48 protein-coding genes, 2 pseudogenes and 1 riboswitch (2 of these 51 running past the window's edge) are annotated in these 57,671 nt (G+C 39.7%); of the genes and pseudogenes, 39 read left to right on the top strand and 11 right to left on the bottom strand.

The window, feature by feature from the left end; genetic code table 11:
• The 5 genes from AACP56_RS09740 to mobC form a co-directional block, all read left to right on the top strand.
• Nucleotides 1-310, top strand: partial view of a Crp/Fnr family transcriptional regulator gene (locus AACP56_RS09740; protein WP_120181174.1) — the 3' portion only. Its footprint begins 254 nt before the window's first position; 310 of the gene's 564 nt are visible here — the last part of the coding sequence; its start codon lies beyond the left edge, outside the window; it ends in the stop codon at nt 308-310.
• Nucleotides 311-385: 75 nt separating this feature from the next.
• Nucleotides 386-715 (top strand): DMT family transporter, encoded by a 330-nt coding sequence (locus AACP56_RS09735; protein ID WP_120181173.1) that lies wholly within the window; start codon nt 386-388, stop codon nt 713-715.
• 16 nt (nt 716-731) lie between these two features.
• Entirely contained in the window at nt 732-1,190 is a 459-nt protein-coding gene (locus AACP56_RS09730; RefSeq protein ID WP_120181172.1) for a GNAT family N-acetyltransferase, read from the top strand.
• A complete protein-coding gene (locus AACP56_RS09725; RefSeq protein WP_120181171.1) occupies nt 1,191-1,724 on the top strand; it encodes a GNAT family N-acetyltransferase in 534 nt (177 codons plus the stop codon).
• A gap of 225 nt (nt 1,725-1,949) precedes the next feature.
• Nucleotides 1,950-3,950, top strand: a complete 2,001-nt coding sequence (mobC, locus tag AACP56_RS09720) for a conjugal transfer protein MobC (RefSeq protein ID WP_120181170.1) — start codon at nt 1,950-1,952, stop codon at nt 3,948-3,950.
• A 54-nt stretch (nt 3,951-4,004) separates the two neighbouring features.
• On the opposite strand, the gene AACP56_RS09715 is transcribed toward mobC, so the two are convergent.
• From AACP56_RS09715 to AACP56_RS09680, 8 genes are all read right to left on the bottom strand, one after another.
• Nucleotides 4,005-9,425: an N-6 DNA methylase gene (locus AACP56_RS09715; protein WP_120181169.1), complete on the bottom strand. Its 5,421-nt coding sequence runs from the start codon at nt 9,423-9,425 to the stop codon at nt 4,005-4,007.
• Nucleotides 9,412-9,849 (bottom strand): DUF1896 domain-containing protein, encoded by a 438-nt coding sequence (locus AACP56_RS09710; protein WP_120181168.1) that lies wholly within the window; start codon nt 9,847-9,849, stop codon nt 9,412-9,414. The genes AACP56_RS09715 and AACP56_RS09710 overlap by 14 nt, the downstream gene beginning before the upstream one ends.
• Nucleotides 9,850-9,995: 146 nt before the next feature.
• On the bottom strand, nt 9,996-10,877 hold the full coding sequence (locus AACP56_RS09705; RefSeq protein WP_249601199.1) for an ORF6N domain-containing protein: 882 nt from the start codon (nt 10,875-10,877) through the stop codon (nt 9,996-9,998).
• A complete protein-coding gene (locus AACP56_RS09700) occupies nt 10,867-12,960 on the bottom strand; it encodes a type IA DNA topoisomerase (protein WP_249601198.1) in 2,094 nt (697 codons plus the stop codon). The genes AACP56_RS09705 and AACP56_RS09700 overlap by 11 nt, the downstream gene beginning before the upstream one ends.
• Before the next feature lie 6 nt (nt 12,961-12,966).
• On the bottom strand, nt 12,967-14,442 hold the full coding sequence (locus tag AACP56_RS09695) for a DUF3945 domain-containing protein (RefSeq protein WP_249601197.1): 1,476 nt from the start codon (nt 14,440-14,442) through the stop codon (nt 12,967-12,969).
• 85 nt (nt 14,443-14,527) lie between these two features.
• Nucleotides 14,528-14,836, bottom strand: coding sequence for a helix-turn-helix domain-containing protein (locus tag AACP56_RS09690; RefSeq protein ID WP_002978404.1), 309 nt, complete (start codon nt 14,834-14,836; stop codon nt 14,528-14,530).
• Nucleotides 14,837-14,848: 12 nt separating this feature from the next.
• Entirely contained in the window at nt 14,849-15,202 is a 354-nt protein-coding gene (locus tag AACP56_RS09685) for a helix-turn-helix domain-containing protein (protein WP_249601196.1), read from the bottom strand.
• Between the two features lie 263 nt (nt 15,203-15,465).
• Nucleotides 15,466-16,311 carry an RteC domain-containing protein gene (locus AACP56_RS09680; protein ID WP_249601195.1) on the bottom strand — a complete coding sequence of 282 codons (846 nt, stop codon included), beginning with the start codon at nt 16,309-16,311 and terminating at the stop codon, nt 15,466-15,468.
• 253 nt (nt 16,312-16,564) lie between these two features.
• Between AACP56_RS09680 and AACP56_RS09675 the strand changes: the two genes are divergently transcribed.
• The 17 genes from AACP56_RS09675 (at nt 16,565) to AACP56_RS09595 (ending at nt 34,871) form a co-directional block, all read left to right on the top strand.
• Nucleotides 16,565-17,128, top strand: coding sequence for a helix-turn-helix domain-containing protein (locus AACP56_RS09675; RefSeq protein ID WP_339337327.1), 564 nt, complete (start codon nt 16,565-16,567; stop codon nt 17,126-17,128).
• Between the two features lie 90 nt (nt 17,129-17,218).
• A complete protein-coding gene (locus tag AACP56_RS09670; RefSeq protein WP_225603962.1) occupies nt 17,219-19,630 on the top strand; it encodes a heavy metal translocating P-type ATPase in 2,412 nt (803 codons plus the stop codon).
• Nucleotides 19,631-19,650: 20 nt separating this feature from the next.
• Nucleotides 19,651-19,923, top strand: a complete 273-nt coding sequence (locus AACP56_RS09665) for a DUF5661 family protein (RefSeq protein ID WP_225603961.1) — start codon at nt 19,651-19,653, stop codon at nt 19,921-19,923.
• 12 nt (nt 19,924-19,935) lie between these two features.
• Nucleotides 19,936-20,886, top strand: coding sequence for a cation diffusion facilitator family transporter (locus AACP56_RS09660; protein ID WP_225603960.1), 951 nt, complete (start codon nt 19,936-19,938; stop codon nt 20,884-20,886).
• Nucleotides 20,887-20,939: 53 nt separating this feature from the next.
• Nucleotides 20,940-21,326 carry a hypothetical protein gene (locus AACP56_RS09655; RefSeq protein ID WP_225603959.1) on the top strand — a complete coding sequence of 129 codons (387 nt, stop codon included), beginning with the start codon at nt 20,940-20,942 and terminating at the stop codon, nt 21,324-21,326.
• A gap of 181 nt (nt 21,327-21,507) precedes the next feature.
• The gene (locus tag AACP56_RS09650; RefSeq protein WP_225603958.1) at nt 21,508-22,014 is read left to right on the top strand and encodes a plastocyanin/azurin family copper-binding protein; all 507 of its coding nucleotides are present in this window, start codon (nt 21,508-21,510) and stop codon (nt 22,012-22,014) included.
• A 110-nt stretch (nt 22,015-22,124) separates the two neighbouring features.
• Nucleotides 22,125-22,367 carry a heavy-metal-associated domain-containing protein gene (locus tag AACP56_RS09645; protein WP_225603957.1) on the top strand — a complete coding sequence of 81 codons (243 nt, stop codon included), beginning with the start codon at nt 22,125-22,127 and terminating at the stop codon, nt 22,365-22,367.
• Nucleotides 22,368-22,478: 111 nt separating this feature from the next.
• On the top strand, nt 22,479-22,895 hold the full coding sequence (locus tag AACP56_RS09640; RefSeq protein ID WP_225603956.1) for a hypothetical protein: 417 nt from the start codon (nt 22,479-22,481) through the stop codon (nt 22,893-22,895).
• Nucleotides 22,896-23,002: 107 nt separating this feature from the next.
• Nucleotides 23,003-24,073, top strand: coding sequence for an iron-sulfur cluster-binding domain-containing protein (locus AACP56_RS09635; protein ID WP_225603955.1), 1,071 nt, complete (start codon nt 23,003-23,005; stop codon nt 24,071-24,073).
• Nucleotides 24,074-24,226: 153 nt separating this feature from the next.
• Nucleotides 24,227-24,817 (top strand): helix-turn-helix domain-containing protein, encoded by a 591-nt coding sequence (locus tag AACP56_RS09630; protein ID WP_225603954.1) that lies wholly within the window; start codon nt 24,227-24,229, stop codon nt 24,815-24,817.
• Nucleotides 24,818-25,252: 435 nt separating this feature from the next.
• Entirely contained in the window at nt 25,253-26,323 is a 1,071-nt protein-coding gene (locus AACP56_RS09625; protein WP_225603953.1) for an efflux RND transporter periplasmic adaptor subunit, read from the top strand.
• Between the two features lie 3 nt (nt 26,324-26,326).
• Nucleotides 26,327-29,455, top strand: coding sequence for an efflux RND transporter permease subunit (locus tag AACP56_RS09620; RefSeq protein WP_339337328.1), 3,129 nt, complete (start codon nt 26,327-26,329; stop codon nt 29,453-29,455).
• Between the two features lie 9 nt (nt 29,456-29,464).
• Nucleotides 29,465-30,760 carry a TolC family protein gene (locus tag AACP56_RS09615; RefSeq protein WP_339337329.1) on the top strand — a complete coding sequence of 432 codons (1,296 nt, stop codon included), beginning with the start codon at nt 29,465-29,467 and terminating at the stop codon, nt 30,758-30,760.
• 98 nt (nt 30,761-30,858) lie between these two features.
• On the top strand, nt 30,859-31,419 hold the full coding sequence (locus AACP56_RS09610) for a DUF2652 domain-containing protein (protein ID WP_339337330.1): 561 nt from the start codon (nt 30,859-30,861) through the stop codon (nt 31,417-31,419).
• Between the two features lie 122 nt (nt 31,420-31,541).
• Nucleotides 31,542-31,967 carry a Fur family transcriptional regulator gene (locus AACP56_RS09605; RefSeq protein WP_082171028.1) on the top strand — a complete coding sequence of 142 codons (426 nt, stop codon included), beginning with the start codon at nt 31,542-31,544 and terminating at the stop codon, nt 31,965-31,967.
• Nucleotides 31,968-32,087: 120 nt separating this feature from the next.
• Nucleotides 32,088-32,489 (top strand): HAD family hydrolase, encoded by a 402-nt coding sequence (locus AACP56_RS09600; protein ID WP_050377142.1) that lies wholly within the window; start codon nt 32,088-32,090, stop codon nt 32,487-32,489.
• A gap of 126 nt (nt 32,490-32,615) precedes the next feature.
• Nucleotides 32,616-34,871 carry a heavy metal translocating P-type ATPase gene (locus AACP56_RS09595; protein ID WP_050377143.1) on the top strand — a complete coding sequence of 752 codons (2,256 nt, stop codon included), beginning with the start codon at nt 32,616-32,618 and terminating at the stop codon, nt 34,869-34,871.
• Nucleotides 34,872-35,099: 228 nt separating this feature from the next.
• Here the strand turns inward: AACP56_RS09595 and hppD are convergent, their stop codons facing one another.
• Nucleotides 35,100-36,260, bottom strand: a complete 1,161-nt coding sequence (gene hppD, locus AACP56_RS09590; protein WP_050377144.1) for a 4-hydroxyphenylpyruvate dioxygenase — start codon at nt 36,258-36,260, stop codon at nt 35,100-35,102.
• Between the two features lie 367 nt (nt 36,261-36,627).
• On the opposite strand from hppD, the gene AACP56_RS09585 reads away from it, so the two are divergent.
• The 5 genes and pseudogenes from AACP56_RS09585 to AACP56_RS09565 all read left to right on the top strand — a co-directional run bounded on the left by AACP56_RS09585 (nt 36,628) and on the right by AACP56_RS09565 (nt 41,090).
• On the top strand, nt 36,628-36,849 hold the full coding sequence (locus AACP56_RS09585) for a heavy-metal-associated domain-containing protein (RefSeq protein ID WP_120182569.1): 222 nt from the start codon (nt 36,628-36,630) through the stop codon (nt 36,847-36,849).
• Between the two features lie 39 nt (nt 36,850-36,888).
• Nucleotides 36,889-37,332: a DUF3347 domain-containing protein gene (locus AACP56_RS09580; RefSeq protein ID WP_120182570.1), complete on the top strand. Its 444-nt coding sequence runs from the start codon at nt 36,889-36,891 to the stop codon at nt 37,330-37,332.
• Between the two features lie 65 nt (nt 37,333-37,397).
• A pseudogene (locus AACP56_RS09575) lies at nt 37,398-39,703 on the top strand (multicopper oxidase family protein).
• A 176-nt stretch (nt 39,704-39,879) separates the two neighbouring features.
• Nucleotides 39,880-40,101, top strand: coding sequence for a heavy-metal-associated domain-containing protein (locus AACP56_RS09570; RefSeq protein WP_120182572.1), 222 nt, complete (start codon nt 39,880-39,882; stop codon nt 40,099-40,101).
• Between the two features lie 161 nt (nt 40,102-40,262).
• A complete protein-coding gene (locus AACP56_RS09565; RefSeq protein WP_120182573.1) occupies nt 40,263-41,090 on the top strand; it encodes an RteC domain-containing protein in 828 nt (275 codons plus the stop codon).
• 151 nt (nt 41,091-41,241) lie between these two features.
• Here AACP56_RS09565 and AACP56_RS09560 read toward each other — a convergent pair whose 3' ends face one another.
• Nucleotides 41,242-41,931, bottom strand: coding sequence for a hypothetical protein (locus AACP56_RS09560; RefSeq protein WP_339339920.1), 690 nt, complete (start codon nt 41,929-41,931; stop codon nt 41,242-41,244).
• A 30-nt stretch (nt 41,932-41,961) separates the two neighbouring features.
• Nucleotides 41,962-42,837 (bottom strand): sugar phosphate isomerase/epimerase family protein, encoded by an 876-nt coding sequence (locus AACP56_RS09555; protein WP_339337331.1) that lies wholly within the window; start codon nt 42,835-42,837, stop codon nt 41,962-41,964.
• Between the two features lie 120 nt (nt 42,838-42,957).
• Here AACP56_RS09555 and AACP56_RS09550 point away from each other — a divergent pair.
• The 12 genes and pseudogenes from AACP56_RS09550 to AACP56_RS09495 all read left to right on the top strand — a co-directional run.
• Nucleotides 42,958-43,365, top strand: a pseudogene (locus tag AACP56_RS09550) (RrF2 family transcriptional regulator).
• Nucleotides 43,366-43,535: 170 nt separating this feature from the next.
• Entirely contained in the window at nt 43,536-44,216 is a 681-nt protein-coding gene (locus AACP56_RS09545) for a hypothetical protein (protein ID WP_339337332.1), read from the top strand.
• Nucleotides 44,216-45,973 (top strand): substrate-binding periplasmic protein, encoded by a 1,758-nt coding sequence (locus tag AACP56_RS09540; protein ID WP_339337333.1) that lies wholly within the window; start codon nt 44,216-44,218, stop codon nt 45,971-45,973. The genes AACP56_RS09545 and AACP56_RS09540 overlap by 1 nt, the downstream gene beginning before the upstream one ends.
• 1 nt (nt 45,974) lies before the next feature.
• Nucleotides 45,975-46,730 carry a sulfite exporter TauE/SafE family protein gene (locus AACP56_RS09535; protein WP_339337334.1) on the top strand — a complete coding sequence of 252 codons (756 nt, stop codon included), beginning with the start codon at nt 45,975-45,977 and terminating at the stop codon, nt 46,728-46,730.
• Between the two features lie 83 nt (nt 46,731-46,813).
• Nucleotides 46,814-46,936, top strand: a riboswitch (SAM riboswitch).
• Nucleotides 46,937-47,041: 105 nt separating this feature from the next.
• On the top strand, nt 47,042-48,037 hold the full coding sequence (locus AACP56_RS09530; RefSeq protein WP_339337335.1) for a homocysteine S-methyltransferase family protein: 996 nt from the start codon (nt 47,042-47,044) through the stop codon (nt 48,035-48,037).
• Between the two features lie 3 nt (nt 48,038-48,040).
• Nucleotides 48,041-50,761 carry a methionine synthase gene (metH, locus tag AACP56_RS09525; protein ID WP_339337336.1) on the top strand — a complete coding sequence of 907 codons (2,721 nt, stop codon included), beginning with the start codon at nt 48,041-48,043 and terminating at the stop codon, nt 50,759-50,761.
• 160 nt (nt 50,762-50,921) lie between these two features.
• Entirely contained in the window at nt 50,922-51,875 is a 954-nt protein-coding gene (gene metF, locus AACP56_RS09520; protein WP_339337337.1) for a methylenetetrahydrofolate reductase [NAD(P)H], read from the top strand.
• Between the two features lie 91 nt (nt 51,876-51,966).
• Complete coding sequence (locus AACP56_RS09515) at nt 51,967-53,067, top strand: acyloxyacyl hydrolase (protein ID WP_339337338.1); 1,101 nt, start codon at nt 51,967-51,969, stop codon at nt 53,065-53,067.
• A 150-nt stretch (nt 53,068-53,217) separates the two neighbouring features.
• Nucleotides 53,218-53,955, top strand: coding sequence for a head GIN domain-containing protein (locus AACP56_RS09510; RefSeq protein WP_339339918.1), 738 nt, complete (start codon nt 53,218-53,220; stop codon nt 53,953-53,955).
• 103 nt (nt 53,956-54,058) lie between these two features.
• Nucleotides 54,059-55,117, top strand: coding sequence for a serine hydrolase domain-containing protein (locus tag AACP56_RS09505; protein ID WP_339337340.1), 1,059 nt, complete (start codon nt 54,059-54,061; stop codon nt 55,115-55,117).
• 351 nt (nt 55,118-55,468) lie between these two features.
• Nucleotides 55,469-56,185 carry a response regulator transcription factor gene (locus AACP56_RS09500; protein ID WP_339337341.1) on the top strand — a complete coding sequence of 239 codons (717 nt, stop codon included), beginning with the start codon at nt 55,469-55,471 and terminating at the stop codon, nt 56,183-56,185.
• A 66-nt stretch (nt 56,186-56,251) separates the two neighbouring features.
• On the top strand, nt 56,252-57,671 hold the 5' portion of the coding sequence (locus AACP56_RS09495) for an outer membrane beta-barrel family protein (RefSeq protein WP_339337342.1). Its footprint extends 905 nt past the window's final position; the window shows 1,420 of its 2,325 coding nt (coding positions 1-1,420); the start codon lies at nt 56,252-56,254; its stop codon lies beyond the right edge, outside the window.

Genomic DNA, 57,671 nt, shown 5'->3' with positions numbered 1-57,671 from the left:
TCAGAAAGGATATGAAAATGTAGAGTTGTTGGAAGATTGCGAATTATATAAACTGAAAACAACAGTCTTACAAAGACTTTTTGAGAATGATATACATATTGCAAATTGGGGGCGAAGATTTGCCGAAAAAGAACTTATAAAAACAGAAGAAAGGCTTATTTCTCGACAAGTCCGAACAGCTACCGAACGATATAAGGAACTTTTGAAAAACAGTCCCGATATAGTCCAGCGAGTGCAATTAGGACACATTGCTTCTTATTTAGGTATAACACAAGTCAGTTTGAGCAGAATTAGGGCAGAAATAAAGTGAACGGCTCATTTTTTATCATTTGTAAAATTTCACCTCAATTCCGTTTCCGACCTTTGCAGATAAAGAACAAAGGAAATGAATTGGATAATTTTAGTTGTAGCAGGGTTGTTTGAAGTGGCTTTTGCATTCTGTTTGGGAAAAGCAAAAGAAACAACAGGAAATGAAATGTATTTGTGGTATGCAGGTTTTCTCGTTACCCTTACTATGAGTATGGGACTTTTGATTAAAGCAACCCAAACTTTGCCCATCGGAACGGCTTATGCCGTATGGACAGGTATCGGAGCAGTCGGAACAGTTTTAGTCGGTATTCTTGTATTTAAAGAGCCTGCAACATTTCTGCGAATACTTTTTCTTATCACTTTAATAGGCTCGATTGTCGGGCTGAAAGCCGTATCAGCTCATTAAATAATGTTTTAAAAAAATGAATATAACAATAAGAAAAGCCGAAGAAAAGGACAGCGAGAAAGTTTGGCATTTAATGAAAGAATTGGCTGTTTTTGAAAAATACATTGACAGTTTTGCCATTACACCCGAAATTGTCAGAAACAGCGGATTTAAGAAAAACCCACCCGATTTTTATTGCCTTGTGGCAGAAGATAATGATAAAATCGCAGGAATGTTGGTTTATTATTTTCTTCCTTATACAGCCCAAAACCGTCCTGCTATTTATATGAAAGAGCTCTATGTGGACGAAAATTATCGTGGTCAGAAAATTGGCGAACAACTAATGAATGCGTTAAAAACTGAAGCAGAACAAAATAATTGCAGTCAAATAAAATGGACGGTTGCACCGTGGAATAAAGTAGGAGTGAAATTTTATGAACGATTAGGAGCAAGAGAAAATACCGAATGGCTTAACTACGAATGGAATTTAAAATAGATGGAACCAATGGAAATAAGAAAAGTAACATTAAACGATATTGAACAACTGCAACAGATAGGCAGACAAACATTTTCAGAAACATTTTCTTCGAGTAATACAGAAGAGAATATGACAACATATTTAGAGGAGGGATTTTCCAATGAAAAGCTAATAGAAGAATTGAACAATGAAAGTTCCGAGTTTTATTTTGCCTTATCTGAAAACGAATTAGTTGGTTATTTGAAAATCAATTTCGGGCAATCGCAAACAGAATTGCAAGACGACACAGCACTTGAAATTGAACGCATTTATGTTTTAAAGGAATTTCACGGTAAAAAAGTCGGACAAGTGCTTTATGAAAAAGCTATTGAAATTGCCAAACAGAAAAATGCACACTACGTTTGGTTAGGTGTTTGGGAAGAAAATCCTCGGGCAATCAGCTTTTATAAGAAAAATGGTTTTGTTGAATTTGACAAGCATATTTTCAAATTAGGCGATGATGAACAAACCGATATAATGATGAAATTAAAATTAGAAGAGAGGATTTTGTAAATTAAATTGAGCCTCACAAGGGGCGAGATGGACGAAGCCGTTACTTTTGAGAAAGAATAAGGACAAAATCAATTTTACAATAAGGTTGAAAAGGTAGCGATTTGCTACCTTTTTCATTTTATACTAATCTGCCAAATACTGCCACACAACGCCACTTACTGCCATATTTTAAGAGCCGACAGCAACAGCCTTTAAATTCACGCCCGAACATTAAAACTTAAAATAATGCAGGGAGAAGACGATTTAAGAGGGCTTGCCAAAATAATGGCTTTTATGCGGGCAGTCAGTATTCTTTTGGTGCTGATGCACCTTTATTGGTTCTGCTACGGTTTCTTTTTAGAACGTGGCTGGACGTTGGAAGTAATCAACAAGATGTTAGGCAATTTCGACCGTACGGCGGGCTTGTTTTCACATACCCTTTATACAAAAGCATTCGCTTTGGTTTTACTGGCTTTGAGTTGCTTAGGGACAAAGGGTGTAAAGAATGAGAAGATAACCTGGTCTAAAATTTATGTGGCGTTGGGCATTGGCTTTGCGCTGTTCTTCCTGAACACACCATTGCTAAAGCTATCCCCCGCAACAAGCACATTTCTGTATATTCTTACTATCTCGTTAGGTTATATCGCCTTGCTGATGGCAGGCGTATGGATGAGCCGATTGCTCCGTACCAACCTAATGGACGATGTTTTCAATAACGAAAACGAGAGCTTTCAACAGGAAACCAAGCTGATGGAAAACGAGTATTCCGTCAACCTGCCCACCAAATTTTACTACAAAGGCAAATGGAACAACGGTTGGATAAACATTGTAAATCCTTTCAGGGCATCAATCGTGTTGGGTACTCCGGGTTCCGGTAAATCTTATGCCATCGTAAACAACTACATCAAGCAGCAGATAGAAAAAGGCTTTAGTATGTACATCTACGATTTCAAGTTTGACGACCTTTCGACTATCGCCTACAATCATTTACTAAAGCACCGGGATAAATACAAGGTACAGCCGAAATTTTACGTGATAAATTTCGACGACCCACGCAAGAGCCACCGTTGTAATCCACTCAATCCCGATTTTATGACCGACATTTCTGATGCTTACGAAGCGGCTTATACCATAATGCTAAACCTCAACAGGTCGTGGATACAGAAGCAAGGCGATTTTTTCGTGGAAAGCCCAATTATTCTTTTAGCTGCTATTATTTGGTATCTGAAAATCTATGAGGATGGCAAGTATTGTACGTTCCCACACGCCATTGAATTGCTGAACAAAAAGTATTCGGACGTATTCACGATTTTAACCTCATACCCCGATTTGGAAAACTATTTGTCGCCCTTTATGGATGCGTGGCAAGGTGGCGCACAAGACCAGTTACAAGGGCAGATAGCATCGGCAAAAATACCTTTGTCAAGAATGATTAGCCCGCAGTTGTACTGGGTAATGACCGGGGATGATTTTACACTCGACATCAATAACCCGAACGAGCCGAAGATTTTGTGCGTGGGTAACAATCCCGACCGCCAAAATATTTATTCAGCAGCATTAGGGTTGTACAATTCCCGAATTGTCAAGCTCATCAACAAAAAAGGACAATTAAAGAGTTCGGTTATCATAGATGAGTTACCCACGATTTACTTCAGAGGACTGGATAATCTTATTGCAACTGCGAGAAGTAATAAGGTGGCAGTATGTTTGGGCTTCCAGGATTTTTCGCAATTAACGAGGGATTACGGCGACAAGGAAAGCAAGGTAATACAGAATACGGTAGGTAATATATTCAGTGGTCAGGTGGTTGGAGAAACGGCAAAAAGTCTTTCGGAGCGTTTCGGTAAAGTATTACAGAAACGTCAGAGTATGACCATTAACCGCAATGATAAATCCACCTCTATTTCCACACAGTTAGACAGCCTTATTCCGGCTTCCAAAATTTCAACGCTTACACAGGGTATGTTTGTCGGTTCTGTATCGGATAACTTTGATGAACGTATCGAGCAAAAGATATTTCACGCCGAAATCGTGGTAGATAATGAAAAGGTAGCCGCCGAAACCAAAGCCTACCAAAAGATACCCCAAATCTTATCTTTTGTAAATGAGCAGGGCGAGGATAAAATGAAGCAGGAAATTGAAAGCAATTACAAACAGATAAAAAAAGACATCCTGAATATTGTTGTTAGCGAAATGGAGCGTATCAAGAATGACCCGAACTTGCAGCATTTGGTACAGGACGGATAATTTAAAAGGGAGGCTTAAATGACCTCCCTTTTTTATTGCCTGCCCGTTCAGGTTTTACAATACGCCACGAGGCAAATGAATACCTTTTGTCCGTATAATGCTTTCCTGAACCTTTGGAGCTTCTTTCTGCTTTTCTGCCTGCTCCGGAGCATCTTGTTTGGTTTCTGGTGTAATAGATAGCTGTATCTTTCTTTCTACGGCAGCCAGTTCCGTTTTGAGTTCGCCCAGTTTACTTTCTTTCGACCAAGTACCGTTAACCACTTCCTGAAGAATGGGCAGGTCTTTTTGTATCTCCGTAATTTTCTTGTGCTCCTGCTCGATATAGCCGGGCAATTTCTCCAGTGCATTAAGGAAGTTCGTAGCAGCCAGCTTTTCATCTTTAGCAATCACACCGTTGTTGTAGGTATATTTGATATTGCCCTCGCCCTGTACCAAAAAACGGTTTACCCTTATATCCACACCCTCTTTTTCGGACATTTCCGTTTTTACCAAAAGCGTAAATCCGTATAACGTACCGATTTCTTCATACTGACCTCCGGTTCGGGCTTTGTCCGCAATCTGGTTGAGTTTTGCACCGATTTGTTTAATATCGGCATTGGGCGGTAAGCCATCCAACTGTACAGGATTTACGATTGTACCGTCTGACCGTTTTTGGATACGCTCTTGCAGATTATTCCAATCAAGGCTCATACGGTTTAAACGAGATTGAGTGCTTTGCAACATTTCCGTATAATCTTCCAATTTGTACTTCGCACTATACTTTGAACGGTTGAACGCCTGTTTTTCGCTTTCCAACCCGGCAATCTGTTTTTCCAATTTGGCTTTATCCAACAGGTCTGTATTTCCTGATAGGATAGCCACGTATTCCGAAAAATTCATTCCCGATTTTTCGTCCATACTGCCCTCGTCAATAGTACGTTTGCCGAGGTTATTGTTTTTTAATTGGTCTATAAAAAGTTGCTTATTGTACAACAGATTGAACTTGTAACTATCCAATGATTTTTCTACGGCATAGATAATCACATCTACTTTGTTATCGGCAAAGAATTTGGCAATCTCATTACCTTTTCGAACGGCTCTGCCGTCCCTTTGAGCAAGGTCGCTTGGTCGCCACGGCGTATCGAGATGATGAACGGCAACGGCTCTTTTCTGTGCGTTCACGCCAGTTCCGAGCATACTTGTGGAACCGAACAACACACGGATTTTGCCCTCGTTCATTCCTTTGATAAGTTCCTTACGTTGCTTATCATTTTTGCCTTCCTGTATAAAACGGATTTCGTTTGCAGGTATGCCGTGGTCTTCCACGAGCTTGCGTTTGATTTCGGAGTACACATTCCATTCGCCCGGCTTGTAGGTTCCCAAATCGGAGAAAACGAACTGTGTTCCTTTCTGTGCGTTGTATTGGTTGTAATACTTGGTAATGTTTGCCGCACAATGCGAAGCCTTGTTATCGGGGTGGTCATCATACGCACCGCTTACCATCCGCATATCCAAAGACATTTTACGGGCGTAGTCCGTTGCGATGAGCATCTTTGCTTTTTCTTCCGATGGAGATAAAGGTGCTCTTCCGAGTAGTTCTCCTTTTCCTGTTTTTGCAAATTCCATCAGACTTTGGATAAATTCTTCCTGGTCGGGAGTAGGCGGTATATTGTACAACACCTCGTTCTTATTGGGGCGGTCAATTCCTATATCTTTTGCCGTTCGGTAATCCGTAATTTCGGAGTAGAATTGTGCCAGTTCCGGCACTTTGATAAAGTATCGGAAACGTTCTTTAGCTACAATGTTGTTAGCAACAGAAAATTCATAATCGGTCGTTTTCCTTGCATAGATAGCTGCCCACGCATCAAAAGAATGAATGCCCTGTTTTTCCAATGCCCGTGGTCGCAGGTATTTGAACAGCAGATATAGTTCCGTTAATGAGTTGCTGATGGTAGTTCCTGAAAGAAAGGTTGCTCCCATATCCGCATTGGTACGCTCCTGAATAGTACGGATAGCAAAGAGCAGGTTCAATGCTTTTTGGCTTCCGTCCACATTGCCCAATCCGGCAACCCTTGTATGCCTTGTGTTGAACATCAGGTTTTTGAATTGGTGGCTTTCATCAACGAACAAGTGGTCAATGCCCATCATCTTAAAATCCACCACATCATCTTTTCGGTTTTCAATATCGTGTTGCAGGGTTTTGAGCTTGACTTCGAGGTTTTCTTTCCGCTTGATTACTCCGGCAAGCATCCCTCTGGTAACTTCCTTGCCTTGCGATTGCAGGGCATCGAGGTTACGCTCTACGCTGTCTAATTCTATTTGGAGTATTTCTTTTTGAATTTCGGGCGATTGCGGTATCATTCCGAATTGGTCGTGTGTCAGTATCACACAATCCCAATCGTTGTTTTTAATGTCGCCAAAAATCCGCAGGCGTTTTTGGGGCGTAAAATCTTCCTTGCCAGGAAACAGAATTTTTGCGTGTGGGTAAGCCGTGCGGTAGGCTTCGGCAATTTCGTGAACATTGCTTTTCAGCCCGATAATCATAGGCTTATGGGCTAACCCCAAACGCTTCATTTCCTGTGCAGCCGTACACATTACCAACGTTTTTCCTGCACCTACTTCGTGGTCGCAAATTGCCCCGTTGTTGAGCTTTATCATCCAAACGGCATCCTTTTGGCTCGAATACAGGTCATTAATGCCTAAGCCCTTGCAGTCTAATCCCGGAAACTCCTGATGTGTGCCGTCGTAGTTAGGGCGGACGAAACAGTTAAACGTATCATTATATTGGTCGGTCAGCCTTGTTTTGAACTCATCGTTTTGGGCGTGAAGCCAATCGGTAAAGGCGTTGCGGATTTCATCAATCTTAGTATTCGCCATTTGTATGGCTTCCATATCCCGCACTTTGACATCTTTGCCTTCAACCGTTATTGTTTTTGAAATATCGGGCGTGGTATTGACAAGGGCGTGTTTGAGCAGGGCAATCCCATCATACGTCCGGCTTTGGGCTTTGACGGCGTATTTCTCCCAAATGTGTACGTTCTTCTGTTTGCAGGTTACGGAAAAGTCATCGGCACTGTCGGAATAATGGACACGGACTTCTGCATCGAACAGGTGCGATGCAAACCGGGCATAAATACCTGTGGGTATCCAGCGTTCGCCCAGATTAAAATCGAGTTCTTCAAATTCAATTCGTATTGGTCTTGCTTCCTCTAATACGGTAAGGCTTTCTTTGGCTTGTGTATCATCGGGATTGCTTTCGAGATAGGCTCTGACTTTCTCCGCTTTTTCCACTACGTTCCCTGCAATCCAGCGTTCGGCTATTTCATATTCCTTTTGAAGTGGATTGTAGTAGATACGACCGTGTAAGGCTTCTTTCAAAGCATCGTCAGGCATACCGCTGATTTCGGACATAAAGTCCAAATCCACGCTTCCGTACTTGTTCAACGAAGCTGATAACGCTTCTTCGGGATTATCCGTTGCTATGGTTATAGTAGAAAAACTAACAGGTCTGCTGAATATATCGGCTTTGTGTACCACGCCACCAATAACACGTTCCAAATAAGGGATTTCCTTACCGGAACTATCCGTTTTGATGAGCTTGATATTATCGGCACTGTTGAGGTTGCCGTACCTTTTAATAAAGGCATCGTAAAGGCGATTAAGGTTTTCCCTTTCTTCTTTGTATTCGGTCTGATGCTGTGCCTCTTTTGTGTAAAGCTGTTGGTAAACATCACGCACCCCGATATACGCTTCGGCTCTTGCTTTCTGTAAGGTCGGTAACTGTAAAGGGTGGAATACAGCCGTACCGTCTGCTATATCTACATCTTGCAGATGACCGACCCAACCATTATCCACCACAAGGCAATCGTTGCGATGGAACGATTGCAGTTTGCCACTGTACGGAGCAGGTTCGGGAATGGTATCGGGAATAGCTGGCTTATCAGCTTGGCCATTCTCATTGATACTTGAAAACAGGTCGCCGATAACTTCCTGTTTTTTGCCGTTGGCTGATGTATTTCCATTGGTAGGTCTATTAGTAACAGGAGGCGTATAAGGTTGTTGCATCGCACTGAACAGGTCGGTTTGGCGACCTATTGCACGGCGGTTTGTTTTAGTGCTTTGCCTTTTGGCTTGCGTGGTTCTTTTGGGCGGAGCAGCAACCATTACAGGTTCGTCCGCATTTTCAAACAGGTCGAAGATGCTTAGTTGCTTTAATTCCTGTGGGCTTTCCCGATGGGTTACAGGCGTGGGTACAGGTTGCGGTTTTGGCTGAATGATTACAGGCTCAATAACCGGAGGTGTAACCGTTGGTTCAATCGGAATTTGTATTATAGGTTCATCGTTCCGTTCGCCTTTGTACAAACCTATATTCAGGTGCTTGCCAAAATCTTCGGAAAGCATTTGTTTTAAATCTTTGGCAATTCCCTCAACGCCGTCTTTATGCGTATAGATTAATGCAGGTTGTCCGTATGGGTCGGTATCTAATTTACGTTCGGTATGCACAATCCTTGTGTTGTCCTGAAAGAGTGCATTACCAGGTGTATTGTATTCTGTTTGCCTGCTTTGGCAAAACAGATCTTCCCTTTCGGTCAGATTTTGTTTTGCCGTATTCTTTTGCAGGATAATCAGGTCGCTTCCGACTTCTGTACCTGCATATTCTGTAAAAAGATTGTTGGGTAAGCGAACAACCGAAACCAGATTATTATCCTGCATTAACGCCTTGCGTATGGGTTCGTTCTTAGGGCTGTTCAGAATGCCCTGTGAAGTAATGTAAACCAACAAACCGCCCTCACGGAGCATATCAGCACCTTTCAGAAAAAAGTAATTGTGTATGCTTCGGGCTGCCTGTACTTTTGCACTGTCCCTGCTACGGGAATAGGAAAGGTCGAAAACGGAAGTATCGCCAAATGGTATATTGCTGGCAATTACATCATAGCTGTTTTGTTCCTTTTCGAGAATTTCTTCAAAACCACTTACACGGATATTGCTTTCGGGGTAAAGCTGTTTTAAAATCTTGCCTGTGAGCAAGTCTTTTTCATAAGCGGTAATACTTTGTTGGTTTTCCGAAAAGGACTGTACGAATGAGCCGATACCTGCGGACGGTTCAAGGAATTTATCAATGTTCAGACCTCTTTCACGCAAGGTTGCGGAAATCGCATCTATTACCTGTGGCGGTGTATAAAAAGCTGTCAGTACGGAACTTTTCATACTGTCCACATACCTGCGGTATTGCTTATCGTCTTCGGAATTTTCTTTGAGCAGTTGGTGGAGTTCCTGCGTAATAGGGAAAAGGTCGTGTTCGGTTTTTCTCCAATGATTGATGTCTATTTCGTTGGCTATGGGGTTCAGCACGAATTTAAGACCGCCAAATCCGCTGTATTGCATCATTAGCAGTCTTTCGCCTACGGTGGCTTGCCGTTTCTCCTTTTCCAGTTTAAAAGCAATTCGCAGGGCATCAATATTCTGTTGGAGATGTTGCTTCTTACTGAAGCCCATTTTCCTCTATCCATATTGCGATGGTTCCAGTCAGTTCGGTATAGAGTAAATCAAACTCATAACCGTAGGCGAAATCATCGGTTAATTCATATCCTGCGAGAACAGCCTCACAGACAGGGAACATTTTAAGGGCAAACGGTCGCAGTTCCTCATCTGCCATTACGGTATCAAACTCATTGCATACCACCTGAAAAACAGTGTCGAATTTGGAGAAGTGTAAGCCCTCAAAAAGTATGTAGTTGGCTATTTCATTGCATTGCTCAATGGGGTTTCCCGCCCTGAAAGCACCCTCATAAGCATTGGAAGCCCACGAAGAACGCTGGTCGATAAATTTTTGGTCGTGTGCCTTTTCGGGGAAGCTACTGTTTAACAGTTCTTGCAGTCGTAATCTGAAATACGATAGGTCTTTTTGCTGTACATCCATACTATATTTTGTTTTAGAATTTTACTTAAATCCTAAAATTAGAAGCAGGAGCAAATGCCTATGAGAATGTTGCAGGGTTTGGCTTTGAAAGGCAGGATTTGGCGTAATAGGCAACAAAAAACCTCCGATAATTCGGAGGTTCATTTTTATGGCTTATTCAAGATTTGAAGCATCCTGCCGACTTCAATATCCATTCTTGAAAAGGCAAACCATTTTTTGCCCAGGTCTTTGAGTGATGCCCCGATGTGGTAGAGTTCTGTATGGTCAATAATCAAGAAACGGTCGTGGGCATCGGAGAAAAGCTCAATATCTACCGGAGGATATTGGCTATTGTAGCGTTGTAAATCCAACCGTAATTGATTACTGATATTTTTAGTAAGGATTGTGGCTGTTACATTGTCTTTGCGTTTCCCCAATAACGTAAGCACGGTATCATCCACATAATTATCAAGCAGGATAATGGAACTTGTGGCATTGCGGATAATATCGGAAACAAAGGCATAGGCATCAAAAACCTGCCCGTTATAGAAAATGCCTTTTTCGCTGTGCAGCTTATCACTTTCCAAAGCCTTAAAAATCTCTTCAAATTTTTGGTCGGCTTCCAGTTGCTTTAACTCGATATTATCCAAACGATGAAACAAAGAAGCATTGCTAATAAGCATACGCCGCATTTCTACAAAGGCTTCCATTATTTCAACACTCATTTTAACGGCTATGTCTGAACGGAGTATGGCAGATGCCATTGCAACGCCTTGTTCGGTAAAAACATAGGGTAAATAACGTCTGCCGCCGTAGCTCAAACTTGAGGTTCCAATTTGGAACCTCAAGTTTTCAACTTCCTCTTCGGTCAGTTGAAAGCAGAATGATACAGGAAATCGCTCAATATTTCTTTTAACGGCTTTGTTCAGGTTCTTTGTTTCTACCTGATATAAGGCAGCGAGGTCACTATCCAACATTACCTGTTTGCCCCGGATAGTATAAATCAGGTTCCTGATTTCTTTGGGTACGATTGACGGTTTATTTTCCATTGCGTTTACTGCTTTTGTTTTTCTCAAACTCAAAAGAGGTACTACAATCGGCATTCAACACGATATACGCATCGAATTTCTTACCTGCTTTGCTTGTCATTCCTTTGATTAAAGAGGTTTTGCCTTTATTGACAAGGCTTGTTACATTTTCGATACTGATTTGCACACCGCAGACGATACGGAACTGTACCCAACTACAAACCTCATCGGGACACTTCACAATTTTATCACGGATAATGAGTTGCTGGCTTTTGCATTTAGGGCAAACCAACTTCGGTAGGTTGTTTTGAGCAATAGAAGTTTGCAGCAATTCATCGGTAATGGATTTGGCATAGGTTTCCATTTCCTTTTGAAATGTTCCGGCATCCGCTTCGTTGTTCTCGATTTTCTGCAATGCCAATTCCCATTCGGCGGTCATTGCCACATCCGCAATTTTTCGGTCTTTGACAAGCCCGTACACCTGCAATCCTTTTTCCGTAGGGATTAATGAACGTTTATCCCTTTGGATATAATTGCGGGTAAACAGGGTTTCGATAATGGCGGCTCTTGTAGCCGGAGTACCGATACCGATATTTTTGAGGGCTTTGCGCTCTTCCTCGTTCTCGATTTCTTTCCCTGCGGTTTCCATAGCCGACAAAAGCCCGGCTTCGGTGTAAAGCACTGGCGGTTTGGTCTGCTTTTCCAAAACGGCGGCTTCCTTTATTTTGAGTTCATCGCCTTTATTCAGTTCAGGTAGTTCCTGTACCGGCTCTTCGCCATCATCGGTAAAACTTCCTTTGATGGAACGCCAACCCGCTTCCTGAATTTTACAGCCTTTTGCCGTAAAGTCGTAATGCAATACCTGTAATGATACATCGGTTATTTCTTTGACACAGGCTTGTGATATGGCTTCGAGCAACCGAAGCGCAATCATATTGTAAATCTTGTTTTCGTCTGCATTGAGTACGGACGGCACTTTATCCGTAATCAACAAACCGTGATGGTCCGTTACACGGAGGTCATTCACGATACGTTTGTTGAACCGTCCCCATTTGATTTTGGTAAGGGCTTGCTTGCAATCTTCACGGTTCTGCAATGCCCGCACAAGGTTTGGAATTTCAGCCCACATATCTTCAGGAATGTATTTGCTTCCGGTACGTGGGTACGTGATAAATTTCTTTTCGTACAGGCTTTGTGCGATATTAAGCGTTGCTTCAGCAGATAATTTCAGTCTTTTGTTAGCTTCCTTTTGTAAGCCTGTCAAATCAAAAAGCAAGGGCGGTTGTTCTGTAACGCTTTTGGTTTCTACCGAGGTAACAGTTGCCGTTGTGCCACGCTGAATAGCTCTAAGGGTATCATCGGCAAGTTGCTTTTCTTCCCATTTGGTAGCGGAAATACTTTTGAAATCAACCTGCGTTTTGTTGTGCATCAACTGTATCTGCCAGTATTTCTTTACCGTGAAATTCTTATTGTCAAGGTAGCGTTTGCATATCAAAGCCAGTGTGGGTGTTTGCACTCTTCCGAGCGAATAGATACCGTTACCTGCGGCTATACTCAATGCCTGTGTAGCATTGATGCCTACAAGCCAGTCGGCACGGCTTCTGCCTTGCGCAGCCTGGTACAATCCGTCAAATGCTGCCCCGTCTTTCAGGTTGTCAAAACCCTGCTTTATTGCCTTTTCGGTAAGTGAACTTATCCAAAGGCGTTCAAAAGGCTTGTTGCATTTCAGGTACTCATAAATGTACCTGAAAATGAGTTCGCCCTCACGACCTGCATCGGTAGCAACGATGATGCTGTTGCTTTGCTTAAAAAGTTGCTCAATGACTTTCAATTGCTTTAATGCGCCAGTATCGGCGGTGTACCCTTTATCTTTTTTGACCTTGCGGACGGTCAATAAAAACGGGTTGGGCAATATCGGCAGGGATGCTTTATCAAATCCCGAAATGCCATAATCTTCGGGCATTCCCAGTCCTATTAAATGACCGAATGCCCACGTAACAAAATAGCCGTTACCTGTCAGGTAGCCGTCCTTTTTATCGGATGCTCCCACAAGTCCGGCTATTTCCCTTGCTACGCTTGGTTTTTCTGCAATAATTGTTTTCATATCGTACTACATTTTTCTGCCTTTGGATTTTGCAGGGGTTTCGGGCTTTTCCTGTTGTTCCTGCTGCTGCTTGTTTTTTGGACTTTGCTGCCCGGACTTTAAAGGCTCTTGGACGTTTTTGGTCGCTTCGTTGGTTTTGCCCTCCGAATTGACGGCAGTCTGCGTTTTGTGGGCTTCGGTGGGTTTTACTCTTTCCTTATACTGATTGGGAAACTCGAACCCGGTTTTTCCTGTATCCTTATTGAAAGTGATATAGCCCTGATAAGGTTGCCCTTTTTTATCTTTTAATCCATCAATGTAGATGGTTTGACCTGCTTTGAAATCCTTATGTTGCTCATCGGTCAGCTCTTTGCCCCTAAATGTTTTTGGAGCTTCCTGCGGTTGGCTTTGCTGATTATTTTGTCCTTTGCTTTGGGCTTGACCGTTGCTTTGGGTTTGCCTGTTGGAATTATTGCGGTCAAACAGGAACTCCACATAACGCTTGTCTGCATTGAACTGTACTGTTGCCGAGAACTCCGTTCCTTTGGTGGAAATCATACCCTCTAACTTTAGCGGTTTACCCTCCATTAAAGTTTGCTTTTGTTCCTCATTCAGCTTTACGCCCTTAATTTCATCGGGAATTTTTATGAACTCTGTCCGTAATGCAATTACATCGTTTGTCAGCCTGTCAATACTGATAATAGACGGCATCAATTCGCCTGTTTTGGAATTTACCAAATTAACGACACGCCCCATATTGCCCGTTTCGAGCAGGTTTTTCTTGTCTTCATCGGTAAACTTGTGACCAAAAAACTCGAAGTGGAGGTTAGGCTCTTTTTTGATACCGTGTATTGCTACGATAACATTTCCATCTTCGGCTTGCTGTAAAGACAGGCGGGCATCTGTGCGAAGAACAGAACCTCCGAAATTAACGCCAATCGGTAAAAGTTCATTGGTTTTGTAACCTCGTAGCAAAGGGTCAAGCAGGTTTCTTTTTTCAAGATATTCCTTGCTTAACCCGAGATTTTTCATTGTGTCCCAATCAATCTGTTCCGGCTTGTAGCGATATTCGCTTACTTCCGGTGTTGTTTGTGCTGTTGCCATATTATTTTGATTTTCTTGTTTTTTATCCTGCTGTGGTTCTGTCTTCACTTCGTATTCTTTCATCACTTTTTCGCCCTCGGGAGTAGGCTTATCTACCTGCTTTTGCAACTCCTGTGCTTTATCAATAGCAAGAGGTGCAGGCACTTTGAAGAATGAAAAATTGGTAGGGTTCTTTAACTGACTGAAAAAATTGGAAAAGAAGTTGGAAAAGAAATCACCGCTTTTGTCCACACGCATAAACTGGTTTTGGTTCTTCTTTGTGGGTTCTACGGTTTCCATTTTCCCGTTTTCGTCAATACTCTTTACGGCTTGGATTTTCATTTTCTCTTTATCCAGCACCAGTAATATGTCCGATAGCTGTTCAGGCATATCCTGTTTATTAGTTGTTTCTTCGCTCATAATCTGAAAATTTTAAAAATTCACTGTCGAATGTAAAGGAAGCCTTCACTGATTTGCATTATGTGGCAGTCAAAGGCAGTGTTTGTCACTTATTGGCATCCAGTTTGGGCAAGGGAGGGTTAAAACTTTCCCTGATGAACTGATGCACATCGGACAGCTTGTAATACAGTTTTCCGCTAATGGTATAATAAGGGAGCTTGCCGATGGAGCGATACCGTTGCAGGGAACGGTTACTTATTTTCAACATTTGCAATAAATCCTGATTATCCAGTAATTCCTCGCCGTCTATGCTGTTGCGCTTCTTTTGTAAATCGTCTATGTGGTTGCCGAGAATGTCAAGCCTATCCATTATGCGTTCCATCCACGCCACAAATTCCATTTTGTCGATATTCATACGAGTACGCCTTTAATTATTACCTGATTTCAGCTTTCTGCCTTTTTCGATATAGCTTTTGCCTTTCGCCATAAGCTCTTCTACATATTCATTGGTGGTCTGCACAGCGTTTGCGTTGAGCATTTCCTTGATAGCACCAATCGTATAGTAATACTGTCCATACATTTTTGAAAAAGCAATCTGCCCGTTGGTACGCATACGCCACAATGTTTTTTCGCTGATGTGGAGATACTGGCAGACTTCGTGATTGTTGAGCCATAAGCTATCGTAACTTGTATCTTCAAGTTTGAGGATATATTCGCTTATGGCTTTCAACCGTTCATTGAGGTGCTTCCACACTTCTTCGTCAACTGTTATAATGTTCATAGCACTGCTGTTTAATGTTCACAGGACAAAATTCAGAACTGTGGCAGTGTTTGTCTGCCAATGCTTGCCAATTGAAAAAGCGTTTTTTTGAAAATTTTACAATTTGTCGTAAACCCTTATTAAATAAGAGTTTCGGTAGATTTTCCCATTTTTCGGTTATGGAAATAAGTCCATTTGCCAATTGGCATATATGGGTAAGTGCAGGCACAAAAAAAAGCAATACGGAATGTGTATTGCTTTCAAACCCTTTACGGACGGACTATTTATAAATCCTTATCCATATATTCTTCAAGAGCCTGTTTCAACTGGTCTAAAAATAATGTCCGTGAGCCTGCACGGGTTTTCATTCTATGGAATGCGTGATGCACATCGGTCAGTGAAATTCGGAATAAGACCTGCGAAATGGCAGTGAGCTTTCGGATGCCGATTTTACCACCTGAAATAGCGCCCGATGCGTACAGGGCATACATCAGCTCAACCAGTGCGTTTTTGCTGTCCGTCCAAGAAAGTTCTTTGATACCTTCTGCGTTCTGAAAATATACATCGAGATTATCTTCGGGGTTGATTTTGGTTAAGAGGTAGGCGTATAATAGGTCATTAGCGATGATGCGGGCTACTTTGTAATCGTAATAGGTAGAGAATTGCGGGTCGATTTCAAAGACGTAACTGTTAAGCCCATCGAGGTAATTTATCTGCCCTCGCTTAAAGTATTCGTTATCCTTATCCACCCTGCCCGAACGGTAGTACCTATAAAAATGGGAGTTGCAGATATGTTCCCTAAATTCAATCTTTAACTCCTGTAAATGGTTAGCGAAATAAGTATGATACATTTTCCCGTTATTAACCGGGCAAGCGGTTTCTATCCGGTAGAGCTTATTGTAGTAGATGAGTTTGCCCAGGATTTGGGGTTTAACCATTTTGAAAAACTCAATCTCTTTTGCCTCATTGACAAAGCCCGAATTTAAAACACATTCTTTTGACGAAACCAGTAGCTCCTGAAGATAAACCGTCATTTGAAAAGCCTCTTCAATCAGCCCCGAGCACGTAAGTGATAGTTTCCGTTCCTTCTCCTGAATTTCGCTAACAATATTGCCTAATGATTTTCTCATAGTAGGGAGGATTTTGTTACTGATACTTTGTTACTGATACAGTGTACCTGCACAAATGTTATTAATAAACAGGGATTTAACTGCCAATATGCCCCTACAATGGGGAAGATTTTGAACCATTTATGCCTGTTTTCTCCTGTAAAAAACCTTACCCGTATCACTTAGTCGCTCACAATCAATAAATACTTAAATTTTAATCCTAAATTTGTCTTTGCGTATTTATGCAATAATATGAACAGTGATTTAGGGAAATATGAGCAAATTATTTATCAAAAATATGGTCTGCAACCGTTGTATTCTCGTAGTTCAAAACGAACTCGACAAGCTCGGTATAGAGGCTAACAATATAAAGTTGGGCGAAATAACCCTTAAAAAAGATTTAACCACAAAAGAGCGTGAAGCATTGGAAAATGTTTTAGACCCTTTGGGCTTTCAGGTCATTGACGACAAAAAGAGCCGGATGATTGAGAAGATAAAAAATGTTATCATTGATTTGGTGCACCATCAGGACAATGATGCCAAAACCAATCTTTCGGATGTATTGAGCGATGCGCTGCACAACGACTACAACTATCTTTCCAACCTGTTTTCCGATATTGAGGGCACGACCATTGAGAAATATTTTATCGCACAGAAAGTAGAAAAGGCAAAAGAGCTTTTGGTATATGATGAGCTGTCTTTAAGCGAAATTGCCGACCGTATGAATTATTCGAGCGTGGCGTATTTGAGCAACCAGTTCAAGAAAGTAACCGGACTTACACCAAGCCATTTCAAGCAGATACGGGAAGACAAGCGCAAGCCTTTGGATAAGGTTTAAGTAAATCTTACAAATCAAACCCATAATTTCACAATAGAACTCCCCCTTATTGTTGCCAACTTTGCAATGTGAAAACAAAGCAATCGAAATATGGCAACAAATAAAGAAACAGTTTACATTCCTTTAGAGGATGTAGAAAGCGAACACTGTGCATTGATAGTCGAAAAAGGACTGGCACAGGTAAAAGGCGTAGAAACCCACAAAGTAGAGCTAAATAACCGCAGGGCGGCTATTACCGTAAATGATAACGAGGTAGTAGGAGAAGCTGTAAAAGCGATTAAAGATTTAGGCTACGGCGTTCCAACCGTTAAACATACATATCCCGTATTGGGTATGACCTGCGCATCTTGTGCGGGCAGTGCCGAGAGTATGGTAAAATACGCTCCGGGCGTGGTAGATGCTTCGGTAAACTTTGGTACGGGCAACCTTACCGTGGAGTTCCTGCCGAATATGACCAATTCCGAGCAAATCAGAAAGGCGGTACAGGATGGCGGTTATGACTTACTGCTTGAAGACGAAAACAAGCAGCAGGAAACATTAGAAGCTATCCACGCCGAAAAATTCAGAAAACTTAAAAACAAAACCATTTGGGCGGTAATCCTATCGCTTCCGGTAGTCATTATCGGTATGTTCTTTATGGATATGCCTTACGGTAATGAGATAATGTGGGCATTCTCCACTCCGGTAGTCCTTTGGTTAGGTAAAGACTTCTTTATTAATGCGTGGAAACAGGCAAAACACCGTTCTGCCAATATGGATACCCTCGTAGCATTGAGTACAGGTATTGCTTATATATTCAGTGTATTCAATATGCTGTTTATGGACTTTTGGCATCAGAGAGGCTTACACGCTCACGTGTATTTTGAAGCAGCCGCCGTTATTATCGCATTCATTCTGTTAGGTAAGCTGCTGGAAGAAAAAGCCAAAGGAAACACCTCATCAGCTATTAAAAAACTGATGGGCTTACAGCCGAAAACGGTTATCGTGATAGAAGCTGACGGTACGGAAAGACAAAAAGCCATCGAAGATGTGAACGCAGGCGATATTATCTTAGTTAAGCCAGGCGAAAAAATTGCGGTAGATGGTATGGTGGTATCGGGCAATTCGTATGTAGATGAAAGTATGCTAAGCGGCGAGCCTGTACCTGTACTGAAAAAAGAAAACGAAAAGGTATTTGCAGGTACAATCAACCAAAAAGGCAGCTTCCAGTTCAAGGCGGTTAAAGTGGGCAAAGAAACAATGCTTGCCCAAATCATCAAAATGGTACAGGATGCACAGGGAAGCAAAGCTCCGGTACAGAAATTGGTCGATAAAATCGCAGGTATTTTCGTTCCGGTAGTAATGGGTATTGCTATCCTGACATTTGTACTATGGTTCATTTTGGGTGGCGATAACGGTGTAGTACAGGGATTATTGGCAGCCGTTACCGTATTGGTTATTGCTTGTCCTTGTGCTTTGGGCTTGGCAACACCAACCGCTATTATGGTGGGCGTTGGTAAAGGTGCTGAAAACGGTATTTTGATTAAAGATGCGGAAAGTCTGGAATTGGCTAAAAAAGTAAACGCTATCGTTTTAGACAAAACCGGAACCATTACCGAGGGAAGACCACAGGTTACAGGCATCCAATGGCTGAACAATGACGATGCGACCAAAGATATTTTATTGAGCATCGAAAAACAATCGGAACACCCGTTGGCGGAAGCCGTTGTTAAACATCTGGACGGAGTTTCTACCACTACGTTATCAAACTTCGACAGTATTACAGGTAAAGGAGCAAAAGCCAATCACAATAACGAAACCTATTTTGTAGGTAATAAAAAGCTCTTAGCTGAAAACAAGATTACCATTGGGGAGCAACTGCAACTGCAAGCCGATGAATGGGGCAAACAGTCCAAAACCGTTATTTGGTTTGCAAACAGCAAACAGGCACTTTCGGTAGTGGCTATTTCCGATAAAATCAAAGAAACATCGGTAGCAGCTATCAAAGAAATGCAGGATATGGGCATTGACCTGTATATGCTGACCGGAGATAACGAAGCAACTGCCAAAGCCATTGCACAACAAACAGGTATCAAGCATTACAAAGCGGAAGTATTGCCACAGCACAAAGCCGACTTTGTAAAAGAACTGCAACAACAAGGCAAAGTGGTAGCGATGGTTGGCGATGGTATCAATGACAGTACAGCTTTAGCAACAGCCGATGTCAGTATCGCAATGGGTAAAGGTTCGGATATCGCAATGGACGTAGCTAAAATGACCATCATTTCATCAGACCTTACCAAAATACCACAGGCAATAAGATTATCAAAGCAGACCGTTGCTACCATTAAGCAAAACCTGTTCTGGGCATTCATCTACAACCTTATCGGTATTCCTATTGCAGCAGGTATTCTTTACCCAATCAACGGCTTCTTATTAAACCCGATGATTGCAGGAGCGGCAATGGCATTAAGCAGTGTGAGTGTGGTAAGCAATAGTTTACGTTTAAAATGGAAAAAATAACTTCTAAAAAATTAAAGACAATGGAAAAGAAAACACATTTTACGGCAGAGCAAGCCAAATCTATTGGCGACCAGTTGAATATTGACTGGAATAAAATTCCATTAAATGAGTTTCGTGTAGGGCTTGAAGTGGAACTGGAACACGGCTTGCAAGATGAGGCAACCAATGTAACAGGTAATGACCCTATTCTTACGGCAAAAATTGCCTTATCCCACTTAAACGCATTTTCAGATTATTATACAAGATTGTACAAAGGTTTTGGAATGGAAGTTCCACAATTAGGCAACGAATAATTAAGAAAGAATATGGGACACGACCACGGGCACAGCCACTCGCACAGTGCGAATAAAAAGACCTTAACCATTAGCTTGGTTATCATTACGTTGTATATGGCAGTAGAGGTAATCGGCGGATTACTGACAAACAGCCTTGCATTATTAGCAGATGCCGGACATATGTTGAGCGATGCGGTATCATTGTTCATTGCATTGATGGCATTTAAGTTCAGCAGCAAGGTAGCCGACTACGGCAAGACCTACGGCTACAAAAGATTTGAAATACTGGCGGCGGTTATCAACGGCGCAACGCTGATTTTGATTTCAGCTTATATCATTTACGAAGCGATAGAACGCTTCCAAAACCCGCCGGAAATTCAATCAAGCGGTATGCTCATCGTGGCATTCATCGGCTTACTCGTTAATGTGCTTGTAGCCTGGATAATGATGCGTGGGGCTGACGTAAAAGAAAACCTCAATATGCGTGGCGCATACCTGCACGTAATCAGCGATATGCTTGGTTCGGTTGGTGCTATCATCGCAGCCTTGCTCATTATGTTCTTTGGTTGGGGATGGGCAGACCCATTGGCAAGTGTTATCGTTTCCATACTGGTATTGAGAAGCGGTTATTTAGTAACCAAATCATCGGTACACGTATTAATGGAGGGCACACCGGAGAATGTTGAGGTTGAAAAGGTAACTGGAAAAATCCTGAACACCAACGGTATCAGCGGCATTCACGACCTGCATATCTGGACGATTACAAGCGGTTTGAACGCCCTTACCTGCCACGCCGTAGTTGATGAAAAAATGACGATTGGAGAAAGTGAAGTAATGCTTCGTAAAATAGAGCACGATTTGGAACACCTGAACATTCATCACGTAACTATTCAGTTAGAAACACCTGCCCATACACACGATAATTCAGTATTGTGCAATGTAAAGGCAGACCCATCAGGACACGACCATCATCATCATTAATTCAGTTGAATACTATTTAAAAACAAGTTTTAATCTCTAAAAAGGAAATAGAAATGAAAGTGAGCAAATTATTGATAGGCGCATTCGCCTCGTTAACTATCCTCTTGGCATCTTGCGGTGGCGATACCAAAACAGCAAAGGACGGACACGTACACACAGCGGGCGATGGACACGACCACGCTACGGAACAGGTTGAAAAACCTGCCGAAAAAACAACCGCAAAAAACAGAAATGAAAAAGGCGAATTAGTTGATGCGTCAGGACACCTGATTACGGGTTGTCCGGGGCATAAAGAAATGATAGGTTCGCAGGGCGATATGTGCCCGAAGTGCGAATATATGGTAATGATACCTATCACTTGGGATATTACAGGAGTAGATACGGTAAGGGTAACTGCTTTGGCAGACTACAACCCACCTGCGGATAAACTGAAAAAATAATCATCGAATTTAGCTTTATTGCGTTTGCTTAACGGTAGTTCCATTCAACAGGAACTGCCGTTTTTTTATGCACTTCCAAATCAGTAAATATCACAAATCTATCAGGGAAAAGCGTAATAAGGAACTGCCGTAATGTGCTGAAATTTGCAATATCAGAAAACAAATAAAATCTCAAATAGAAATGAAAAAGTTAGTGTTAGCATTGTCGGTAATCGCTTTTACTGCCTGTAACAATACACCAAAAGAAGAAAAGGCAAAGGAAAGCCTTTATCCCGAAACAGAAGAAACGGTTGCACCAGCAGAAACTGGTAACGAAGCCGTAATTACCATTAATGGCGGAGATGATATGAAATTCGACAAGACCGAACTTAAAGCCAAAGAGGGACAAACTGTAAAGCTCATTCTGAAGCACATCGGCAAAGCACCGATTGAAGCTATGGGGCACAATGTTGTCATTCTTGCACAAGGGACAGACTTTAACGCCTTTGCCAATGCATCAATAGATGCTAAGGAGAACGGCTACATTCCAAAGGGAATGGAAAACTCCATTATTGCCAAAACCGATATGATTGGCGGCGGGCAAACCGCCGAAATCACCTTTGCTGCTCCGGCAAAAGGTTCGTATGATTTCCTATGCTCGTTTCCTGGTCATTACATCTATATGAAAGGCAAGTTCATTGTAGAATAATACGGCAATTTCTAAATCAGTAAAAATCACAAATCTTACAAGGAATAGCATAATAGTAACTCACCGTTAAATACGGAAATTTGTAGAACAATAAAAAAAACAAGTTCAAAATGAAAAATGTAGAATTAAGCATACCAGATATGCAAAGTGCACACTGCCAGGCAAGAGTAAACGGTGCTATCAAAGACATAGACGGCATCAAAATCGAAAAATTAGAAGCAGGAAAATTGGCTGTTTCAGTTGAAAGCGATGAAGTAAAAGAAGAGCTGGTTGAGGCGATTGAAAAAGCAGGCTACAAAGTTGGCGGCGACAGCAATGAGGCTTCAAGTTGCTCAACCGGATGCTGCAATTAAATTTGGGCAATCCCGGGAATGTATGAAAGTGCGTCTCCGGGATTTTTTTCTCGAAACTATTTCAAAGAAAATATGAAACACTTTAGAACGTTGTTCCATAAATAAGAAGCTATGTCACATAAACAAAATTCAGGCGACTGTTCGGAAATAATGACGAAAGTTTGCGGGGTAGCAGACCTGAATATTCAGACACGATTGGATACAGGTACATCCGCACCATTTACCGTCCAAATTACTAACGAGCTACAAACGGATTACCAGCAGTTGAATAACCTGCTCCTTGTTAAATGCAATATCACCCTTGAAATTATTTTTATAAAGCGTATTATCGAAAAGGTAAAAGAATTACTGGTGTACACCGAACAATCCATATCGCAGATAGCAAAAGCATTAGGCTACCAAAAGCCGACTGAACTATCGGGTCAGTTAATAACCTATACAGGATTAACGTCTGCACATTTTAAGCAAATACGAAAAAACAAGCTCGAAATCATCAAAAGACAGCAGGATAGACAAAACAAATTATAATGTCAGAACAGCAAACTTTTAAATAAAAGTCTTCATTAACCTCTCTTTGTGTACTAAAGCAGAGGTTTTCTTTTTATAAGCAATGGAAGACAGGAAACTACCGAGAGATGAAGAAATACACGTGGCAGACACACAAAATTATAAAGGAAACCGAAGACACCATTACCATATACTTTGACACAGCGCAGCAGGCATTTACCTATCTGCCCGGTCAATACCTTAATATCAGGCTTACGGTAAACGGCGAACTGCTCATACGTTCGTATTCGTTCAGTTCTAAGCCGTCTGAAGAATTTCCCGCCGTTACCATTAAAAGGGTCACAGGCGGAAAAATGAGCAATTACATTTTGGATAATGCAGACCATATCGAAAACTGGGAAATAGAAGCACCCTTTGGAAACTTTGTTTTGGAAAAACCGATAGCAGAACAATCCCAAATCGTACTATTGGCAGGCGGCAGCGGTATTTCGCCGTTATACGCAATGCTGAAAAGCATTGAAAGCACCAATCCAATTCCCTTACTGGTGTACAGCAACAAATCGCCGGAAGATACTATATTCTGGAATGAACTGGAAGCGATGCAGGCGGATGAAAAGCTGAACATCTGCTATTCCTTTACCGCACCCGAATTTGTTTCAACCAAAATCAACCACGTTGCAGGCAGGTTCAATTTGCTTGTTTTGCGTTCCGTCATCAAAAGACTGGTTGGCGAGGTTGCCGAAGCCCATTATTACATCTGCGGACCCAATGGGCTGATGGATTTGTACAGGGATGCCTTAACGGGCTTGAACATTCCCGAAACGCATATCCATTTGGAATACTTCGACCCCATACCGATAGATGCGGGCAATATGGAAACGGACGGCAATGCCAAAGATGTGATTGTAAACTACTACGAGGAAAATTACATTAATGATGAAACGCAGACTTTTGAATGTACATCGCTCATTGAGGTTCAGCCGAAGCAGTCGCTTTTGGATGCGATGAAAGCCCATCATATCAATGTGCCGAGTTCTTGTAAGAACGGAACCTGCGGAGCTTGTTGGGCTGTAAAGACAGACGGAGAAGTTCGGATGCTAAACAATGCCGCATTGACCGAACAGGATATTGCAGAGGGAATAATTTTGCTTTGCCAAAGCTACCCGATGAATGCGGATGTTTGTGTTACGGTACAGTAATACCGCACACAAGTAAGTTTATAATATTTAATGTTACTGCACCGATTTTCATAAAATTTCACAAAACAAAACCGGAATATCATAACACTTTGTAGGTAGCAAATGCAGAATTTTGACCCCTGAATAAAGGGATTAATACAATTTTTAGAAGCTATGACACTATTAATAAAAGGAATGGTGTGCAATAGATGTATGTATGTTCTTGAACAGGAAATGACAGCTTTGGGTTTTGAGGTTTTGGATATAAAACTGGGACAAGTGGTTTTAAAAGATACGGAAGACTTTTCGCAGAAGTTGGGAGCAATCAAAACGATGCTGAAAAGCAACGGATTTGAGCTGATGTACGACAAAAACCAAAAAACGATAAACAAGATAAAAGAGTTGGTAGAAAAAGGTATCAGGATGCAACTGGATAGCGGAACGCCTACCAAATTCACGACCTTAATCAGTAATAAGCTGCACAAGAACTACGATACATTGAGTGCCTTATTTTCTTCGGCAGAGGGAATAACACTTGAAAAGTACATCATTCATCGGAAAATTGAAAAGGTAAAAGAGCTTTTGGCAGATACCGAAATGTCTTTGACCGAGATTGCCCACCTATTGGGGTACAGCAGTCAGGCATACCTTTCCAACCAGTTGAAAAAGCACACAGGCTTTACATCAAGCTATTTCAGGCAGGTAAAGCAGGAGCACGAGCATACCCTAAATATGCAAATGGACGAAGAGCATACCCCGCATTAAGGGTTTTTCAATCCATCAACAAGGCAATACGCTGAATTTATTAATGCGGACATCGGAGCTACTGAAACATCAGTAGCTCTGTTTGTTTACGGCACATACAAGCCATTCAAAAAAGTAAATTTCACAACTTTTACCCGTCATTTCGTATGGCTGCTCTATGGCGCTAACCCGACCTTTGCTCCTGATATTTTAAGATTTTCAAAGTTTAACAACAAATAAGATGACAGATACAACAACTGCACTTAATCCGGCTATTTGCAGGAGAACCCCGTTCCGTTTTACGCCCGAACAAAGGATAACAAAAAAGCTATTCAGCATTTGCAACCAGGTTCCCAAAACTGACGGATAGCTTTTCCATAGAATTTAAAAATATGTTGAAACAGGAAAAATCAATAGCGCATTGCTCCAAAAATTAAGTAACAAAATAAATTTAAAATGAGAACACATAAAATTGGCTTGCTATCCCTCTTCGTAATGGGAGCAGGCTTAATACAAAGCTGTAAGCAACAAGCAGAAAAACAGTTAAAAGAGGAGCCTCCGGTAGTAACCGTAGCCACCATCAACAGTTCGGAAACAGAGCAGTCCGTTTCCTATTCGGGTTCTATTGTACCCGATAATATGACTACCGTAAGTTTTGCCGTAAGCGGAACAATTAACAGTGTGGGCGTAAATGAGGGACAACGTGTAAGCAAAGGACAATTCCTTGCAAGCATTGATGCCACCGAGTACGAAGCCGCATTGCAGATTGCCAATGCAAGCCTTGAACAGAGCGAGGATGCGTTCAGAAGATTTGATGAACTGTACAAAAAAGGGAGCTTCCCCGAAAAGGATTACATCGACATCAAAACCAAAGTAGCACAGGCGCAGGCAAACAAAAAGATTAACCGCAAGCGCATTTCCGACAGCCGCCTGCATTCGCCTACCAACGGAATTATAACCGTGAAAGCCGCCGAGGTGGGCGGTATCGCAGCACCGGGAGTACCTGCCTTTACCATCGTAAAAACGGATATGGTATATGCGCAGTTCGCAGTACCCGAAAGCGAAATCGGGAACTTTAAACAAGGGATGCAGGTGGATATGCACATACCTACATTGCAACGCAATTTCACGGGCAAAATCACAATCATCAATCCCGTGGCTGATGAAATTTCCAAAGCATATACACTGAAAGTACGCCTTGACAATCCCGGTGGTGTGCTGATGCCGGGAATGATTACCCAAGTGCTTGCAGGCGTTCCAGTTAAGGTTAAGCAGGTACGTGTACCGCTTACCGCTATCGTGAACAACGTTGATAAAATCCCTCACGTGTACGTGGTAGATAAGAACAACAACGCCAAGCTGACAAGGGTAACCGTTGGCAAAATCGTAGGCGATGAAGTCATTATTACCAATGGGCTTGAAGAAAACCAAACCATTATCCTTGCCGGACAAAAAAACGTCAAAGACGGGCAAAAAGTAAAAGCAGAAACAGCATCGGTAACAACCTCCGCTCCAAAAACTGAATAATTTATGAAAAGGAAAATAAACATCATTGAAGCGGCAATGAAATTTCCGCAAGTACCGATAGCGATTACCGTTATTATGGTGCTTGCAGGACTGATTTCATTAATGACGATGCCGAGAAGTGAAGACCCCCGTGTGACAGTCAGAACGGGGCTTGTCGTGGCTTTCTATCCCGGAAGCGACGAAGTACAGATGGAAAAAGAAGTTACCGATAAACTGGAACAATACCTGTTCGGTTTTGAGGAAATCAAAAAAGATAAAACCCATTCGGAAAGTAAGCCCGGACAGGTAGTTGTAACGGTAGAATTGCAGGACTATGTAAAGGACACCAAAAAATTCTGGAACACCTTACAACACGGTTTGGATGCCAATATGCCTCTGATATTGCCACGGGGCGTACAGGGACCGTATGTGAACAGCGACTTCGGCGATGTGGTCGTTCAGATGATTGCTGTATCAGCTCCCGGTCGTTCTTACGCCCAGTTAGAAAATTATCTGGACGAACTGGAAGACGGTATTAAGACCATTCCGCAGGTTTCCAAAATCAAGCGATACGGCGGTCAGAAGCAGCAAATATTCATTACCCTGCGTGAAGATGTATTGAAACAATACGGCTTCGGTATCAATGAAATCACAGCAACATTGAGCCAACAGAATGTAACCATTCCGAGCGGCGATATTGAGATTGACAAAAACCGTTTCCTCATTTTTACAGATGCGCAGTATCAGAATGAAAATGAAATCGGAAACCTTATTGTATATAGTTCTCCGCAGGGTGGCAATATCCGCTTGCGTGATATAGCCAAAATCGAAAGGAGATACGAAGACCTGAAAAGTAAAATTACGGTTGCGGGAAATGATGTAATGATGCTGACCGTAGAAATGCAACCCGGACAGAATATTGTCGATTTGGGAAATGCGCTGACACAAAAAGTTGCTGAAGTAAAAGAAATCCTGCCATCAGATGTGCAGGTCAACACTATTGTCGACCAACCCAAAGTGGTGGATATGAATTTGGGGCATTTCTTTATTGAGTTCGGTATTGCCATTGCCTCCGTTATCTTGGTAGTGATGCTTCTGCTACCGTTTAGAGTGGCTACAATTTCTGCTATTGCCGCACCTGTTACAATTGCCGTAACATTCGCTATCCTAAATTTACTTGGTATCGAAATGCACCAGGTTAGTTTGGCGGCAATGATTATTGTACTGGGGATGGTAGTAGATGATGCCATTATCGTAGTGGATAACTACATTGAGAAAGTGGACGAAAAAATACCGTCGTGGACTGCCGCTTGGCAAAGTGCAACGCAATTAATGGTTCCAATTTTTACTGCTACACTAACCATTGTCCTATCGTTCCTGCCGTTGGCATTTACGCTAACCGGACTAACAAGGGAGTTTGTGCAATGGATACCGATTACCGTAACTATTGCCTTAGCAGTTTCGTTCTTGGTAGCCTTGTTCCTTACACCTTACTTGTGTTACCACTTCCTGAAAAAAGGATTGAAAAGCCACGATGCCCAAAAGCCGAAGAAACGCAATTTCTTAGACAGAATGCAGGCAGGCTTTGACAGAGCTATCGAGTTCTGTATGAAATGGCAGAAAACCACATTGGTAGCAGGAATATTCATCTTTTTACTTTCGTTCGTGGTAGGTAGTCAGGTGAAAACCGAGTTTTTCCCAATCGTTGAAAGAAACCAGTTTAACCTTGAATTGTGGATGGATAACGGTACAAATATCCACGAAACCGAAACAGCCGTTAAGAAGATAGAAAAAGAAATTGCAGGCGATAAACGAATTGTAACCACAGCGAGCTTTATAGGTACAAGCTCGCCACGTTTCTACTCCACCTACGCACCGGAGCACCCACGTGAGAACTTTGCGCAGATATTCATCAATACCACAAGCAAGGATGCCACTTCTGAAATGATTGATGAGTATGTGCAGAAATTCAACAACTACTTGCCGAACGGTTATGTACGGGTAAGGCAGTTAAGCAAGAAGCAGCAGCCCGCACCGATTGAGATACGTGTGATTGGCAAGGATATGACCGAGCAGAAAAAAGTAGCCAAACAGGTTGCGGCATTACTGGAAAATACCAAAGGCTCTAACTGGGTGCGCACCGATTATCAGAATGATTATGTAGGGCTGAAAGCCGTTGTTAAAGAAGATGTAGCCCTGCGTTTAGGCGTTAGCAAAGCGCAGATTGCTCACGCACTCGGTGCAAAAATAAAAGGCTACCCTGTATCACAAATGTGGGAGGGCAATAAAGCCATCGACATTGTATTGCGTACAGACGAAACCGACCGGGAAAGTCTGGATGCTTTGGGTAATATGTACATCAATTCAACATTCGGTGCTAAAGTACCTTTAAAGCAAGTGGTAGATTTACAACCGTCTTGGCATACTGGGGCTATTGTACACCGTAACGGATTAAGAACGTTAACCGTTTCTTCCGAAGCACAGTTAGGCAGAAAACCCGCAGAAGTATTTGCAGAGGTACAGCCGAAAATTGACAGCCTGAAATTACCGAAAGGCATTAAGATTGCCTACGGTGGCGAATATGAAGACGGACTGGAAAGCGGTCCCAAAATGGGAAAAGCTTTTATGATAAGTTTCGTCCTCATTTTCCTTGTCCTGTTATTCCAGTTCAAGCGTGTTGGTAAAGTATTCATTGTACTGGCTTCGTTCCCGTTGAGCTTGCTTGGTGCAATGTTAGGCTTGTTCCTTACAGGTTACGAGTTCGGGTTTATGGCAATCATCGGTATTACCGCCTTATTGGGTATTGTGGTTCGTAACGGGATTATCCTCGTTGACTATGCGGATGAACTGGTAAGCGAGCACGGTCATACAATTAGAGAAGCAGCTTTATTAGCAGCCAAAAGAAGAATGCGTCCCATCTTCCTTACCTCAATGGCGGCGGCTATCGGTTTGATACCGTTAATGGCGAGTGGCTCTCCGGAATGGGGACCGATTTCCAGTACCATTTCAATCGGTATTCTGGTATCAATGATTACTACTTTGTTTATCGTTCCAGTATTGTATTACAGGTTCGTAAAACCACCAAAAAACAAACAGTTGGATGAGCAACAAGAATTGAATGCCGATGCTCACAACCAAAAATACTTATCATAAAAAGGGATTATGTTACAGAAAAGATATAAAACAGTCATAAAGGTTTTTATATGCGGTTTCGCTCTTTTGCAGGGAACAAACAACCTCTTTGCACAACAGCAGTTAACCCTTGCGGAAAGCAAAGAGCTGGCATTAAAAAACAACAACAGGATAGGCAAAGCCAAAGAGGACGTAATTGCCACCCAATCCGACAAGCGGATTGCTGATGTGGCAGGCAGACCGAAACTGGATGCTTCGGCAACCGCCTTTTACTTTGGCGAACCGTTAAACACAATGCTTCCCGAATATGGTCTTGCACCAATGGTCAGCGTTACACAGCCGATTTATACCGGAGGTAAAATTAAGTACGGTAAGCAAATGGCGGAAACCAATATACAGATGAGCAACGCTCAACAAAGATTGGTCGAAGATGAAGTATTATTGGCTACCGAAACCGCTTACTGGCTTGTAGTGCAGGCAAAGGAAGAAATAAAACTGGAACAGCAGGTTAAAAAGCAACTGGCTTCGCATTACACTTTCCTGAACAATCAGTTTGAAGCAGGATTGATTTACAAAAACGATGTGTTGCGGGCAAAGGTGCTTCAAAACGAAAACGAAGCCCGCTTACAGGCAGCGGAAAACAAGCTCATTTTGGCAAAAAGAAGATGGAGCCAGTTAATCGGAATGGAAGACCCCACAGTGATAGACGTAGCTGATACATTGAGTACGGGCGACTTTTCAAATCAGGGCATTTTGCAAAACACCGATGCCGTGCGACCGGAAATTGATTTGGCTGCCAATGCCGTTAAAATAGGCGAACTAACAAAAAGTATGCTCAAAGCCGACCTGAAACCAACCGTTGGTTTAGCACTTAACGGAGTGGCTGCCTTTGGAAAAGAGGGCATCAACTTTGGCGACCCGACCAAAAAACATATGCTGACCTACTTCGGTATGCTAAGCGTGAATATCCCTGTTTTCGACTGGGGAAGCAAACGGGAAAAAGTAAAACAACAGGAAGCGACAATCCGTTCGGCTGAATACGGTTTGAAAGAACTGAAAAGCCAAATCAATGTGGAGGTTGAGCAGGCAACACTTAACCTGCAATTACAGACAAAAAATATTGATTTGATGCAGGCATCATTAACCGAAGCTGACGAGAACCTTAAATTGAGTAATGACCGCTTTAAAGCCGGAACTATTACCGGAGAAGATGTGCTGATAGCAGAAACACTTTGGCAGAGAGCATACAGCAATATGTTAGATGCAAAAGTACGGTACAAAATTGCCGAAGCAGTGTACCGCAAAGCCATCGGGCAGATAAAATAGCTTTTGTTGAAATGGAGTTAATGCTACGGCACTGATATACTCAAAATGCAGGGGCAGTCATACGCCCCTGCATTTTTAATTAATAATACGATGGAATAATGCAAGAACATACCGCCGATAATAAAAAAGGAATGGTAATGATACCCGACATTTCAGGTTTTACAGATTTCGTTATCAAATCCAATATGTTTGTTGGTAAATATATAACCGAAAGCCTGCTCAAATCAATAATGGACAGCAATATCCTTTGCCTTGAAATTTCGGAAATAGAGGGCGATGCCATACTATTTTACAAGCACCATAACCTGCCCACTTTTGAAGAAACCCTGATGCAGATAGAACAGATGTACAACGATTTTCAAAAGGAACTCAAACGCCTGGCAATGCAACTGGCAATCGAAATTCCGCTTTCGCTGAAGATAATCGTACACTATGGAGAATTTACCAAATACAAAATCGGGAAATTCGAGAAGCTCTACGGCGCACCTGTGGTAGAAGCACACAAGATGCTGAAAAATCATATTGCCGAACATCCGCCTTATGCCTTGTTTTCTGATGCTTTTTTACAAGCCAATTTCGACCAACCCGAAAAAGCAACCGTAGAATACGACAATTGCGATGACTGTATGTATTTGCCCGAAATCGGCTACATACATTAGCTGTAAAAACCTAAACAGTAAATATCATAAATCAAACAAAGAATATCGTAAAATTGTCGGCAGCAAGGTTGTCTATTTTTGTGTAATCACCTTAGCTACGGACAGCATATAAAATACTAAAAATGGAACGCTTGGAACAAAAATTATTGAACAGGAGTATAAAACCAACATCAGTTAGGCTGTTAATTTTTAAAACAATGTCTGACTTTAAAAAAGCGTTCAGCCTTACCGATTTGGAAACCGAATTGGAAACTGTCAATAAATCGACCATTTTCAGAACGTTGAGCCTTTTTCACGACAACCTGCTCATCCATACGATTGATGACGGTTCCGGCTCAATGAAGTATTCCATTTGCAGTGATACCTGTATGTGTACCGTTGGCGAGCTGCACGTACATTTTAACTGTAACCGTTGTAAAAATACCTTTTGCCTTGAAAGCATTTCCATACCGCCCATTCAGCTTCCCGATAAATTTCTGTTGGAAAGTGTCAATTTCGTGATGAAAGGAATGTGTAACGAATGTTCGAGGTTCGTTAAGAAAAAATAATTTTTATCCCAATCGGTTAATCAAAAGCAGTCATATTTCAGGATATGGCTGCTTTTCATTTGCAACCAAGTTCCCAAAACCAACGGGTAGTTTTGCTGTGTAATTAAATCAAATATTACTATGGCAGATAAATATATCCCTACCCAAGATACAGATGTAGGCTACAACAATAATTTTAAAGTCATCAGGTTTGAATGTGCCGTTCCCGAAAAAGACACGATGATGGCATACACGGCAGCACTGCAATCCAAAGCAGAGCATCCCATAGCAAAAGCTATTCTCAAAGCACTTCCGCCAATCACTTTATCAGATTATACGGTTGATAAATTTGAAAAGATACCCGGCTGCGGCATTAAAGGTTTTGTGGACGGACACGAAGTCATCATCGGCAATATAGCCTGGATGAAATCTTATGACTTCTATTACGATGAAAGTTTAGACCACGTAAACGAAAAGGTGGTTATTGTAATGATTGACGACAGGTACACAGGCTGTTTTTTCATTACCGAAACCACAGCATAGCAACCGCTCCTTTCCAAAAGGCAAATTTTATATACTCCAAAATAGCCGTGTTGCTTTTGCAACTAAGTTCCCAAAACCCCATAGTAATTTTGCCTTATAAATGGAAATTAAAAACAATTAATAGATATGTCAAAACTATGTTGCAGTACAGATAACAATCTGAACCTTGTAAAAAAAAAGGAACACAAACACAAATATGATACGCAGGGTAATCAGTTGTGCTGTGTAAGAACAGAGAAAATTTATGAAAAAGCAGGAGCAGCAGATTTGCTAAAAGATGCCAATCATAAAGATGACGGACACGGACACACTGACGGCAGCAGTTGCAGTGAAGACGATGCCGGACATTGTGATGATGAGGAAGACCATCACGACCACAGCCACCACCATCACGACCACGGTCATAAACACAGCCATAACAAAAAAGGTGGTCATAACCACGACCACGGACACGACCATAGTCACGGACACGGGCACAGCCACGGGGATGACCACGACCACAGCCACGACATAGAGGGCAAAACAGCGTTTCAGCTTTTTATGCCTGCGGGTATCTCATTAATTTTATTGCTTATCGCCATCGGGTTAGATAATTACTTTCCACAGGATTGGTTTACCGGATGGGTACGAATTGCTTGGTATGTAATTGCCTATATCCCTGTCGGACTACCCGTAATTAAAGAAGCAATAGAAAGTATCCGGTATAAAGATTTCTTTTCAGAGTTCTTCTTAATGGGTATTGCTACAATAGGAGCATTTGCCATAGGCGAATATCCCGAAGCAGTAGCCGTTATGTTGTTTTATTCCGTAGGAGAAGTTTTTCAGACCATTGCAGTATCAAGAGCCAAAGGAAATATTAAAGCCCTGTTAGACCAACGTCCTGATGAAGTTACGGTTCTTAGGGCAGGCAAAGCGGTTGTGATAAAAGCCGAAGATGCTAACATTGGCGATATTATCCAATTGAAACCGGGCGAAAAATTAGGCTTGGACGGCGAATTAGTTTCGGATAGTGCTTCATTCAATACAGCAGCACTCACAGGAGAAAGTAAACCCGACACCAAAGGTAAAGGCGACACTGTACTGGCAGGTATGATTAACCTGAATACCGTAAGTCAGATAAAAGTTACTACCGACTACGCTGATAGTAAATTGAGCAAAATTCTGGAATTGGTACAGGATGCAACTTCTCAAAAAGCACCCACCGAATTATTTATCCGTAAATTCTCCAAAGTTTATACGCCAATCGTAGTGTACCTGTCAATAGCCATTACTTTGCTGCCTGCACTCTTTGTAGATAACTATGTATTCAGCGAATGGCTGTACAGAGCATTGGTATTTTTGGTTATCTCTTGTCCTTGTGCGTTGGTAATTTCCATTCCGTTAGGTTACTTCGGTGGTATTGGAGCAGCGAGCCGGAACGGTATCTTGTTCAAAGGTTCCAACTTCCTTGATATTCTTGCCAAAGTTGAAAACGTAGTAATGGACAAAACAGGAACGATGACCGAGGGCGTTTTCAAAGTACAGGAAGTATTCATAAAACCGGAGTTCAACAAAGATGAAATCCTGAACCTTGTCAATGTTTTAGAAAGCCAAAGTACGCACCCTGTGGCAACCGCAATCCACAATTACTGGGGAGAAGTAGATACCACAGTGAAACTTGAAAATACGGAAGAAATTGCCGGACACGGGCTAAAAACCACTGTCAACGGTAAAGAGCTGTTGGTAGGTAATTTCAAATTGCTTGACAAGTTCAATATCAGCCACGATGCAGACACGGCAAACATTGTTTATACCGTGATAGCAATCGCTTATGGTGGTAAGTTTGCCGGATATATAACCATTTCTGACAGCATTAAAGTAGATGCGAAAGCCGCCGTTGACAAACTGCGTAAAATGGGTGTTAGAACCACAATGTTAAGCGGGGACAAAAATACCGTGGTACAATACGTTTCAAATCAGTTAGGAATTGACAGTGCATACGGAGATTTATTGCCCGAAGACAAAGTAAATAAAGTAAAAGAAATCAAATCCCGTAATGGAAGCGTAGCCTTTATCGGGGACGGTGTAAACGATGCTCCTGTAATTGCATTGAGTGATGCGGGTATCGCAATGGGTGGTTTAGGAAGTGATGCCGCCATTGAAACTGCCGATGTGGTTATACAGGACGATATGCCGTCTAAAATCCCGATGGCTATCAATATCGGGAAACAGACGAAGAAAATTGTTTATCAGAATATTGTTTTGGCGTTCGGTGTGAAAGCAATTGTACTGATACTCGGAGCAGGCGGACTGGCTACAATGTGGGAAGCCGTATTTGCCGATGTAGGTGTGGCATTATTAGCAATTCTAAATGCGGTGCGAATACAGAAAATGAAGTTTTAATTGTTGGATTTGACTGCCGCCGAAAATATTCTGCGGCAGTTTTTTTTGACCTAAACCAAAAAGGAAGATGGCAAAACATCAATCACAGGCATCGCTTATTAATTGTCAAAAACAACATTGAACACAAACATTAACCAAATTGTAAACTATACCAAAAATAAATGCACACAAAAAGAGGCTGTTTCAATATTGGAAACAGCCTCTTCGCATTAAAAGAAAATTATAGAATTATAACGTACCTCTGCGTTCCTGCTCTCTTTCGATAGACTGGAACAAAGCCTTAAAATTTCCTGCGCCAAAACCTCTTGCACCCATTCTTTGGATAACCTCAAAGAAGAATGTAGGGCGGTCTTCCACAGGTCTTGTAAAGATTTGCAATAAATAGCCCTCTTCGTCTGCATCAATCAAAATACCCAATTCCTGTAATTCCTTTATATCCTCTTTAAATCGGTGCATATGCGCTTTTAAACGGTCTGGAATAGCATCATAATACGCTTGTGGCGGTCTTGATAGAAATTCAACACCTCTTGATTTAAGGTCGTTTACCGTCTTTACAATATCGTCCGTAGTTACCGCAATATGCTGAACACCCTCGCCCTCATAAAATTCAAGGTACTCTTCAATCTGCGATTTCTTTTTGCCCTCTGCGGGTTCGTTAATCGGGAACTTAATTCTGCCGTTACCATTTGCCATTACTTTTGACATCAGGGCAGAATATTCGGTTGAAACCTGCTTATCATCAAAAGACAGAAAGTTTTCAAATCCCATTACATCCTCAAACCATTTTACCCAGGTGTCCATTTGGTTCCAGTCCACATTGCCCACCATATGGTCAATATATTTCAGTCCGGCAGGAGCAGGATTATATTCGGTTTCCCATTTTTCATAACCTGGCATAAAAATACCGTTGTAGTTTTTGCGTTCGGTAAACATAAAAATGGTTTCGCCATACGCATAGATACCCGATTGTACCACTTCGCCGTTTTTATCTGTGGTTACGGTAGGTTCCATAAATGCTTTTGCACCTCTCGATGTGGTTTCTTCAAAGACTTTGCGGGCATCTTCCACCCAAAGACCAACCACTTTGATGCCATCGCCGTGTTTTTTAACGTGTTCGTTGATTTCAGAATTAGACCGCATTCCGGTAGTTAAGACCAACCGTACTTTATCCTGTTTTACCACGTAAGATGCCCTGTCTTTCATTCCCGTTTCCAGTCCGGCATAAGCCTCTGACCGAAATCCGAAAGCGGACTTATAATAATGGGCAGCCTGCTTCGCATTGCCTACATAAAACTCTACATAGTCGGTTCCTAAAATCGGTAAAAAGTCCTGTGCACCTTCGAATATTTTATCCAAGCCGTATTCAACGTTTTTCAAATCGTTTGTCATTATAATGATTTTTAAAAATTATGTTATGTGTGATTTTGCAATAAAGGTTTTTGCACAAGTGGGATTGTGCAATAGTGTTTTAGTTCCTGAACCCGAGCTACAACATCGCCCGATGCAAAACCGAGAGAAAGGTTTTGATAGACATTTTATAATCAGTTAGCGTTATTAAGCGGTAAATGTATTCCGCTTATTCAGAACCAACACCATAATCAGTAAAAGTCACAAAACAAAACCGAAATATTACAAGCGGAACCGTTTTTGAGGTATAATCAGTAAATATCATAAATCAAACAAGGAATATCGCAAACAGCATAGCGCATTATGTTCCGAATTTTGTACCAACAAAAACAATTAAAAGTTCAATACAATGGAAAGTAAAAATCTTCAATTCAAGACAAACCTTAACTGTGGTAACTGTGTATCAAAAGTGCAGGCAGATTTAGATAACGCAGACGGTATCTGCGAATGGAACGTTGACACCACAAACAGCGATAAAATACTGACTGTAAAAGCAGAGGGCATTACCGAAGACGAGGTTGTCGCAATCATCAGGAAAAAAGGTTTTAAAGCTGAACCTGTTTCAGCATAATACCATCAGCAATTCACTAATCTTTAAAAGGAACAAAAAATGAAAAAGTTAATAGTTGCAATAACCGTAATGATGTTTGGATTTTCTGCTTTTGCACAAAATACAGGCAACCTGCTGAACAATTATATCAGCGTAAAAAATGCTTTGGTAAGCAGTGACAGCAAGGCGGCAAACACCGCTATTTCCGCACTGAACGAAGCCGTAAAGAGCGAAGACAATTTTGCACAGAAAGCAGAATTGCAGAAAGCCACCGAGAAATTAAGCAAGGCAGGCAACAACATTGAAAAGCAAAGAGCCGCTTTCAATGATGTATCTACCATAATGTGGAAACTGGTAAAACCATCCGACAAAGTAAACCAACCAGTTTACTACCAGTATTGCCCGATGAAAAAAGCATATTGGTTGAGCAAAGAAAAGGACATCAAAAATCCTTACTACGGTTCATCTATGCTTACGTGTGGTAAAGTTGCAGAAACTAAATAATACCCATTAAGGCATTGCTCATTAGGCAATGCCTTTTAATCTTTATAACCAATGCTATTTTTAAAATGGATAATCAAAAATTTCTTCACAAAAAGCTGTTGCCGCTAACCCTGTTGGCACTCTTTATATCACAAGTCAGCATTGCCCAAAAAGTAGTCCATTACGACCTGTATGTAAGAGATACGGTTGTAAACTACGCAGGCAAAGAAAAAAGGGCAATCGCTGTAAACGGGCAAATCCCAATGCCCACGCTTGAATTTACAGAGGGCGACACGGCAGAAATTGTTGTCCATAACCAGTTGAAAGAAAGTACATCCCTGCATTGGCACGGGCTATTCCTGCCCAATAAAGAAGACGGTGTACCTTTCTTAACGCAAATGCCCATAGAACCCGGCACAACCTATACTTACCGTTTCCCGATTATTCAGACCGGAACGCACTGGTATCATTCACATTCGGGCTTGCAGGAGCAGATTGGTATGTACGGCAGCTTTATAATGCACAAAAGGGCTGATGACAAAACATTCAGGAAAGGCATTGACGATTTGCCGGAAATTCCCATAATGCTAAGCGAATGGACGAACCTCAATCCCAACAATGTACACCGTATGCTGCACAATGCAAGCGATTGGTTTGCCATAAGAAAAGGCGCAACACAAAGCTATGCCGAAGCCATCCAAAGCGGTAAATTCAAAACCAAGCTGACCAACGAATGGAAACGTATGTTGGCTATGGACGTGAGCGATGTATATTACGAACGTGTGCTGATGAACGGCAATCATCATACAGACCTGAAAAGCATTGACGGCAAGCCGTTAAAAGCAGGCGACAAAGTGCGTTTGCGGATTTCTAATGGCGGTGCATCCTCTTACTTTTGGCTTCGCTACGCAGGCGGTAAAATGTCCGTAGTGGCAAGCGACGGCAACGATGTGCAACCTGTGGATGTGGACAGGCTGATTATCGCTGTATCTGAAACTTACGCGATGTAGTCGTTACCATTCCCGAAGACGGTAAAGCCTTTGAATTTATGGCAACTACCGAAGACCGTACCCAATCCACAAGCTATTTTATTGGCAGCGGTACAAAACAATATGTTGGGGAAATGCCACGCCTGAAATATTTTGAGGGTATGAAGATGATGAATGATATGATGAAGATGAACGGCGACCTTGACGATATGGGAATGAATATGAGCCTTAACCAAATGGATATGAACGTAGTAATGTATCCTGAAATTACAGGCGAAGAAAAGGGCAAGAAAGCTAAGGACAATGGGCAGCCAATGGAGCATCACGGGGAAAACCATAAAATGAATACGGACGAAGACCCCAACCGTTATAATGCCAATGCGTTGAGCAATATAGTAACGCTCAATTACGCAATGCTGAAATCGCCACACAATACCACATTGCCAAAAGATGCTCCGGTAAAAGAACTGAAATTTACCCTTACCGGAAATATGAACCGTTACGTTTGGAGTATGGATAATAAGGTCTTGGCAGAAAGCGACAAAATACCTGTAAAGAAAGGCGAGATTTTGAGGATTACCATTCACAACAACTCAATGATGCGCCACCCGATACACCTGCACGGTTTTGATTTCAGGGTGCTGAATGAGCACGGCGAAAATGCACCGATGAAAAATATAATCGACATTATGCCGATGGAAACCGATACCATCGAGTTTCTTGCCAATACCGAGGGCGATTGGTTTTTCCATTGCCATATCCTGTACCATATGATGGCAGGAATGAACAGGGTTTTTGCAGTGGACGATTATAAAAATCCCGAATTGCCCAACAAGGAAAAAGCCTATAAAATGTTACAGCGGGAAAGCAATATGCCACACTTAATGGCACAGAGCGACTTTGCCATCAACGGTATAGACGGGGAAGCTATGCTGATGAACGCCCGTTACAGTTTGGGTACAGAATGGCGTTTAGGCTACAACGATATGCACGGCTACGAAGTAGAAACCCATTTAGGACGTTACATCGGTAAAATGCAATGGCTGATGCCGTTTATCGGTTTCGATTGGCGATACCGCAAAATGGGAATGGACGAACACGAGCAAAACCTGTTCGGACAGGTCAATAAAAAGGACAACCGGGCAGCAGTCAGCTTGGGTGTAATGTACACCCTGCCAATGCTCGTTAATGTACAGGCAGAAGTATATCACGATGGGATTTTTCGTGTATCGTTAATGCGTGAGGATATACCTATCTCCCGAAGACTAAGAGCCGGATTTATGGTCAATACCGATTTGGAATATATGGCAGACCTGCGGTATATCCTGACAAGGCATATCGGTATCAGAACACACTATGATAGTGATATGGGCTTTGGTGTAGGGCTTTCGCTCATCTACTAAAGCATTTCAATACAAGATTGGGAAAGGTTGTAGCGTTGCTATGACCTTTTTGCTTTTTATAATACGGGCTAAATCAGTAAAAGTCACAAATCAAACAAGAAATATCACAATAGCAGGCTTTGGAATTATGCTGAATTTTGCAACAGTACAAAACATTATAAATAAATTTCAAAAAAATGGAAAATAGAGAATTTCAATTCAAAACCAACCTTAATTGTGGTGGATGCGTATCAAAAGTAAAAGCTGATTTGGACGGAGCGGACGGTATCTGCGAATGGAATGTAGATACAGCTAACAATGACAAAATTCTAACCGTAAAATCAGAGGGAATTACAGAAGATGAAATAGTTGCCATCGTTAAGAAAAAAGGCTTTAAAGCAGAACCTTTAATGGTTTAATACACAAGCCCTATTCAGTTTCAAAAGTGAAAGCGGATATGGCTTTCCTATAAGCATACTATAACAAACATATTGAAATGAGGTAATTTATTGTAGGATACCTGCAATTACTGCCTCATTTTATCCTTTTTATTGGTATCATACTTAAAATTCCGCTTTCAATGACAGATTATTGCCATACTATAATAAACGAATTAGACGATAGAATAAGTGAATTGACCTACGAGCAGAATAATTCATTGGTATCGTATGAAAATGCTATTGTGCTGGTATTGCAGAAGATTGAAGAGGTAAAGAAGCACATTCAAGAAAAGGGATTTAAAGATGCGGAAGAAGAAATATTGTTTTTCAAGCAGCTAAAGCCGCAGTTAGTTTCAAAACTTATCTTCTTCAATTCGATTTATAAAATTGAAACAAAAAGACCACGTGGAGGGGATAAAATTATCAGGAAATACCTCAATATTGAGCTTTCCAAAATCAAGCGGTACTTCGATGCCAATCTGGAATTTTACAAGTATTACAGAACCAACAGCACCCATCTTGATAACAAATACTTTGTACGTGGCAAACACGATATTAAGCTAAGTTTAGACACCTATTATTTTGAGGCAGACCACAATTTTACAACCTCACACGATTACAAAGTAGCCAAGATTATTGCCAATGATTTGATACAGGTTTATCTCGAAGACCAGTTGAATAACAACAGTCAGAAAAGAATTTGGGAAAACCCGCCTTTAAACTGGACGGGCAGCAAGACCTCACTCATCGAGTTGATATATTCGCTGCATTCGCAAGGTTCGATTGACAACGGTAATGCAGACATTAAAATCATAGCCAAAACCTTTGAAAATATGTTTAATATTGACTTAGGGGATTTCTATCATTCCTATCTGGAATTGAAAGCCAGAAAGATGAACCGCACAAAGTTCCTCGATAGTCTTCGGGATGCGCTCATTAAAAGGATGGACGAACAAGACGAAAAATAAAGGTAAAGTTTCACGGCTTTACCTTTATTTTTTATAAATTTGCAGTAATGATTTACAAGGTAATCAAATGAAAACAAGTGCAGTAAGCACCATTACTAAATCGTTACCGATAGTACTTCCGGTACTTGTAAACTACTCTTTATTAGCCGATTTAGGTTAAATTAATCTTTTTTTCAAAAAAAGTAGAGTTTTTATTCCTCTTAAAAAAACCTAAGAGTAAAAGGAGGTAGAAAACAAATGAGAATGATAATGCTCCAACAATATAGGAAGTATATCTACTGGTAAAATAAGCAACCCAAATGATAACAACTCCTATAAATACACTCACAAGTAGAACTTCAAAATCATTAAGTCTTTTGTCTTTGGCGGGGAGTTTTTTTAAAGTGTTTTTTAAATGAAAACCAGATATGATAATGTATACTAGCCATTGAAGATAAATTACCCTAACAAGATATGGCGACCATAAACTTTTATACGCTTTATATGGAATTAAAAACCATGCAAGAATTGCAATCAAAACAAATGGTATTATATGATAGAACCAATTTTTCTGCATGACCCGATGCTCAGCTGTTGCTGACTTAACGTATAAGTATAAAAATGGGCCTATTAGTAAGCATGCTGACAACCCTATTTGTATAAAAACTTGAGATAGATTTGGATTGAAATGAAAGAAGACTGATTTAATAATTCTTATACTCAATACAAAAAGTAATGCTCCCAGAAAGTAATTTGAAGTTGTTTTTTGCTTTGCGAAAAATGCAAAATAGAAACTCAAGAATATGCCATTAACTGCACCTAATGCACTGAACAAGAATAAAATTTGGGAGTTAAAATCCATTACTTGGTTCTTTGAGGTATATGGTTTTAACTATTTAAATCCAATACGTTTTATTGCATCATGGCTAATCTTAATAGCTTCCATAGGTTTCATGGCAAAGGTCATATCCTGCTCAATTAGATAATATTCCATGCCAGATTTTTCTTTTTCAGCAAGTATCCGGGCAAAGTCGATAGTTCCATTACCTACAGGGGAAAATTTCCCTTCTTTGTCCATGTCTTTCACATGCCAGATTTTAAAGCGACCAGGATATTTCTCAAAATAAGCTAATGGGTCTGCACCAGCTTTGGTTACCCAAAACAAATCCATCTGAAAATTCACATATTTAGGATTACAATTTTCCAATAAATAGTCAATCGGGACTATCCCTGTGCTATCTTTTTTAAACTCAAAATCATGATTGTGATAAAGTAGTTTTAAACCTGCTTCGTTGGCTTTTTCTCCTAATTCATCTAAAATATTTGCTAAATTTTCAGCGCTGCCTGTCATTCCCATCGTCATAGTTTCAGAATCAAAAGTAAAAAGCCACATTGGAGGAATTGGGACAACAAAATATTCAAATCCAGCTGCTTTTGCATCTGCCATTTCAATTTCTGCATTCTCAAGTGTAACACTACTTTGATGTGTGCCTACAGGTATTAACTTGAGTTCTTCCAAGTAAGATTTGAATTCGGCCGGTTTCATATGGTAATATTTACCATCCTTATACCCAGCTGCTTCTATGTTTTTATATCCAATTTCAGCGACTGACTTCAAAGTTGTTTTTGCATCTTCTCCCATGGCATCTCTAACGGTATATAAGGCAAGTCCACCAATTTTATTCTCTTGGTTACAAGATTGTATTAAGATTAAGGTAATAGAAAGGATAAAAAATTTGGCAAAAAATTGAAGTTGAATAGCTTTCATACATTTTGATTTTCTACAAAACTAAAAGTAAATGAATTTTTTTAATGTTTTAATTTTCTTGCACAACAACATCATAACTTGAGCTGACAAAGTCTTTTTCATTTTTCCTATCTTCGTCTTATGCTCTCTAAAAAGACAAAGTACGGACTTAAAGCATTGACATTCTTAGCCTCACAGCCAGATAGAGAGCCTGTTCAAATTGCAGAAGTTGCCAAGCATGAGAATATTTCTCAAAAGTTTTTAGAAAGCATTTTGCTGACCTTGCGAAGAAATGGATTTTTGGGCTCTAAAAAAGGAAAAGGCGGAGGATATTATTTAATTAAAGAACCTGCTGAAATTCAAATGACTTCGGTGATGCGTATCTTGGAAGGACCAATTGCCATGGTACCTTGTGTAAGTCTAAATTTTTATGAAAAGTGTGATGACTGACCCGATGAAAGTACCTGCTCGGTAAATAAATTAATGTTCAAGGTAAGGGATGCGAACCTATCCGTTTACCGAAATAGCACCTTGGCAGATTTCCTTTAAGAGCAAACGGAAAGTTTTATTCCCTTTTGATTTGATTATATAAAAGATTTTCAATGGACCATTTATTTTTTAAAGGATTGATTATATTTAGCATATTAACCAACTGAATCAAGCTCAAAACTTTCCCCTATGTTTTGATTATTGCTTTCTTTTCAATTGTTTTACTTATCATGTTGTATGACGTTCTTAGTCAATATTTAACTGGGTTGTTCGCAACACTTATTGCGATTACGTATCCTTCTGTAATTTCTCCAATTTTGATAAAGTTTAATCACTTTTTGAATCGAGATAATGGCTATTTAGGAAAGGCGCACTCGTTTTTCAATAAGTTCATCAGTAAGATAGTAATCAAATCAGGGCTTAATTTGAATCACTATGTTTATGAATTTAGAATAGGATATGATACAAAAGGTAAACTTACAATTGTCCCGTCTGAGATACTTCAATTTAGAGTTGGTACATTTAACCGTATTACGGGAACATTTGATAGAAATTTAGCTAATAATCACAAGGTTGTTACGTCGGTCACGGGAAATATAGTTAAGACAAATAGTGGTGGTTTTAAATACCTTAAATTTGATGAATTCTACATCATTAACAAGACGAAGAAGGAATATAGTACTGCATACTACCATCCAAGCGATTGCAATCATGTTGGTTGTGATTTGATAGGTATTTCTACAGAATTTCATAATAATTCAATCAAAAAATGTATATCTATTCTTAGTAGCAGAACATACAACTTTTCAAATGATTTGCGAAAGGAAAACCCTATTTTAGACAAGTATCTTGGGGATTTCAATATTGAAAAAACTGATTTTCAAAACTTAAAAAAAATAAACTACCGATAATGAAAAAACCCATCATTGGAATCTTGGTTTCCTTAATAATTACATTCACCACAACTGGACAAGAGATAAGAATAGGTGTAAATAACAAATATCCAAACCAAGAATTTGAAAACCAAGTAGCTAAAGGCAATATTAATTATATCGACGCATTTGAATATGAATTGCAAGGCCTATTGTATGCCTACTCCACTAGTCTGGATTATACAATTGAATTTATAGAAATACCCCAAAATGAACGTGAATTATCTATAATCAGTAGCTCAAAAATCAATAGCCTACTCTATACTTTTTCTTACACTCCCGAAAGATTGAAAAAGGGTATTTTGTTTTCTGATCCATACCTTCAGAATAAGGCTATAGTAGCGATATCTAATAATGCTAATCTTGATGTAGAAAGTTGGAAAGAAACAACGGTTAGAGTAGGTCATTTAAAGAATACTACCGCCGAAAGAGAACTTAAGCTTCTTAAGGATAAAAATTTTGATAATATTATTATGTTTGATTTCACTCTGCAATTAGAGTTAATAGAGGCCTTGAAGAAAAAGGAAATAGATATGGCAATTGGTGATATCAATAGGTTGCTCTACGAAATTGGTGAAGGTGATTTCCATTTTGCTGGAAATTTACCTACTAGTAGGGCAAAAATAGCAGATGACTATTGTATCGGAGTTGCTAAAGATGAGCCAGAATTAGTGATTTTTTTTAATTTATTCTTGAGAGAGAATAAAGATAGAATAAAAGGTCTTGAAAGAAAATGGTTAAACACCTCATTAGAGGATGCTTATGGTAAATATTACGGTAAAACTAAGGAAGAATTAAAGAGTTCTCTAAACAATTTGAAAATTATTTTCTTAGGTTCTGCGTTAGCTCTTTTGTTTGTTATTTTACTGCTTGGTTATCGAAATAAAAAGTTAAAAGAAAAAGCAGAATCAAATAAGGCTTCTGTCTTGGAACAAGAACTCAGAAATGTAATTGACAACACCAAGATTAAGATGGAGAGAATTCTTGATGATGATGGTATTGTCAAAGCTGGAATACAGATGTTTGATTCTGCGAATGAGAGCATTCATTATTATGGTTCTGGTGGTTTTATGTCAAGTTTAGGGACAGACAGGGATGGTAAGAATGCAGAGAGATGGTCAGACGCAATTAAAAGAACATTAAGTAGAAAAAGTAATCAAGGTGATTCTATACAATTTGTAAGAGTAGTTGATTTGCCAGAAGTCGAATTAAATGAAGAATTTGAAAAAAAATCAATTGTTGAACGAAATAATCTAAAAATTGAAGGATTTAGTACAGGTAATAATTATCCGAAATACTTAAAAAAGTATCATCGCTGGCTCTTTAATGTTTATGCACAACTTTTGAAGTATGATAATCTAAAATTATACGATTCTGCTTCAGCCGGTCTGTGGGGTTTTGGAATGATTTTTATTATTAAAGATGATAATGAGGTTTTGATGTTTATTTCAGCTGAGGGTGATAAAAAAATTGGCACAATAATACCGTCAAGTGATCTTGCAAAAGAGCTAAAAGAAAAATATGAAACTGATAAGGTAGGGCAGAGATTGACAAACCCGGATTTTACGTCAGAGAAAAAGGGTTTCTTTTTTATGGAAGCGGAGAAAGTATTATTGAAAGAGATAGATGAGGCAGGAGGGGACTTAGACTGCAATGTCCCTAAAAGTAAAGGAAGTAAAATTAAGATTCCACTCCGCGAGAAAATTGAAGAATTTTGCGAAAACAATTACAAGTAACATGTGTGAACTATATACATACATTCTTCTAGGTCTCATGGTAGGTTACATTGGTGGTTATGCCGGTATTGGCGGTGGTCCATTTCTGGTTTCGTTTCTATTCCTTTTTTGTGGAATGTCGCAACTAGCTGCCCAAGGTAATGTCCTTACTATGATGCTAGGTCCAATGAGTCTTTTGGGGGTTATCTCTTTACATAGATATGTAAAGACCATGTGGATTCAAATAACTGTTGGGGTAATTGCATATTGCGTGTTTTCATACTTAGGGGCAGAACTAGCTTTTTTTATTGGTGAAACAAATATGCGTATTTATTTTGCTATTATTTTATTTGTTATTGCGGCTATTCAATTATGGCCATTTCTAACAAAGAAAGAAAAGAGAACTAAGAATTTGAAAGAAACTATTTCCATTCCTTGGGTATTTGTTTTGGGTTCTATTACAGGTGTGGCTGGTGGTTGGTTTGGTATTGGTGCAGGTGTATTAATGGTCCCTGTTCTAATAACAATATTTAAATTGAAAAAGGAATACGCAAGAGCTTTAAGTTTGGCGATTTTGGTTCCACCCGTTAGTTATGGAGCTTACATAAAGTACAATATCGAATTAGACATTGATTGGAATTTAGTCTTAATTCTTTTCTTTAGTTATTTTATAGCGAATTATTTCGGTGCTAAAGCAGGTACAAAATCTTCTAATACTTTTTTTAAAATTATCTATTCTATAATTCTATTATCAATTGGTTTGGTTTATTTGATTTAATAAATGCTAAGAAACTTACACTATTTGTTTGCTTTTCAAGCTTCAGTGCCTTTACTTTGTATTTTGTTCATTAATAAATTGAATTGTTATCAAGAAAGGTGGAGGGATTAGACCCATTGAAACCTTAGCAACCCTTTAGCTGTAAAGAAGGTGCTACATTCTACCCTTGTCCTGAATTCATTTCAGGACCTCTTGGCGGATAAAACCGACCATACTGGGATTAGATAACCAAAAGAAAGACAAACCGTCTTACCTTTTCCTTCCTTGATAATTACAACATACTATTAACGCTATAAGCGTTGCATTGTAATATGATTAAGGATTTACTACATAAAAAAATATTGATTTTAGATGGAGCCATGGGTACCATGCTCCAACGCTATAAGTTTACCGAGGAAGATTTTCGTGGTGAGCGTTTTAAAGATTGGAAATACCCATTACAGGGAAATAATGATTTATTATCATTGACTCAATCAGAAGCAATCGCAGAGGTACATCGGAAGTACTTTGCTGCCGGAGCCGATATTGTGGAGACCAATACCTTTTCGGGTACTACAATCGCAATGGCTGACTATCATATGGAGGAATTGGTTTATGAGTTAAATTATGAATCTACCCGAATAGCCAAAAAAGTAGCGGATGAATTCACTTCTAAAGAACCTGAAAAGCCACGTTTTGTCGCAGGCAGTATTGGTCCTACAAATAAAACGGCTAGTATGTCTCCAGATGTTAATGACCCTGGTTTTCGCGCTGTTTCTTTTAATGAATTACGAATTGCATACAAGCAACAGGTAGAGGCACTTTTGGATGGCGGAGCAGATATTCTTTTAGTGGAAACCATATTTGATACGCTTAATGCAAAAGCTGCACTTTTTGCTATTGAGGAAGTGAAAGAAGAACGGAACATAGATGTTCCGATAATGGTTAGCGGAACAATTACGGATGCTTCTGGTAGGACTTTATCTGGACAAACGGCAGAAGCTTTTTTGATTTCCATTTCGCATATTCCAATTTTATCTGTAGGATTTAACTGTGCGCTAGGCGCTAAACAGCTAGTGCCACATTTAGAAGTTATTTCAGCTAAAACCAATCATGCAATTAGTGCACACCCAAATGCAGGTCTACCTAATGCTTTTGGAGAATATGATGAGTCGCCTGAGCAAATGGCGGCTCAAATAAAGGAATACGTAGAAAAAGGTTTAATAAATATAGTTGGAGGTTGCTGCGGTACAACACCGAAACACATCACGGCAATTGCTGAAGTAGTAAAAGAGTTTGAACCTAGAAAGCTGACTGTAGAAATCTAGTAGATGAAAGAAAGTAAACCAAAATACTTAAAGCTTTCCGGACTAGAACCTCTAGTGATTACCCCAGAAACCAATTTTGTAAATGTTGGTGAACGAACTAATGTAGCGGGTTCAAAAAAATTCCTTCGGTTAATAAAAGAAGAGAGATTTGAGGAGGCATTGGAGGTTGCACGTCATCAGGTAGAAGGCGGTGCCCAAATCATCGATATTAATATGGATGATGGTCTTATTGATGGGAAGGAAGCCATGATAAAGTTCCTGAACCTAGTCATTGCTGAACCTGATATTGCCAGAGTTCCCATTATGATAGATAGCTCTAAATGGGAAATTATAGAAGCAGGGTTACAAGTTGTCCAGGGAAAATGTGTGGTGAATTCCATTAGCTTAAAAGAGGGAGAAGAACAGTTTATACATCAAGCAAAACTGATAAAACGTTATGGTGCTGCTGTAATTGTAATGGCTTTTGATGAGGTTGGACAAGCGGATAATTATGATAGACGTATTGAAATTTCAAAACGCTCTTATGATATTTTGGTAAATAAGGTTGGGTTTACTCCAGAGGATATAATTTTTGACCTCAATATTTTTCCTGTAGCTACGGGAATGGAGGAGCATAAATTAAATGTGCTCGATTTTATAAATGCTACGAGATGGGTTAGAGAGAATTTACCTTATTGTAGTGTTAGTGGTGGAGTAAGTAATGTTTCCTTTTCATTTAGGGGGAATAATCCCGTGCGTGAAGCTATGCATTCGGTCTTTTTATATCATGCTATAAAAGCGGGAATGAATATAGGTATCGTTAACCCGACCATGCTAGAAGTCTATGATGATATTCCAAAAGATTTATTGGAGCATGTAGAGGATGTTATCTTGAATAGGAGGGATGATGCGACTGAAAGATTATTAGATTTTGCTGAATCCGTTGTAGGGAAAGCAAAAGAAAACAAAGTGGATTTATCTTGGAGGGAAGAAGCTTTGCAAGAAAGAATTACACGTGCCTTGGTCAAAGGTATAGACCAGTATATTGAGGAAGATGTTGAGGAAGCCAGACAAGCTTCTGATAAGCCCATTGAAGTGATAGAAGGTCATTTGATGACAGGTATGAATGTTGTTGGTGACCTTTTTGGAAGTGGAAAAATGTTTCTGCCACAAGTAGTAAAGTCTGCTAGAGTAATGAAAAAGGCGGTTGCATATCTATTACCTTACATTGAAGAAGAGAAATTGGCTAATCCTGATACAGATGATTCTGATGGAGCTAGAAAAATTTTAATGGCTACGGTAAAAGGTGATGTTCATGATATTGGAAAAAATATTGTGAGTGTTGTTTTGGCCTGTAACAATTATGAAATAGTGGATTTGGGAGTCATGGTGCCTCCTGAAAAAATAATTAACGCGGCTATAGAACACAATGTTGATGTTATTGGTCTAAGCGGTTTAATAACACCTTCTTTAGATGAAATGGTCTTTCTGGCAAAGGAGATGGAACGTCAAAATTTTAAAATTCCGTTATTAATAGGTGGTGCTACCACAAGTAAGGCGCATACGGCCGTAAAAATTGATACGCAATACAGTGAGGCTGTAGTACATGTAAATGATGCTTCCAGAGCGGTAACGGTAGTTGGCGATTTGCTTCAAAAAGAGAGTTCGCAAGGTTACAAAGATGGAATTAAACTGGATTATGAAGATTTCCGGAATAAGTTCCTAAAAAGAACCAAAAAGAAAGAATATAAATCCATAAAAAAAGCAAGAGAAAACAAATTTCAGATTGATTGGGATTCCTTAGAAATTGTAAAGCCCAACAAATTGGGTATCCAAACCATTACTGACATGGATTTGAAAGAATTGGTTCCCTACATTGATTGGACACCTTTTTTTAGAAGTTGGGACTTACATGGAAAATACCCGGATATTTTAACAGATAATGTAGTTGGAGAACAAGCCTCTGATTTATTTGCAGATGCCCAAAAAATGTTGAAAGAAGTATTAGCGGATAAGACATTAAAAGGAAAAGCCATTTTTGGATTATTTCCAGCAAATTCGGTCAATGATGATATTGAGGTAGATTGGCTTTCTTTTCATTCGAGCGGAGTCCAGGATAAAGAAAACCAGAAGGGGATTTTCCGAACCCTCCGTCAACAATTACAGCGAAGAGAAGGCGTTCCAGATTATGCCTTGTCAGATTTTATAGCGCCAAAAGAAAGTGGAAAACAGGATTATACAGGTTGTTTTTGTGTTAGTACCGGGTTTGGGACGGCAGAATTAGCTGCTGAATATGAAAAAGAACTGGACGATTATAGTGCTATTATGATAAAGGCACTGGCGGACCGTTTGGCGGAGGCCTTTGCGGAATATTTACATAAGGAAGTCCGAACAAAACACTGGGGATATGCGGCAAATGAGGATTTAAGCAATGAAGATTTAATCAATGAATCATACAAGGGCATTCGTCCAGCGCCAGGCTATCCTGCTTGCCCAGACCATCTGGAGAAATTGACTATTTGGGAAATATTGCAGGTAGAGGAAAAAATAGGTGTAAAGTTAACGGAGAGTTTAGCCATGTGGCCAGCGGCATCGGTCAGTGGGTATTATTTTGCGAATCCAGAAGCTAAATATTTTGGTTTGGGAAAAATAAAAGAAGACCAAGTTGTGGATTATGCAAACCGAAAAGGGATAGAAATTGAAAAGGCAAAAAAATGGTTGGCACCTAATATTGCAGATGATTAATCTCCTTGAAGGTTTGATAGATTGGGATTTGCGTTAGGGATTGAGGTTTTGTCGGAGCTACTTTTCTGACTTACTGTCGAAATAAAAGAAAAGTACGACTACTAAAAGCCCGGCCTTTAGGTAGCGCCATAATAAAAATAGATACTGAAGTTCAGCATAAATGAAAGTAACAGACCACATTAAAGAAGCGAACGGAAAAACACTTTTTTCCTTTGAAATTATTCCGCCAGTTAAGGGAAAAAGTATTCAAGAGCTATACAATAATATTGACCCCTTAATGGAGTTTGCCCCTCCATTTATTGATGTTACTACTTCTAGGGAAGAGTATGTATATATTGACCGTGATGGTTTGTTGGATAAGAAACTAACTCGAATGCGCCCTGGGACATTAGGTATTTGTGCTTCAATAACTCACAAATATAATGTGGATACAGTACCTCATGTACTTTGCGGTGGATTTACAAAGGAAGAGACAGAATATTTATTGGTTGATTGTCATTACTTAGGGATTGATAATGTAATGGCGCTCCGAGGTGATGCAATGAGAGAGGAAAAGTATTTTGAACCAACTAAAGGTGGGCATAAATATGCGTCAAGTTTAGTGGCTCAAGTGCAACAATTAAATTGTGGAAATTATTTGCACGAAGTTATAGAAACGGATAATTGCGCTAATTTTTGTATTGGGGTTGCCGGATATCCTGAAAAACATATGGAAGCTCCTTCTTTAAAGTCAGACCTAAAAAGATTGAAAGAAAAAGTGGATTTGGGAGCTGATTATGTGGTGACCCAAATGTTTTTTGATAATAAAAAGTATTTTGAATTTGTGGATGAGGCTCGTAAAATGGGTATTGAGGTACCAATAATTCCAGGGATTAAACCCATTGCGGTCAAACGCCATTTACAATTACTTCCCCAAGTTTTTAGAGTGGACATACCTGAGGAATTAGTTGGCGCAGTTGAATCTTGCAAAACAAATAAGGATGTTCGCCAAGTTGGGGTGGAATGGTGCATTCAACAATCAAAAGAGTTGAAAGAAGCTGGTGTTCCAGTACTGCACTATTATTCTATGGGAAAATCCGATAACATTAGAGCAATAGCCAAAGAAATTTTCTAGAAATACTTTAGAATTTTATACAAATACGATCGCTGAAAAGACTATGTATTTAGGGTGAACTACTCAAATCTAAATAGTACTTTTACACTTCATGAAGTACCTACTGCCACTCTTTTTTCTAGGATTTTCCCTAATGGGTCTTTCTCAAGAAGACAAATCTTCAAGAAAATATGTGTTGGACCTGAGTCAATTTAATGGCTCAATCCTATTGCACAATACGGACATTTCCCATCTAATAACCGAACACCCTGGCGGTTTAATTTTAGGTTTTAACCGGAAGAGGTTCGGAGAAGAAGAGTGGGAGTCAGAGTTTGGTTACCCAGATACCGGTTTTACGTTTGCATATCAAGACATGAAAAACCCAGTTTTAGGTAAAAATTATGGAGTATATGCCCATTATAACTTTTATTTTCTAAAACGTAATGTTCAGTTTAGAATAGGGCAAGGGGTAGCATATAATACAAATCCATATGATAGGAATACCAACTTTAGAAATAATGCTTACGGTTCGCATTTACTTAGCTCCACGATGGTGATGTTAAATTACCATAAAGAGAATTTGGTGGCAGGTTTTGGATTTAAAGCGGGATTCTCTTTAATTCATTATTCCAATGCCAATTTTAAAGCTCCAAATACTTCAACAAATACAGCCGCTTTAAATTTTGGATTTACCTATGATTTAGATAGAGGAATGCAATATGAATATATCCCAAGAGTGGCTCGAGAGAAACTTACAGAACCTTTACGTTATAACCTTGTTCTAAGAGGCGGTTTAAATGAAAGCGATGTCATTAATTCAGGCCAATATGGATTCGTGATTTTATCGGCGTATGCAGATAAAAGACTAGGTAGAAAAAGTGCTATACAATTTGGAACAGATATATTCTTTTCCAATTTTTTAAAAGAGTTGATTCGTTTTCAATCTACTTCATTTCCTGAAATGAATGTAGATGCTGATGCCGATTTTAAAAGAGTTGGACTTTTTATCGGCCATGAATTATTTATTAATAAAATGAGTATTCTAACCCAATTAGGGTATTATGTATATTATCCTTTTGATTTTGAGGGAAAAGTTTACAATAGGATTGGATTAAAAAGATATTTTGGCGATAAGGTGTTTGGAAGCATCACCTTAAAATCGCATGCCGCCGCAGCTGAGGCTGTTGAATTTGGGATAGGAGTACGTCTATAAGCTTAAAAGTTTACGGTTTATATGTTTAAGGGTTTAACATTGTTTGATTTTTTGTTGGTAAAGGGAAGAAGACTTTTTTTCCTTAAATCAAGCTGTCATACTGAGCTTGTCGAAGTATTTTCAAAGAACAATGTCAATAGATTTTTTAGATTGGTAGTTTTTTGTTTCTGGTTAGTTTCTTGTAATTCTGAAAATGCTCCAGATTGTTTTCAAAATGCTGGGGATCTAATCCGTGTAGAAACTGTGGTTCCCTCTTTTTCCAGTATTACTGTTTTTGAAAACTTGAACGTAGTCTTAAAACAGGGTGAAGAACAAAAAGTAGAATTGGAAACAGGAGAGTTTCTGTTGAATGATGTTTCAGCTGAGGTTGAAGGCAATAGATTGGTTTTAAGAAATGAGAATATTTGTAATTATGTCCGTGCTTATGGTTTAACTACAGTCTATGTAACTTCCCCAAATATTGAAGAAATAAGAAGTAGTACAGGACTACTGATTTCAAGCGATGGAGTTTTGAACTATCCCAGCTTAAGTCTAATTTCAGAAAGTTTTAACAACCCTGAAACGGAAACTACTGATGGCTCTTTTGAATTGAAATTAGCTTCTGAAACCGTTTCTATAGTTGTTAATGGTATTGCTTATTTTAAACTATCGGGTACTGCAACTAACTTTAATATTACAATAGCTGCAGGAGATTCAAGGGTTGAAGCAGAGAATTTAATCGCTCAGAATGTAGGCATAAATCATCGTGGCTCCAATGATATTTTTGTAAATCCCCAAGAACGTATTTCGGGTGTTATTAGAGGTTATGGAGATGTAATTAGTAGTAATAGGCCGCCAGAAGTTGCTGTTGAAGAACTTTTTAATGGGCGTTTGATTTTTAAGGAATAGCCCCATCTATCCATAAGGTTTCTTCATTTCTAGTTGAAAATTACACTTTGTAAATCTGTATTTCTCATTACTTTCGAAACTTCAAACTTATAATTTGAGTTTCTTGTTCACATATTTAAAAAACCTATTCGTCCCTTCATCTAAAATTGATTCTTTGGAGGGACTCTCTGGTTTATCAAATACTGAGGCTATTCTATCCAATCTAGTTTTCGAGAAGAAAGTTCCTGGAATAGCTGTAACCATTACAAAAGATAATCAAGTTGTAATTCAAAAAGGTTTAGGTTATGCAGATGTAGAGAATAAGGTTCTAGTTAATCCAAAAGAAACCATTTTCAGAATAGCGAGCATCTCCAAATGTATTACCGGTTTAGCTTTAGGTAAAATGGTTGAAGAAGGGATTGTAGATTTTGATGATTCATTTTACAAACATGTTCCTTACTATCCTAAGAAAAAGTATGATTTCACACTACGACAATTAGCAAGCCATACAGCTGGAATAAGGGCATACAGAGGTAAAGAATTTGCTATGAACAAATCTTTTTCTATAAGAGAAAGCCTAGAAGTTTTCCAGGATGAACCATTGGTTTTTAAACCAGGTACGGGCTATTTGTACAATAGCTTTGACTTTGTATTATTGTCCTTGGCTATGCAAGAAGCAAGTGGTATACCTTTTGAAGCGTATGTACAAGAAAAAATCCTTGAACCGCTTGGTATGCTAAATACTTATTTCGATTTGAGTAGAAATAAAAATCAAGCAAAATTTTATACCAAAACCCCAATGGGATTTAAAACAGCAATAGCGGTAAATAATTTCTACAAACTTGCAGGCGGAGGCTATTTATCCACAAGTGATGATATTGCCAAATTGGGACAAGCTATACTGGAACAAAAATTGTTGAAATCAAAAACGTACAAACAACTACTAACTTCTCAAAAAGTTAATGGAAAATTGAGCTATTATGGTCTAGGGTTTCAGGTAAGTCAAGATAAATATGGTAGGTGTTTTGTTGGTCATGTAGGGAGTAGCGTAGGGGCCTACTCCAACTTTTTTGTATATCCAGATGAAAAAATAACAGTCTCAATTTTAGTTAATTGTACAGATTCCAATGTGCAAAATGAACTTGACCATATAATTGCAGAACAGCTTAATATGCATTTTTGAAACATTCAAATAACCTAAAAAAGACAATTCAACTAGATTTTTGAGCAATACATAGAGAAATATAGTATGACGTAGGTCAAAAACATAATTTTGTGTTAAAGGAAGTTATCTAAATGAAAAAATGTGTCATACTTTTTGCTCTGCTGTTAGTAGCCATTTGTTTGTTTAAATTTAATAGTTCAGATAATGTAGATGCTAATGACAAGCTTACTCCAAAAGAATTAGCTTCTATTTCCGAAAATGAAGGGATAGCTAAAAATTAGTTTTAGCTAAAAGCTTTATTAAAATTTCATCTTACCTGTTTTTTGTTTTGTCTTAAGATTTTTGTGAACTTTAATCAAAACTTGGAAAATGAAACTATTTAGATTTCTTTTTGTTTTACTACTAATCACATCTTCCTTAGCGGCGCAAAACAAAACAGATTCATCTACTTTAATTCTGGAGTTTGAAGATGAAAGTTATAAGGAACTTACACTTTCTGAATGGAAAAAGTTCAAAAGTCTAGAAAAGAAGTTGGCGTTGACCAAAAACCCCAAGTCTAATCAAGATTTGCAATTAAGAAGCTATACAAGAGACTCTATTCAGATATTGGGGGTAAAACTTATGGCAGTTAAACTTCTAGAAGAAAAAAAACTTTTAGAAAAGGACATCAAGGAGAATACGCAATATTATTTGTCATTCATAGAAGAACTTCACAACAGTGGTATACCCCAATCAGAATATCTTTTTCTTGAGGAAAAAATTGCTTATCTAAACCAAGGAATCTTAGAAAAACAACTAACTCAAAGTAGATGGACGATTATTGGGCTATTAATTTTATGCCTAGGGTTGATAGGTGTTGCTTTTCAATTAAAAAAGAAACAACAAAGAGATAATATTCCCGAGTTGAGTCGACAAGAGGTAACAGTGAGAAATTTAATCATGCAAGGCAAATCCAATAAAGAGATTGCAAATGAACTTTTCATTAGTTTGAGTACGGTTAAATCACATATTACCAACCTTTATGGTAAGTTAAACGTGACTAATCGGAGAGAACTATTACAAAAAAGTACGGGTGCTAGTACCTAATTCAGACCCCAAAAATTCTCCTAGAGGCTAGATTACAAATTTACTTTGTCTCAAAACGTACAAGTCTTGAGATTAGCGGCTTTAATATTTTTATTGATTTCTTCTGCGATAAGTGCCCAAGAATATTTTAAGATAGAGGGTGAAGTCTATGATGAGAATGGAAATATAGTTTCTATAGGTGATGTGCTACTACTTAAAATAGAGGACAAGACCCTTGTAAAGTATATGACACTGATTGAAGGGAATTTTCTGTTCGAGAATATTCCTAACGGAGATTATGTAATTCAAATAAATGTTCTGGGTTTTGAGTCTTTCGAAGAAAATCTAGTTCTCAATAAAAACACTATCCTATCCATAGCCTTGAGTGAAAGTACCATACAACTTAATGAGGTCGAAGTTGTTGCAGCAAAAAACCCTATAGCATATGAAGCGGGAAATTTAAAGGTAGATGTTCAAAATCAGTATTTCTCGTCCATACCCGACCCAGTTGATTTAATGTCTAGGCTTCCAGGAGTACAGATTTCAGCCGATAGAGAATCAATATCGATAATGGGCAAAGGTAATCCGCTTATTTATTTGGGTAATCAACGTATTTCGATGGAGGAGTTCACAGCATTAGCTATTGATGGTATAGCCACTATTGAAATTATAAATAATCCATCAGCAAAATATGAGGCTGATGGTCGCGCTGTACTTTTGGTAAAGCTAAAGAAAATGGCACAAAGTGGTTTTCAAGGTAGCCTACAAGAAACAGCCTCCCAAAAGCGAAATTTCAACAACTATTTAACTTTTAATTCCAGCTACTCCAAAAAGAGCTGGACTTTACGAGGAAATTTGGCATACAATCAATTACAGCAATGGGAAAGTAACAGCTTTTTATTTGAAATTCCGGAACGGGAGGTATCCGTAGATTACCTAGTGCTTATTCCAAAAAATATTCGAGTACAGCTCAATGGTGGTTTTGGAGCTTACCTTCAATGGAACGATACAGATTATGTTTCGTTAAATGCATCAGCTCGCTTACAGACTGATGATGCTCCCTTTTTTACAGATACTTTTATTATGGATAGGGAAGATGAAGAATTCATTCGAACAAATACCAACAATGATAACAGTAAGGATTACTACAGTGCTTCTTTTAACTTCAATAAAAAATTGAGTAATAGTTGGAATTTATTTTCGGGAGCCCAATATTCAGGTTTTCGGCAGGTTTTGGATACTGAAATTCAAAATAATATTAATAACTCATCATTTGCTTTAGACCAAACTAGGGAGCAAGAATACAGCATTAATTCTTTAGCATTTCGTTTGGATGTGGAAAAGGATATTTCTAAAAGTGTGAAATGGGAATCGGGGATTAATATCAGTCGGGCCAAAGCAGATGCTTTTACTGAAATAGTAGAACCTTTAGTTAATGAAGAAACCTTTATTGATTTTAAATATGATGAGGATTTATATGCGGTATATAGCACTGTATCAGGTAAAA

The sequence above is a fragment of the Croceitalea sp. MTPC6 genome (assembly GCF_036985525.1).
Lineage (GTDB): Bacteria > Bacteroidota > Bacteroidia > Flavobacteriales > Flavobacteriaceae > Croceitalea.
The sequence above is the reverse complement of the archived record's forward strand: the minus strand, read 5'-3'. Positions and strand labels throughout refer to the sequence as shown.

Bases quoted from the DNA above. Each gene is read 5' to 3' on its own strand.
- AACP56_RS09735 (WP_120181173.1), top strand. From the start codon at position 386: ATGAATTGGATAATTTTAGTTGTAGCAGGGTTGTTTGAAGTGGCTTTT.
- AACP56_RS09730 (WP_120181172.1), top strand. From the start codon at position 732: ATGAATATAACAATAAGAAAAGCCGAAGAAAAGGACAGCGAGAAAGTT.
- AACP56_RS09725 (WP_120181171.1), top strand. From the start codon at position 1,191: ATGGAACCAATGGAAATAAGAAAAGTAACATTAAACGATATTGAACAA.
- mobC (WP_120181170.1), top strand. From the start codon at position 1,950: ATGCAGGGAGAAGACGATTTAAGAGGGCTTGCCAAAATAATGGCTTTT.
- AACP56_RS09715 (WP_120181169.1), bottom strand. From the start codon at position 9,425: ATGGGCTTCAGTAAGAAGCAACATCTCCAACAGAATATTGATGCCCTG.
- AACP56_RS09710 (WP_120181168.1), bottom strand. From the start codon at position 9,849: ATGGATGTACAGCAAAAAGACCTATCGTATTTCAGATTACGACTGCAA.
- AACP56_RS09705 (WP_249601199.1), bottom strand. From the start codon at position 10,877: ATGGAAAATAAACCGTCAATCGTACCCAAAGAAATCAGGAACCTGATT.
- AACP56_RS09700 (WP_249601198.1), bottom strand. From the start codon at position 12,960: ATGAAAACAATTATTGCAGAAAAACCAAGCGTAGCAAGGGAAATAGCC.
- AACP56_RS09695 (WP_249601197.1), bottom strand. From the start codon at position 14,442: ATGAGCGAAGAAACAACTAATAAACAGGATATGCCTGAACAGCTATCG.
- AACP56_RS09690 (WP_002978404.1), bottom strand. From the start codon at position 14,836: ATGAATATCGACAAAATGGAATTTGTGGCGTGGATGGAACGCATAATG.
- AACP56_RS09685 (WP_249601196.1), bottom strand. From the start codon at position 15,202: ATGAACATTATAACAGTTGACGAAGAAGTGTGGAAGCACCTCAATGAA.
- AACP56_RS09680 (WP_249601195.1), bottom strand. From the start codon at position 16,311: ATGAGAAAATCATTAGGCAATATTGTTAGCGAAATTCAGGAGAAGGAA.
- AACP56_RS09675 (WP_339337327.1), top strand. From the start codon at position 16,565: ATGAGCAAATTATTTATCAAAAATATGGTCTGCAACCGTTGTATTCTC.
- AACP56_RS09670 (WP_225603962.1), top strand. From the start codon at position 17,219: ATGGCAACAAATAAAGAAACAGTTTACATTCCTTTAGAGGATGTAGAA.
- AACP56_RS09665 (WP_225603961.1), top strand. From the start codon at position 19,651: ATGGAAAAGAAAACACATTTTACGGCAGAGCAAGCCAAATCTATTGGC.
- AACP56_RS09660 (WP_225603960.1), top strand. From the start codon at position 19,936: ATGGGACACGACCACGGGCACAGCCACTCGCACAGTGCGAATAAAAAG.
- AACP56_RS09655 (WP_225603959.1), top strand. From the start codon at position 20,940: ATGAAAGTGAGCAAATTATTGATAGGCGCATTCGCCTCGTTAACTATC.
- AACP56_RS09650 (WP_225603958.1), top strand. From the start codon at position 21,508: ATGAAAAAGTTAGTGTTAGCATTGTCGGTAATCGCTTTTACTGCCTGT.
- AACP56_RS09645 (WP_225603957.1), top strand. From the start codon at position 22,125: ATGAAAAATGTAGAATTAAGCATACCAGATATGCAAAGTGCACACTGC.
- AACP56_RS09640 (WP_225603956.1), top strand. From the start codon at position 22,479: ATGTCACATAAACAAAATTCAGGCGACTGTTCGGAAATAATGACGAAA.
- AACP56_RS09635 (WP_225603955.1), top strand. From the start codon at position 23,003: ATGAAGAAATACACGTGGCAGACACACAAAATTATAAAGGAAACCGAA.
- AACP56_RS09630 (WP_225603954.1), top strand. From the start codon at position 24,227: ATGACACTATTAATAAAAGGAATGGTGTGCAATAGATGTATGTATGTT.
- AACP56_RS09625 (WP_225603953.1), top strand. From the start codon at position 25,253: ATGAGAACACATAAAATTGGCTTGCTATCCCTCTTCGTAATGGGAGCA.
- AACP56_RS09620 (WP_339337328.1), top strand. From the start codon at position 26,327: ATGAAAAGGAAAATAAACATCATTGAAGCGGCAATGAAATTTCCGCAA.
- AACP56_RS09615 (WP_339337329.1), top strand. From the start codon at position 29,465: ATGTTACAGAAAAGATATAAAACAGTCATAAAGGTTTTTATATGCGGT.
- AACP56_RS09610 (WP_339337330.1), top strand. From the start codon at position 30,859: ATGCAAGAACATACCGCCGATAATAAAAAAGGAATGGTAATGATACCC.
- AACP56_RS09605 (WP_082171028.1), top strand. From the start codon at position 31,542: ATGGAACGCTTGGAACAAAAATTATTGAACAGGAGTATAAAACCAACA.
- AACP56_RS09600 (WP_050377142.1), top strand. From the start codon at position 32,088: ATGGCAGATAAATATATCCCTACCCAAGATACAGATGTAGGCTACAAC.
- AACP56_RS09595 (WP_050377143.1), top strand. From the start codon at position 32,616: ATGTCAAAACTATGTTGCAGTACAGATAACAATCTGAACCTTGTAAAA.
- hppD (WP_050377144.1), bottom strand. From the start codon at position 36,260: ATGACAAACGATTTGAAAAACGTTGAATACGGCTTGGATAAAATATTC.
- AACP56_RS09585 (WP_120182569.1), top strand. From the start codon at position 36,628: ATGGAAAGTAAAAATCTTCAATTCAAGACAAACCTTAACTGTGGTAAC.
- AACP56_RS09580 (WP_120182570.1), top strand. From the start codon at position 36,889: ATGAAAAAGTTAATAGTTGCAATAACCGTAATGATGTTTGGATTTTCT.
- AACP56_RS09570 (WP_120182572.1), top strand. From the start codon at position 39,880: ATGGAAAATAGAGAATTTCAATTCAAAACCAACCTTAATTGTGGTGGA.
- AACP56_RS09565 (WP_120182573.1), top strand. From the start codon at position 40,263: ATGACAGATTATTGCCATACTATAATAAACGAATTAGACGATAGAATA.
- AACP56_RS09560 (WP_339339920.1), bottom strand. From the start codon at position 41,931: ATGGATTTTAACTCCCAAATTTTATTCTTGTTCAGTGCATTAGGTGCA.
- AACP56_RS09555 (WP_339337331.1), bottom strand. From the start codon at position 42,837: ATGAAAGCTATTCAACTTCAATTTTTTGCCAAATTTTTTATCCTTTCT.
- AACP56_RS09545 (WP_339337332.1), top strand. From the start codon at position 43,536: ATGTTGTATGACGTTCTTAGTCAATATTTAACTGGGTTGTTCGCAACA.
- AACP56_RS09540 (WP_339337333.1), top strand. From the start codon at position 44,216: ATGAAAAAACCCATCATTGGAATCTTGGTTTCCTTAATAATTACATTC.
- AACP56_RS09535 (WP_339337334.1), top strand. From the start codon at position 45,975: ATGTGTGAACTATATACATACATTCTTCTAGGTCTCATGGTAGGTTAC.
- AACP56_RS09530 (WP_339337335.1), top strand. From the start codon at position 47,042: ATGATTAAGGATTTACTACATAAAAAAATATTGATTTTAGATGGAGCC.
- metH (WP_339337336.1), top strand. From the start codon at position 48,041: ATGAAAGAAAGTAAACCAAAATACTTAAAGCTTTCCGGACTAGAACCT.
- metF (WP_339337337.1), top strand. From the start codon at position 50,922: ATGAAAGTAACAGACCACATTAAAGAAGCGAACGGAAAAACACTTTTT.
- AACP56_RS09515 (WP_339337338.1), top strand. From the start codon at position 51,967: ATGAAGTACCTACTGCCACTCTTTTTTCTAGGATTTTCCCTAATGGGT.
- AACP56_RS09500 (WP_339337341.1), top strand. From the start codon at position 55,469: ATGAAACTATTTAGATTTCTTTTTGTTTTACTACTAATCACATCTTCC.